Origin of the sequence: Blautia difficilis (assembly GCF_014297245.1) — a bacterium.
Taxonomy (GTDB): domain Bacteria; phylum Bacillota; class Clostridia; order Lachnospirales; family Lachnospiraceae; genus Blautia_A; species Blautia_A difficilis.
In genome coordinates, this window is sequence record NZ_JACOQG010000005.1 from 1 (window position 1) to 57,671 (window position 57,671).

Sequence of the window (57,671 nt, forward strand, 5' to 3'; positions counted from 1 at the left end):
TAAAATTTATTTATAAGCCCCCAAAAAGGACAATAAGAATCTTCAGACAGAAATACTACGTAATTGTCGAAAAAAATATTCAAATTGAGTATCTATATTTTTCAGTAAGAAGAGTTCAATAGTAAGTTCAAATATCCTTGCAGATAGCAATATCATCAGAAAAAGTGTATAATTACAAGGAAAGAATTGATGAAAAAATTTATCTATGCAGAAAAATGTTGATGGATTGAGAGGTGATAAGTGTGAGAATTGATAAGATTTGTAAAACGTGTGGATTTGACTCCAATGGTGTGTGTGGCATGTATACCACATGCAAGGAAGGCGAAGAGTGCGATGACTGGGAAGCTTCTTTGGAGTATTATACCGAGATTACGAAAAAAGCACCTTGGTATATTAAGAAACCTTATGATCAATGTAAAATAAGTTATGAAAAATTTCTGGATCTTTTACAACAGGATGAACAGGGAGTCGGTGTAGAAATAAATATTTATGATGCGATTGAAAAAGTATATGAATTAAATTCGGTAGAACTAGCAGGGGTGTTAGATGTGTCTATGGGAGTGTTGGGATATGCCAGCACTCAAAGAACGATACCAAAGAGAAAAAGACAATTTTCAAGCAGGCTACATATTCCGGAAAGCTTCTTTGATGAGTTTTTATCTACACAACTGGATGCATTAAAGAAATGTAGAGAAGAATTTTGTGATTGTTATGGGGACGAGCTGATAGAAAAATTTAAGCAAAATGGTTATGCTGCAATGGAAGCAAAGATAGAAAAACAAAATGCAGTCGATAAAATAAAAAATGAAAAGTATAGGGAAGAAAACCAGAACAGATATCAGTATAAGGAGAAGACAAAAATGTACCATGATCTATCTGATGATTACAAATCCAGGGACTATGTGATTGCGATAACCTTAAAAGAAGGCGATTATTATGGAAATATATTCTATGAATACAGCTCTGGAGGATATGGCTTGTCTGTGGACATAATGGAAGATATTTTGCAATTTATTGAAAATCTGGATTGTGAAGAAATCAATGAGTTAAACGAGGAAGGTCTCTTAAATAATAATATAGCCTTGCAAGCAGACATAAATGGCAAGGATATTCATTTTGAACTGAGAAATGATGCAGGAGAAAAGCTCGAAAAGACAATCCCGGAAGATGAATTGCAAAAATACATTGTTGGTTATGAAATGATCCGGTGCGATGGACGTGGAATGAAAAAGGAACGCAGAAAATGTGGTTCCTGCGAAAATTTTACACCGATAGAAGGCTGTGCAAAAGGAAACTGTTCTGTTAGAGGTGATATCATTCAGAGAAGCAGAATTATATGTTCCCATGATTATGTGTTGAAAGCAGATAAAGTATTATGTTAAAATCGTCTCGTACTATCAATGGAAAAGATGATTGTATAGATTTACTATAGGAATTAGAATATATAAATTGTAAGGATATATTGTGTGATATTGCACTTTATATGATAAAAACAAGATAAAAACGCAATGCATATTTTTAAGATATGCTAGAGCTGGTAGGTAGCCCAGCCGTCCTATGTAAATAGGGTAAGTAACCTGCCCCTCCGGGTTGTCCATTCTTTGTTCAATTCATTTTAGGAGGGATTTTTATGGACAAAACAAATGGAAAACTGACGGTATATTTTGAAGAACCATTTTGGGTAGGCGTATTCGAGCGTATTGAGGATGGTAAATTATCTGTAGCGAAGGTAATATTTGGTGCAGAACCAAAAGATTACGAAGTGCAGGAATATATTCAACAATACTATTTCAGTTTGAAATTCAGTCCGGCTGTTGAAACTGTTGTAAAGGATATAAAAAGAAATCCGAAACGGATGCATCGAGAAGTAAAAAAGCAGACAATAGGGACAGGTATTGGCACAAAATCGCAGCAAGCATTGAAGTTACAGCAGGAACATAACAAACAGGAGCGTAAAGAGAGAAATCGCAAGAAAAAAGAGGCAAAAGAACAGCGAATGTTTGAGTTGAAACAGCAAAAGAAAAGAGAAAAGCATAAGGGGCATTAAAAGCCTCTTGGGCTTTAACTCAAATCGGAATTGACCGAGCGCATTGGGCGAGAGATACTTCTTGTTTGAATGTTGGAATGATTATAGGTATTTGTTTTCGGTATGAAAATACCGTTTATTTATTCCAGACATAAGATGTCCGGTTGAAAATTAACGGATTCTCGTTTTATGTCGTGGTAATTTTGGTGCATATTGGTAAGCTGTAAGTGGAAGAGAGGTAGAGATATGAATACAAAAAAGATTGGAGCTTTTTTAAAGCAATGTCGTAAAGAAAAGAATCTTACGCAAGAACAGCTTGCCGAGAAGTTTGGGGTATCTGCAAGAACAGTTTCCAGATGGGAAACAGGAATAAATATGCCAGATCTCAGTGTACTTGTTCAACTTGCTGAATATTACGATGTTGAGATGAGAGAGCTCCTGGATGGAGAAAGGAGCCAGACTATGAATAAAGATATGAAAGAAACACTGGACAAAGTTGCGGTGTATGAAGAATGGGTGAAACAAAAAGCATTAAAGGCTGGAAATCTTGCATTTGCATCAATGTTTGTGATTGGTGTGTTAGCGATTATTATTCAGATGCTATTAATGGTGGATACTCGTTTGGTTTTGGGAGAGATAGTAACTGCCTTAGTAGGAGGAATCCTATATGTAGCTATTATGGTGTATAATGGAATATGGGATAAATGCCTGCCAAAAAGTGCTGCTATATGGCGAAATTTTCTCACCAGTGTAATATGTGCAGGAATTTTTACAGTCATCTATGGTATATGTTTATTTAGAATGGGAGCTACAGAAACACAGATAACACGATTGGCATTGGGATTTCTGATAGGTATTACTATTGTGTCATTTATTATTCTTAGGACCTTAGCATTTATTAATCGAAAAAGAAATCAGAATTCACCAAATGTTCAGGAGAGAAAAGAAACTTCCCAATCTAAGACAGAATGGACAAAGATTTATAATGCACAGAATATAGTAGAGACAGAACGGCTAGTAGAAATGTTAAAGCAAAATGGAATAGCAGCTTTTTCGCAGGAAGCAGGTGCGAATGTTGTAATGCATGGGGCACCTGGATTTGGAATATATGGTGTGGATATACTCGTGAAAACCTATGATGCAGAGAAGGCAGTACAGCTGATCAAGGAGATTAATAACCAAGAGAATGAAGAAAAATTTTGACATTTCCACACATGCGTGCTAATATGATTATAGAAAAAGAGTGCTACCGATAGACGGTTTGTCCACATACTTAATTGATTGAAAATAACCGTTCAGTTTGCGAGGCTGAAGCGGTTATTTTTGTGTCTTTTTATTATCTTTGCCGAATACCTTTGAGTAACGAGGGAGTGAGATATATGGAGCAATTATTGATTGTTGAAGATGATATTGGTTTGAATCAAGGTTTATGCAAAGCACTGAAAGTAGATGATCGGAAGGTTATTTCCTGCAAAGACCTGAAAACGGCGAAGGAGCAGCTGCTTTGCGGCGGTGTATCCCTGATCCTGTTAGATATCAATCTGCCGGATGGCAGTGGGCTTGAATTGCTACGGGAGGTCAAGGAAACCACACCCGGGATTCCTGTTATTCTGCTGACTGCCAATGATACCGATCTGGACATCGTGGACGGACTGGAGAGGGGCGCTGATGATTACATTACCAAGCCCTTTTCTCTTTCGGTTTTGCGGGCAAGGGTGAATACCCAACTGCGAAAGCAAACGTCAAGCCATAAAAATGCACCGATCCATATTGATCTTTTTCACTTTGACTTTGAAGCAATGACCTTTTATGTGGGAGATTCAAAAGTGGAATTGAGTAAAACAGAACAAAAATTACTGCGTCTGCTTGTTGAAAATCGTGGTCGAACCATGACCCGTGGAGACCTTGTAGACAGGATCTGGACAGATGGTGCTGAATATGTGGATGAAAATGCTTTGTCTGTTACGATCAAGCGTCTGAGGGATAAGCTTGGGGCACAGAAATACATTAAAACCGTCTATGGAATCGGTTATAGCTGGGTGACAAAAGATGAATAAAACCGGCATTGTGATCATACTGCTGTGTTCTCTGGCGGCGGCAGCTGTTGTATTATGGGAGCGGAGAAAGGTCAGAAAAACGATGGAAGAAATCGAAAGGATGCTGGACGCTGCCATGACCGGTTCTTTTTCTGAAATCACTTTTGATGAAAGCCAGCTGTCTGCTTTGGAAACAAAGTTTGCACACTATCTTTCTGCCGCAGAAGCATCTTCTCGAAATATGGCACAGGAAAAAGACAAAATCAAATCCTTGATTGCGGACATTTCGCACCAGACGAAAACGCCGATTGCAAACCTGCTGTTATACAGCGAGCTTTTGATGGAGGAAACTCTTCCTGCATCGGCAAAGGAAAACGTGGAGGCACTGTACAAACAATCGGAAAAGCTACGATTTCTGATTGATTCTCTCGTAAAACTTTCCAGACTGGAAAATGGGATCATTTCACTTTCCCCTCAGCAAGCATCACTTCAGCCGCTGCTTGAAAGCGTAGTAGAACAATATGCCGCCAAGGCTTCTGGAAAAGGATTATCCATATATCTGTACGATACAGATATTTCCGCTACATTTGACTTCAAATGGACAGCGGAAGCACTGGCTAATATTGTAGACAATGCCATCAAATATACGGAGCATGGAACAATCACGATTTCTACCGTAAATTACGAAATGTTTACAAGGATCGATATATCGGATACCGGTTCAGGTATCCCGGAAAACGAGCAGGCAAAGATATTTTCCCGTTTTTATCGTTCAAATGCTGTTCAGGAACAAGAAGGGGTTGGCATCGGCTTATACCTTGCCCGACAGATTATATCCGGTGAGAGCGGTTATATCAAGGTTGCTTCCGTTCCGGGAAAAGGAAGTACGTTTTCCATATTTCTGCCGAAATAACAACAATTCTATCAAAACTGTTAGATTTCATTTTCTGCCGGAAAGAATGTGGAAAGAATCCTATGCGATAATCTGTATGTATCAAAGGATCATTTCCTTTCATACATACAGATTTTTTCATGGAGGTACTCGTTTATGGAGGTTTTACAGGCAAAAGACCTGAAAAAGATTTATGGCTCCGGTAATAACGCAGTTCATGCGTTGGATGGAGTTGATTTAAGTGTGAAGAAGGGAGAGTTTGTTGCAATTGTCGGCACATCCGGATCCGGAAAATCCACGCTGTTGCATATGCTGGGCGGGCTGGATCGCCCTACAAGCGGCACGGTCATAGTGGACGGACAGGATATTTTCTCCCTGAAGGAGGAAGCGCTGACCATCTTTCGCCGCAGGAAAATCGGCTTTGTATTTCAGAACTACAATCTTGTTCCGGTGCTGAATGTATATGAAAATATCATTCTACCCACTGAACTGGATGGCGGAAAGGTAAACAAGGCTTTTGTGCAGCAGATCGTGCAGACGCTTGGACTGAGCGACCGTCTGGATGCCCTGCCCAATCAGCTCTCAGGCGGTCAACAGCAGCGAGTAGCCATTGCCCGTGCGCTGGCGGCAGCACCCGCTATCATTCTGGCAGATGAACCCACCGGCAATCTGGATTCCAAAACCAGCCAGGATGTATTGAGCCTTTTGAAAGTCACCAGTCAAAAGTTCGCCCAGACAATCGTAATGATCACTCACAACGAAGAAATTGCGCAGATGGCAGACCGCATTATCCGTATCGAAGATGGTCGGATCGTCTCCCAGAACTAACGGGAGGTGGCTACGATGAATGTCAAAAATCGAAAATGTATTCGAAAACTCAGCTTAAAATCTCTTTATGCGAACCGTCGTCGCAATCTGATCGCCATTTTTGCCATTGCGCTGACAACGCTGCTATTTACGTCCATGTTCACCATTGTCTTGTCGTTGAACGCCAGTTATGAAACCTACCAGTTTCGGCAGGTAGGCGGCTATGCGCATGGTACCTTTAAGGATGTTTCCCCCGAGCAGGCGGAACGCATCGCTGCCCACCCAAAGGTAAAGGCTACGGGGGCACGGAAGGTAATCGGTATCACTGCGGAGGGGGTCTTTGCCAAAATACCGGCAGAGATCAGCTACATGGATGCCAACTGCACTAAATGGAGCTATGCCACCCCTACTACCGGACGGATGCCCGAAAGCGGCAAAGAGGTAGCCATGGATACGGCAGCGTTGCAGCTGCTTGGCGTAACGCCGGAGCTGGGCGCCGAGGTCACGGTTTCCTATTCCATTACGGACAAGGATCAAACCGCCTTTACTGTAACAGATACCTTTACGCTGGTGGGCTATTGGGACTATGATGAACTAATGCCTGTTCATTACATCAACATCAGCCGTGATTACGCAGATGACATCGAAGCGCAGGCAGTGAAAACAGGTTTACAGCCTTTCCGCACCGATTTGAATGTCATGCTGACCTCCGGCACAAACATTCAAGGGCAGATGGAGCAGGTGGATACCGATCTTGGCTACACATGGGACAGCTATACTGATCCCAACAGCGTCCGGATCGGCGTCAACTGGGGATATACCTCATCCCAGCTGGAGTCGCAGCTCGATCCAGAGCTGATGATCGCCATAGCAGCTTTTTTGCTGCTGGTGATTTTCACGGGGTATCTTATCATCTATAACATTTTTCAGATCTCTGTTGCAGGGGACATCCGGTTTTACGGACTTCTGAAAACCATTGGCACAACGCCCCGGCAGCTCAAACGCATCATTCGCCAGCAGGCACTTCTGCTTTGTCTGATCGGCATTCCGGCGGGGCTGCTGCTGGGCTACGGCATCGGCGCTGTTTTGGTGCCTGTTGTCTTGCACTCCATCCAGTTGAATACAGGCATCACCACCATCAGCACTTCGCCTGTGATCTTCCTTGGTTCTATGCTGTTCGCCTTGTTGACGGTGCTTTTGTCCTGTTCCAAGCCCGGAAAAATGGCAGCCAAGGTCTCTCCGGTGGAGGCTACCAAATATACGGATGTGATGCAGACCAAGAAAAAACGGCGCAGCATCCGAGGAGCAAAGCTCCATCAGATGGCCTTTGCCAATCTGGGACGAAACAAGAAAAAGACGGTACTGGTGGTGTTGTCTCTGGCACTGTCGGTGACACTGTTCAATGCGCTGTGTGCCTTTGTGGGCGGCTTCAGCATGGAGAAGTATGTATCCTCCATGACCTGCGCCGATTTTATCGTCAGCACTCCCGACTATTTTCGTTATAACCCAGCAGATGAATTCATCACGCCAGAACAGATCGGAGAGATCGCAGCAAACACAAAGGCCAGTCTTTCCGGCACGGGATATGCTGTGCGAAAACCCGCATATCTGTGGATGACGGAGGATGCTCTGCGGCAGGACTATGCAAGGTACGAAAGCGCCGAGCAGTTGGACAGCCATATGAGCCGCATGGAGCACCGGGGCAATATGGTGATGGGAGATACCAGAATCGAGGCTCTGGATAACAGTCTGTTTGACAAGCTGCAAGTGCTCGACGGAGATATTTCTCCTATGCTGGAGCCGGACAATAACGCCATTGCCATTGCGGTTTCCTTAGATGACTACGGTAATCTGCTCAATCCTGAATACTACCCCAAGGTGGGAGACACGATCACGGCTACCTATGCGGATGATGTGAAATATATCGACAGCCGCACCGGAGAACTCCGCACCGAAGATACACCGGAGGAGTACCGTCAGAAAAAACTGTATGGAGCCAGAGATGTAGAGTACACGGTCTGCGCCTTGGTAGAACTTCCGAATTCCATGAGTTATCGTTATAGCGGCGTTGGCTATGATGCAGTTTTGTCTGTGGACACCGCACAGAGGGACAGCGGTGGTGCAGCCATTCCGATGCTCTACCTGTTCGACACAGCGGACGAAGTTGACGAGGCCGAAGCAGAGCAATATCTGTCAAAGCTCACGGCCGGTGAGTTTTCGCCCTTGATGTATGAAAGCAAAGCCACGGTTCGCTCTGAGTTTGCTCAGTTCCGGCAGATGTTCCTTCTGATCGGTGGTATCCTTTGTGCTATCATTGGGCTGGTGGGACTCTTAAATTTCTTCAACGCCATGATGACCGGTATTCTTTCCCGCCGCCGGGAATTTGCTGTGCTTCAGGCTGTAGGAATGACGCCCCGACAGCTCAAAACCATGCTGATCTACGAGGGGTTGTTTTACGCAATGTCTTCCGTATCGGTGGCCTTTGTGCTTTCACTGGCGGTGGGACCTCTTGCGGGGAAAATGCTGGGCAGTATGTTCTGGTTCTTTGAGTATCGGTTCACCATTCTGCCTGTCCTGCTGACAATTCCGGTATTTCTTCTGCTTGGGTGGCTGATTCCTTGCATGATGTATGATAACGCAGCGAAATGCAGCATTGTAGATCAGTTAAGGGATGCTCAATAATTGTTAAGCCCCAAATAGCCCTCTGTCAATGAAAAGGCTGAGGGCTGGAATTCAAATAATAATCAAAGTGACCATTACACTGGCCAGCGGCAAGAAACAGGTCATTTCCGTTACTGTGCAAAAAACAACAGTAAGAACAACAAAGATCACCGGACTGAAATCAAGCGTGACTGTTGCAAAGAATAAAAAAACTTACGCTGAAACCGGTCATCAGCCCAATCACTTCCCAGGAGAAAGTTACCTACAGTTCTTCAAATAAGAAGATCGCAACGGTAAGTTCCAGTGGTGTGATCACCGGAAAGAAAAAGGGAACAGAAAAGTTATCAATGATCCAATTTCAGAAAGAGCAAAAGAAATATGGGAATATATTGCACCCCGATATGGAATTGTTTTGGAGGAATGGAATCATGATATTGACCATGTGCATGTAATGTTTCGTGCACAGCCTAAAACGGAACTCAGTAAATTTATCAATGCATATAAAAGTGCCAGCAGCAGGCTGCTGAAAAAAGAGTATCCGGAAATCCGGGAAAAACTTTGGAAAGAAGCATTCTGGAGTCAGAGTTTCTGCCTTTTGACGGCAGGAGGCGCACCAGTTGAAGTGATCCGTCAATACATCGAAACCCAGGGAGAGAAAAAGAATTGAACATAGCATATCGTTTCCGGATCTATCCAACAGAAGAACAGAAGATACTTCTGGGAAAAACATTTGGCTGCTGCCGTTTTCTGTATAACCAGATGCTTAATGACAAGATCCGGGAGTATAAAAAGACGAAAAACTGTTAAAAAATACACCAGCCATGTATAAAAAGGAGTATTCATTTCTGAAAGAAGTAGATTCGCTGGCACTGGCAAATGTTCAGCTTCATTTGGAGAAAGCATATAAGAATTTTTTCCGTGATCCCAAGGTTGGATTTCCACGTTTCAAGTCAAAACATCACTCCAAAAACAGCTACACAACAAATGTAGTCAACGGAAATATTCTGGTAGAAGATAAGCGGATCCGGCTTCCCAAATTAAAATGGATCTCCATGAAAAAACACAGGGAGTCTGCAGAAAACTGCTGTCTGAAATCAGTGACAGTCAGTATGGAGCCGTCCGGAAAGTATTTTGCAAGTCTGCTGTATGAAGGATACAGCTGCGAAAACCAAGCAGCAGATGGAGATTACAGCAATGCCAAAATACTGGGGATTGATTATGCGATGCAGGGGATGGCTGTGTTTTCAGAAGAGATTGAACTTGAAAAAGCAGGATTCTTCAGAAGAAATGAAAAAAGGCTGGCAAGGGAGCAGCGTAAACTGTCGAGATGTGTAAAAGAAAGCCGCAATTATGTGCGGCAGAAAAAGAAAGTTGCCAGGTGCCATGAAAAAATACGAAACCAGAGAAAGGATTATCTGCATAAACTGAGCCGCAGGATCACAGACCAGTACGATATAGTCGCGGTAGAAGATATTGATATGAAAGCAATGGGCCAGTGCCTGCACTTTGGGAAAAGTGTACAGGATAATGGATACGGGATGTTCCGGAATATGCTGGATTATAAGCTTGCCTGGAAGGGAAAGAAATTAGTAAAGATAGACCGCTTTTTCCCTTCAAGCAAAAAATGCAGTAAATGCGGAAAGATAAAAAAGAGCTGGGATTATCCGAAAGAGTATACCGCTGCACGTGTGGAAATGAGATGGACAGAGATCGAAATGCAGCGATCAATATCCGTGAAGAGGCAAGAAGGATGCTGGCAGTATAAACTGTCCGTATCCGGACAATAAGTAAGAAAATGCGCCCGTGTCCGGGCAAAAGAATCGCGGGGCACGCGAGGATAGCTTGTAGATACTTGGCTCAGTAGAGTCATTGAGCAAGAAGCCCCCACTTCAAAATCTGGGATTTAAGTGGTGGGAGCATGTCACACAGTTGAGAAAAGGAAGGTTTGTGTATGGCAAAAATAGAAAGAAGCATAAATGAAGATTTCGATCAGTTACTTTCAAATATCGAAAACGGAATATTAAATAGCAGTATATCAGCAACTTTAGAAGATGCCAGTGATTTTCAAAGTGGGACTGCGCGTTGCAGTGTTCGTATTTTTGAACGTTACAGCTATGCTGGAGGAAACAGAGTGAGTCTCAATATTACACTTTTTCAAAACGGTGAAGATCCTGTTCAACTTTCTGCAATTACGGCAGGAGGAAGCCAGGCTGTGTTTTTCAAAATTAATACATTAGGGGAAGAGGCATTTCTTGATAAGTTGATTGAGCTGTTGGATGTGTAACTTTCTTTTGAAGATAATAAATGCGCTGGATTGATTGCAGTATTTTATGGAATCGATATAAATATCAGCAGCCCATCACAGCAGTATATAAGCAGTAAATCTTGAAAAAGGTTTGCTGCTTTTTTGCGCTAATTCCCTTATGAGCTTATTTGCTTAAAGGGGAATCTGATCCATATACTTCCAGCATAGACTTGTAATTACCTGGGTCTGTTTGGGTAAAGTTGATTTTATATAGTGAACATTTAACTTCGTTTGGAAAAGTTGTGTTTTAACAGGGTGAGATGCTGACAATAGAGCAGTTTCGTAGTGAAGAGATGCAGAATTTATATCAGCAATATCTGGTATCCGGACCGGTAGAATGCGTGAAGGATCTGTTCAAAAATATGGAAATAAAAAATCCAGAAGAGAAAGCAGTTAAATTTTATGCAAATATGTTTTTCTATTATAGTGTATATGATGGGGCAGCAGATAAAGCGAAAGTAAAAGGTCAGTTTGAACATATGCTGAACAAAATTGTAGAAGAAATGAAAATTACAGAACAAAAAATATGAGAGCCAGATGCGTAAGACGCAGAGTCGTTAATACTGATAGTTAAGAAATATTCAGGATTATCGGTTTTTTGTTTACAATCATTCGAAAGGAGACTAAAAAATGGGAAAAAGTAATATTATGATTCGTTTAGAGAAAAAGGAAGAACATCAGAAAGTAGAAAATCTGATAAGAGAAAGTTTTTGGAATGTATATCGTCCAGGATGCCTTGAGCATTATGTATTGCATCAGCTCCGAAATGATCCGGCATTTGTTCCAGAACCGGATCAGAGCAATGGTAAGTGCAGCTATGAAACAGATAAGAATCTTTTGGACGATTATCTGAAGTGGTTTTGTGAGGAAAATGCCATATGATAAAGAAAAAGAATTTATTGAATTATTGCGGTAAGTGACCTTAGTGCATCGAATGCACCATCGTATCAGTTATGGAATCAGCTAAGCAGTCTGTACAATGTATGTACTCTGGTGTGTGCAATGATGGTATATATAGGCATTCGTTTATAAGTTAGTGGATGGCCGTTACATGGATTGTACTAATACTGTCTATATTTATGATGGAAAAGACACATGGACAGATACAAATGGTGTGGAGTGGAACCAGGAAGTGATATAGTTTTGTCAGAAGCAAAAAACAGGTTGCTGAATAGACATAATCTATATTATAATATGTTTATAGCAAAACTCACTTGGAGGTGATAGCATGCCATTATTGAAAGAAGAAGCTTATACTATAGATGATATATATGCTTTACCAGATGGAGAAAGAGCAGAACTGATTGATGGTCGTATGTATATGATGGCACCACCAAGCCGAAAACATCAGAAAATATCAATGGAACTTTCTGGTATCATTCGTGAATATATCCGTTCACATAAAGGAAAGTGTGAAATATATGCAGCACCGTTTGCTGTTTATCTGGATGAAAGAAGCAATACTTATGTAGAGCCAGACATTTCTGTAATTTGTGATTTAGATAAGCTTGATGATAGAGGGTGTAAGGGTGCGCCTGATTGGATTATTGAGATTGTATCACCAGCAAGTAAGAAAATGGACTACCTGTTAAAGCTTCTGAAATATCGTTCAGCAGGTGTTAAGGAATATTGGATTGTTGATCCTGAGAAGAATCGTGTTATAGTATATAATTTTACTGGTGATGAAAGTATCAATGAATATACCTTACAGGATTCTATCAAAGTAGGAATCTATGATGATCTTGCGATTGATTTTGGAAGTATGGAATTATAGGTGATTTTATGGATAAAAAACAATATGCTTTAGAGAAGAACGGAAATGAATCAGATAGCATGAAAGCCTTCGGGAGTTAATCCTGGGGGCTTTTCTCATAGTGAAAGCCTCCCGGAGAATTGCTCTGGGAGGCTTTTGTCAGGTTATTTTTCAGAAAGGTTTACTGTATTGGTTCGAAATCTACAGCACCATGTTTACAAAGTGGGCATATGAAGTCTTCCGGAAGTTCATCACCTTCGTAAATATATCCGCAAATTTTGCATACAAACCCTTTTTTGCCCTCTGTCTGAGGTTTCGGTTTTACATTTTGCTGATAATAGGTATAGGTCATAGTATCCTGATCACTCATGACACGAGCTTCAGTGACACTACAGATAAACATTCCGTGTGTGCCCAGGTCCACATATTGTTCTACTTTCAGTGACATGAACGCATTGATATATTTGTCAAGAAAGATGAGACCGTTTCCGGAACGGTTGATTTTCTCACCTGCAAATTTATCAACAGTTCTTCCTGACTGGAAACCAAACTGCTGGAAGATGGAAAATGGTGCATCAACAGACAGACAGTTAACATTCATAATGCCGGTCTGTTGTATTACATGATGAGAGTAGTTGGCTTTGTTGATATTTACCGCTACACGATAGGGATTGTCTGTCAACTGGGTAACAGTGTTAACGATCAGACCATTATCCTTTCTGCCATCGTTGGAAGTTACGACATAAAGTCCATAACCAATGCGGAAAAGAGCTGTCATATCGTTTTTGTTTGCCAGAGAGTCGTCTTTTGCGATATATTCCTTGCAGAGTTCGTCAGCCATTGCATCAATTTCTCTGCGGTTTTCTTCTTTGACAGTAGACCAGATGTGTACGGAGTTCTTTAACCAGTCTATTTTAGTACATTTATTCATCATTTCTTTCATGATTTTTGCAGCTAAAGGTGCCCAGCTTCCGTTTTCGATGAGACCGACAGTGCGGTTTTGATAGTTGTGTTCTACCAGTCTGGTGATAAAATCATTCATGAATGGATAAATACTTGCATTATAAGTAGTAGTTGCAAGAATCAGCTTGGGATAGCGGAAAGCATCGCTGATTGCCTGGGACATATCGTCTCTTGCAAGATCATAGACCAGGACTTTGGGACATCCTCTGGATTTCAGTTTATCGGCAAGTAAAGAAACTGCAGTTCTGGTATGACCATATACAGAAGTGTACGCAATAACAATTCCATCCGCTTCCGGCGTATAGGATGACCATAAATCATAAAGATGAATATAATGTCCAAGATTTTCTGTAAGGACAGGACCGTGCAGCGGACAGATGATCTGAATATCGAGGGTGGCTGCAACTTTCAGGAGGTTCTGCACCTGCTTTCCGTATTTCCCTACGATTCCGATAAAGTATCTTCTTGCTTCATCATCCCAGGATTCTTCTACATCCAGCGCGCCGAATTTGCCAAATCCGTCAGCGGAAAAAAGTACCTTATCTGTACTGTCATAAGTAACCATAACCTCTGGCCAGTGTACCATTGGAGCAAATACAAAAGTAAGTTGATGATATCCAAGAGAAAGAGTGCCGCCGTTTTCCATTTCTATTTTCTGATTGCTCAAATCAAGCTCAAAGAAATTACGGATCATATGGAAAGCTTTTGCTGTAGCCACAACAGTAGTATTCGGATAAACTTTCAAAAAATTGGCAATATTTGCAGCATGGTCAGGTTCCATATGCTGTACGATGAGATAATCAGGAGTGCGTCCCTCCAGAACCTGTTGGATATTATCCAACCATTGATGAGTAAAATCTGCATCTACAGTGTCCATAACTGCTATTTTTTCATCTAAAATCACATAGGAATTATATGACATTCCATTTGGGACTTTGTACTGACCTTCGAACAGGTCAATTCGATGATCGTTTACACCGACATATTTAATAGTTTCTGTAATTTTCATGTAGTTCCTCCCATTTTTATTGAGTGAATAAATAATGTTTTGAATTTATTAACATGATAACATAGAATAAAAGATAATTCTGTTGCAAAAGTCACAAAAAGAAAGCTTTATTGATAAAAATGTGATATACTAAAAAAAATCAGGAGGAATGCTTATGCCGCATATTACGTTATTTACAGATATTCTGCCCGGAGAACAGGAAAGAATGCGTGTTTGTTTTCGGGCAAGAGAACTTGTTTTTAAAAATGGTGAGACAGTTATGGAATATTCTAACACCATGAATAAAGTCGGCTTGATCCTTTATGGCCGGGCTACATTATACTGTTGTGATAAAGATGGCAATCAATATATGATTGATGAATTGAAAAAAGATGCAGTTTTTGGAGAACCCTTTTTGCTTCCGGCTGATTCCCAGCATTATTATGTGAAAGCAGAGGAAGAAACAAAAGTAATGTTTATTGATTATGAACATGTGATTAAAAGGTGCGAGAAGGCCTGCCATCATCACAGCCAGATGATCAGCAATCTTCTGCAGATGACTGCTTTACAGTCCAGACAGCAAATGCAGAGGATTTATATTTTGTCCAGAGCTACTACAAGGAAAAAGCTGCTTGCGTATCTGAATGGACTTTCTGCGGAAAAACACAGCTGCAAAGTACATATTCCAATGTCTTATACAGCATTGGCTCAATATCTTGGGGTGGACAGAAGTGCTATGACAAGGGAATTAAAAAGCTTGGAAGAGGAAGGAATCCTGGTAAAAGAAGGCAGAGATATTGTGTTTCCTTACAGATTAAATTTATAATGCGTTCGTAGATTTGAGAGAATAACAGTGGCAAATATAACTCTGGTGCATAAACTACCAGGAAAGTAGTTTTGTGGGAGTTTGTATGGCTTTGGATAAGAATAGACAGATGCAGTGGGAAAATGTGGATAGGGGACGGTATCAGGTGTCGGTAGTGGATCGGTTAAGTAACCGACCTGTGGAGAATGCACGGGTAAAGATTTCTTATACAGGAGACCCTGATTCTGTGATCGAAGAGCTGGTAACGAATTCATCAGGACGGACACCTGTGATTGATTTGAAAACACCGCCACTGGAGTACAGTATGGAACCGGTGGAACAGCAACCATATGCGGAATATACAATACAGATTGATGCAGAAGGGTTCGAGTCTGAGGAAGTGGCTGGAAGTGAGGTACTTCCACAGGTGCTGTCCAGTCAGCCAGTGATGCTTGCTGCCAGATCTGTTTCGGAAGAATACCAACGGATCGTAATTCCGCCTCATACATTGTTTTATGAATATCCGCCAAAGATTGAGGAAGCGGAGATCAAACCGATGAATGAGACAGGGGAGATTGTGCTAAGTAAAGTTGTAGTGCCGGAATATGTGATCGTACATGACGGTCCGGTGGGAGATACTTCAGCAGAAAATTACTATGTGAGATATAAAGATTATATAAAAAATGTGGCCAGCAGTGAAATTTATGCAACATGGCCGGAGGATACGATAAGGGCTAATGTTCTGGCAATTATGTCCTTTACATTAAACCGGGTTTATACGGAGTGGTACCGGAATAAAGGCAAGGATTATACGATTACTTCGTCTACTGCCTATGATCATAAATGGATTCGTGGCAGGAATATATTTGACAGTATTGACCGGATCGTGGATGAGCTTTTTGAAAATTACCTTTCCAGACCAAATGTAAGGCAGCCGATCCTGACACAGTATTGTGATGGAAAACAGGTTCAGTGCCGTAACAGAGGGTGGATGACGCAATGGGGAAGTAAAGCGCTGGGGGATCAGGGATATTCTGCTATTGAGATATTGAGAGCATTTTATGGAAATGATATGTATATCAATGTGGCAGAGGCTGTTTCAGGTGTCCCTGCATCCTGGCCGGGATTTGACCTGACTTTGGGCGTATCTGGCAGTAAGGTGACACAAATCCAGGAACAGCTGAATGCGATAGCGGATGCTTATCCGGCACTTCCAAAAGTGACGGTGGATGGAATATACGGTAAGGAAACCCAAAATGCAGTTCGTATTTTTCAAGGCATTTTTGGTTTGGGAGAAACAGGGATTGTAGATTATCTTACATGGTATAAAATCCAGGAAATCTATGTAGCGGTAAGCAGGATTGCTGAACTTAACTGAAGCAAGTAGCGAAGCGGATTGCGAATATCCGCTTGACCTGAATCAAGTAAGTTCCCTGCGGGGGTTGCGAACATTCGCTTGAACTGAGTCATGGGTATGGGAGTCCGGAGAAATAAAAAAAAGAAAAATTCGCAGCAGAGACAGATGGCTTTTTTCAGTCTGTTATGTTATAATCGACTGAGATGCGAGGTACAATAGATGAGTGGTAAGAAGAAAAATATAATGGTGATCGGCTTTCTGTTTGTATTACTTCTGGGACTGATCGTTCCGGTCTGGGCACAGTCGGAAACAGGAACAAAGACAATACGGGTGGCATATCGTGAGGCTGCTGATTTTATTAATAAAAGCAGCAGCGGAGTTTACAAAGGATATGGAGTAGAATATCTGAATAAGATATCTCAGTATACCGGTTGGAAGTATGAATATATCAATGAATCCTGGGAAGATCAGTTGGAGGATCTGAAATGTGGAAAGGTAGATCTGATCTGTAATGCGCAGAAAACAAAGGACAGGGAGAAAGATTATGAGTTCTCCTGTATGCCTATCGGCACAGAACAGACAGTGCTTTATACATCTGAGGATAATGAAGATATTTATTTTCAGGATTATGAGCATATGAATGGTAAAACAGTGGGACTGCTGAGAGGCAGCTATCAGAACGAAGAGTTTGAGCAGCGCCAGGGCGAAAAAAAATTCCATTGTCTGGAGAAATATTATAAATCTGAACAGGATCAGATAGAGGCCCTTGAGCAGAAGAAAGTGGATATGATCCTGGTGGGAAGTATCTCCAAACACGATTCACTTAAGATTGTGGACAAATTTGGGGATGCACCTATGTATATCATGGCAACAAAGGGAAATACAGAGGTCATGAATGGGGTAAATAATGCTCTTGAGCAGCTAAAGTCAGAAGTGCCGGATCTTAGGGAGCAGCTTACAGAACAGTATTTTATGGATAGAAACAGGAATTCCAAGCCTCTTTTTACCAGGGAAGAAACTGAATATATCAAAAGCGTCAGAGCACCGATAAAAATAGGGTGTATCGGTGATCAACCGCCATTAGTGTATATAGATAAAGAAACAGGAAAACTGGACGGAATTTATATAGCACTTCTGGAAAAATTCAGTGAGATCAGCGGGATTCCTTTTGAACTTAAAAGTCTTTCTTCGGATACAGATCCGATAGAGGCAGCACAAAGTGGAAACTATGATTTTATAGCCGGAATTACCGGTTGTCAGGAAATGATTGATGATCCTGGAGTTCATCTTACAGGTAGTTTTTTTACAAGAGAATTTCAGATTGTAGCAGAACGGGGAGCAGATATCAATACATTGGAGATGCCGATCGTTTCTATAAACAGTATATTTAAGAAATATAAAAGCCTGAGACCAGAGGGGGGATTTTCCCATAAAGCGATTTATTGTGATTCTCCCCAGGCGATTTTGGATGCGGTGGTAAATAAAAAGGCAGACATGGCCGTTGTGGACAGCTATGCAGCATCTTACTATCTGCAGGATGAAAAGTACCATAATCTTGCATTGTCAGGAATTGTTTATACCAAGGCAGAAACCTGTATGATATATGCAGATAATGTAGATCATAATCTTGTTTCTGTCATTAATAAGAGCATTGGAAGCCTGAGCAGCCAGGATGAGGAGAATATTATCAGGCAGTATTCCATAAATCTGATGAAAACTTTTTCTATATGGGAATTACTGGGGAAATATAAATATCAGATGATATGTATCCTGATTTTTCTAGTGGCATTGACTGTGATTGTAATTGCCAATAATCGGCACAGAACCCAGATGCAGGTGGAGGCTGCTGCGCAGGAAGCATACCGCAGCAGGATGGAGACGGATGAACTGACGGGACTTCTGAATAAGGAAGGATTTTACCGGAGTGGCAGTGAATTTCTGGAGGAACATTCGGAGGCAGATGCCAGAATTCTCTATATCAATATTGAGAATTTTAAGCTGGTCAATGATTTGTTTGGTGAGGATGCAGGTGATGAGTTTCTGAAGTTCATCGGCCGGGAGCTGGAGAAGAATTTTGGAAGGATAGATATTATCAGCTGCAGATACGAGGCAGATCATTTTGTGATCCTGACATTGGAGAGTGAGGACAGGATACAGGCACAGATGAAACGTTTTTGTGATCGGATCAAGGATTATTATCTGAAGACTACTGTGGAGATTTCTGCCGGGATTTATGAAATACGGGACAGATCTAAGAGTCTGAGAATCATGTGTGACCGGGCTCATCTGGCAGCGGAGAGTATTAAGAAGAATCATATGGCTCAGATTGCTGTATATGATGATACGCACAGAAAAAAATTGATTCAGGAACAGATGATCATTAATGAACTGGGTGATGCTCTTAAGGAAAAGCAGCTTAAGGCATTTTTTCAGCCAAAGTATGATATGCGTACTGACCGTATTATCGGGGCGGAGGCATTGGTTCGCTGGGAGCATCCGGAAAAGGGATTGCTTTCTCCGGGGATTTTTATTCCGGTATTGGAGAAAAACGGATATATTGCAAAAGTGGATCTCTACATTTATGAGGAGACCTGTATTTTTCTGAAAAAATGTATGGATGAGGGGATTCCTCTGTATCCTGTGTCTGTAAATTTATCCAGGGTAGGGTTCTATAACCCGAAATTGTTTCAGACTCTTTGCGAAATTGCAGAACGCTATCACATTCCAAAAAAATATCTGGAGCTGGAGATAACAGAGACTGCATATGCCACTGACTCAGAAATGATCTTTTCAGTTGTGGAAAAGCTTCGTCAGGGAGGATTCCGTGTTCTCATGGATGATTTTGGGAGTGGATATTCTTCTCTGAATATGCTGAAAGAAGCTCCTATTGATGAGATCAAACTGGATATGCGTTTTTTAAGTGCAGCAGATCCTTATGAAAGAGCAGAAGAAATTCTGCATATGATCATTACTATGGGGAATCATATGAAGCTTTCCATTATTGCGGAAGGTGTGGAGACGGAACAGCAGAAGGCAATGCTTCAGGGATACGGCTGCAATAAGGCCCAGGGATATTTTTATGCCAGACCTATGAGGGAAGAAGAGTATACAGAATTGCTCAGAAAAGAAGCAAAAGAAAATTTATAAACGGACAGAAGAACAAAAAATCCTGTCAGCAGGAAATGCAACAGAGCTTTCTGCTGACAGGTTTTTTTATTTGCGAAGCGGATATTCGCAATCCGCTTCGCTACTTGCTCATAACCGAATAACTGCTCCGCAGTTTATCAGAAGGAGCTTGCACTCCTCCTGATACAAGCAAGTCCCCACCCACTGCTTATTGCTTTTCGCAATTGAAGCAGGGGACTTACTTGATTCGGTTAAATACTTTTACAAAAAAATAAAGAACTGCATATCCTGCAGTTCTTTGGTCAAAATGCGGAAGATGGGACTTGAACCCACACGAGCGCAATGCTCACAAGATCCTTAGTCTTGCTCGTCTGCCAGTTCCGACACTTCCGCATATCGCATTCGTGGGATTCTTTATGCTCTCCCTCGCGACATCTGATACTATATCAAATGAAATGCATCATGTCAACACCTTTTATTAAAAAAATAAAAAAATTTCAATATTTTTTTGAAAAAAAGAGGAATTTGAAATTTTGTGTAGAATATATTTAATAAGAGGTATTTTGTCATTGCTGTTATTGGTGGAGGAATTGCCGATGAATATCAGAGAGAGCATGGAACAAAGAGAACTGAAACAGCTAAGTCCTTATGCTGCCCACAGCCTTCGCTCCAGAGGAAGGGAACGGCAGGAAGAGGAATGTGATGTACGAACCGTTTATCAAAGAGACAGGGACAGAATCCTGCATTGTAAGGCTTTTCGCAGGATGAAGGATAAGACACAGGTTTTTCTGGCACCTCAGGGAGATCATTACAGAACCAGGATGACTCATACTCTTGAAGTGTCACAGATTGCCAGAACTATAGCAAAAGCATTAAGTCTGAATGAGGACCTTGTGGAAGCCATTGCGCTTGGCCATGATCTTGGTCATACTCCTTTCGGACATGCCGGTGAGAGGGCACTCAATAAGGTGAATCCCGATGGTTTTGCCCATTATAAACAGAGTGTTCGTGTGGCACAGGTGTTAGAGAAAAACGGAGAAGGGCTGAACCTTACCTGGGAGGTAATTGATGGAATCCTGAATCATCGCACCAGTGGGAATCCCTTTACTCTGGAAGGACAGATTGTGCGTCTTTCTGACAAAATTGCGTATATTCATCATGATATGGATGATGCACAGAGAGCTGGGATCATATCGGAAGATGATATTCCGATTACCTTACGGATGCTTCTCGGATATACTACCAGAGAGAGACTGAATACCTTTGTTCATGATATAATTGATAATAGTTTTGAACAGGATATGATCAGAATGTCAGCAGAGATCTATGAGGCTATGATGGAACTTAGAGCGATCATGTTTGCCAATGTATATGAGAATCCTCTTGCCAGAAAGGAAGAGGAAAAGGTAGTAAAGATGTTGACAGAATTATATGAATATTATATCGAACATCCGGAAGCTATGTCAGCAGAATACAGAGAAATGATCGCAAAAGGGGAGAAAAAAACACAAGTCGTATGTGATTATCTCTCGGGAATGACAGATCAGTATTCTATGGATAAATTCCGGGAGATTTACATACCAAAATCATGGGAAGTCTATTAAAAAGGAGGACGAAGCTTGCGTTATTCGGATGATATCATTGAAGAAGTAAGAATGAAAAATGATATTGTAGACGTTGTATCCCAATATGTAAAGCTGAATAGGAGAGGCAATACTTATTTTGGCTTATGTCCTTTTCATAATGAGAAGACACCGTCCTTTTCTGTCACACCGTCTAAGCAGATGTATTACTGTTTTGGATGTGGGGCAGGAGGAAATGTTTATAATTTTGTAATGGAATATGAGAATTATACTTTTGGAGAGGCACTGCAGCATCTTGCAGACAGGGCGGGAGTGCAGCTTCCAAAGATCGAATATTCCAGAGAGGCCAGGGAGAAAGCTGAGAAAAGAGCTACTCTCCTGGAGATTAATAAGCTGGCGGCAAGTTATTTTTATTACCAGCTGCGCAGGGAAAACGGCAGTCAGGCTTATACATATCTGATTAACAGAGGGGTAAGTGAGGATACAATTAAAAAATTCGGCCTGGGTTATTCGGATAAATACAGTGATGATCTGTATAAGTTTCTGAAGTCGAAAAATTACAGTGATGATCTGCTCAGGGAGTCTGGATTATTTAATGTAGATGAGCGGCATGGGATGTATGATAAATTTTGGAACCGGGTTATTTTCCCGATCATGGATGTGAATAACCGGGTGATCGGATTCGGAGGACGTGTGATGGGCGATGGAAAGCCAAAATACCTGAATTCTCCGGAAACGAAGATTTTTGACAAGAGCAGGAATTTGTATGGTTTGAATATAGCCAGAACTACTAGGAAGAATTATCTGATCCTGTGTGAAGGCTACATGGATGTGATCTCCATGCACCAGGCAGGCTTTACCAATGCGGTGGCTTCGCTGGGAACGGCTCTTACGTCAGGACATGCCAGTCTGCTGAAAAGATACACCCAGGAGGTTTTGTTATTGTATGACAGTGATGACGCTGGCGTCAGAGCTGCTCTTCGTGCAATTCCTATTCTGAGGGAAGCTGGGATTACCTCCAGGGTGGTCAGTTTAAAACCGCACAAAGATCCGGATGAATTTATTAAAGCCCTTGGCGGAGAGGAATTTGAGAAACGGCTGGAACAGGCTATGGACAGCTTTATGTTTCGGATTCATATGGCTCAGAAGGAGTTCACAATGGAGGAGCCCCAGGGACAGAACCGTTTCTTTGAGCGGTGTGCACAGATGCTTCTGGAGCTTTCGGATGAACTGGAGCGGAATCTGTACATAGAAGCAATTGTGAAGGATTACAGAGGCTACGGAATCAGCGTGGAGGATCTGAGGAAGCGTGTGAATACTCTGGCATTAAAGGGAACTCCTGCAGAACAGCGGATACAGCCCAAAACTACAGGAGCACAGCCGAAGAAAAAGGACAGTGCCAGCGAGAAGGCACAGAAACTGATGCTGACCTGGCTGGTCACTTATCCGGGTATTTTTGATACTGTAATCAGGTATATTCAGCCATCGGACTTTGTAGTGCCTCTTTACAGGAAGGTGGCAGAGATGCTTTATCAGCAGTATGAGGAAGGGGATGTGAATCCTGCCAGACTGATGAATGCTTTTATTGATAGCGAGGAGCAGAGGGAGGTTTCTTCTCTTTTTAATGCCACGATCCACCTTGAGACACCTGAAGAGCAGAACAGAGCTTTTTCAGATGCGGTGCTTCGCATCAGAGATGAGAGCCTGAAGGAGAAGAACAAAACATTGGACCCTGCAGATATGAAAGGCCTGCAGGAGTTTGTAAAAGCCAAAAAGGATCTTGAGGATCTGCGAAGAAAGCGGCAGCAATTGCATATTTCTTTTGAATAAGGATAAAATATAAACACTATATGGAGGTATAGAGCACATATGGAAATGAATATGGGTAAATTCAGCGAGAAACTGGTAGAACTTCTGGAACTGGCAAAAAAGAAAAAGAATGTTCTGGAATATCAGGAAATCAGTGACTTTTTTAAGGATCAGCCTTTGGAAGTAGAACAGATGGAAAAAGTTTTTGATTTTCTGGAAGCCAGCGGTGTGGATGTACTTAGGATTACAGATGGTAATGCGGATGACATGATCCTGGATGACGACGGTGATATTGATAAGCTGGACGAGGAAGACGAGATCGAACTGGACAAGATTGACCTTTCTGTTCCGGAAGGTGTCAGTATTGAGGATCCGGTTCGCATGTATCTGAAGGAAATTGGTAAAGTGCCTCTTCTTTCTGCAGAGGAAGAAATTGAATTGGCCAAGAGAATGGAAAATGGAGATGAGGCTGCCAAGAAACGTCTGGCAGAGGCCAACTTACGTCTGGTAGTCAGCATTGCCAAAAGATATGTGGGACGTGGAATGTTATTCCTGGATCTGATCCAGGAGGGAAATCTGGGTCTGATCAAAGCAGTTGAGAAGTTTGACTATCGTAAAGGGTATAAGTTCAGTACTTATGCCACATGGTGGATCCGCCAGGCGATCACAAGAGCGATTGCAGATCAGGCACGTACGATCCGTATTCCGGTGCATATGGTCGAGACCATCAACAAGCTGATCCGCGTTTCCCGTCAGCTGCTTCAGGAACTTGGACGTGAACCTACGCCGGAGGAAATTGCGGACAAGATGGATATGTCTGTAGAGAGAGTCCGTGAGATCCTGAAGATCTCTCAGGAACCGGTATCTCTGGAAACACCTATCGGTGAAGAGGAAGACAGCCATCTGGGAGATTTTATTCAGGATGATAATGTTCCGGTACCTGCAGATGCTGCAGCATTTACCTTGCTGAAGGAGCAGCTGGTGGAGGTTTTAAGTACTCTTACAGACAGAGAACAGAAGGTGCTCCGCCTGCGTTTTGGTCTTGATGATGGACGTGCCAGAACACTGGAAGAGGTTGGAAAGGAATTTAATGTAACAAGAGAACGTATCCGACAGATTGAGGCAAAGGCTCTGAGAAAACTTCGCCATCCAAGCCGCAGCCGCAAGCTGAAGGATTACCTGGATTAAGGAGCCTGTTATGCAGCTTTCGAAACGTTTGTCTGCAGTGGCAGGCCTGGTGACCAGGGGAAACAGACTGGTAGATGTTGGATGTGACCATGGATATTTACCCGTATATTTATATTTGAACCATATGATCCCCAGTGCGATTGCCATGGATGTGAGACCGGGGCCTCTTTCCAGGGCAGAGGAACATATTACACAATATGGATTGGGAGAATACATAGAGACCAGACTTTCGGATGGTCTTGCAGCTCTTGGAACAGATGAGGGCGATACGCTGGTGATTGCTGGGATGGGAGGTCCACTGATGGAGCGGATCCTCACAGAAGGCAGAACTGTACGGGAAAGTTTTCAGGAGATGATACTTCAGCCACAGTCGGATATCCCCCATTTTCGGAGATTTCTGAAGATGGAAGGTTGGAGGATTGAAGAGGAAAGGATTATCCGGGAAGATGGAAAGTTTTATCCTATGATGAAAGCGGTTCATGGAGAAAAAGAGAATTTCCTGCCCGGGAAACCCTACACTTTATCAGAGTGGTTTGGCGGAATGCTTCTGGAGCGTCAGGATCCTGTTCTTGGAGAATATCTGAAAAGAGAACTTGGGATCCGGGACAGGATTCTGGAAAAGCTACAGAATGCACCGAATCCGGGACAGCGGCTGGAAGAAGTAAGAGAGGAAAAGCGGGTGATTTTAACCGCATTGGAGAAATATGAAAGCATATGAACTGATCTCCTGGCTGGAGAAAAAATATCCTGCAGACGCAGCAGAAGACTGGGATAATGTAGGACTTCTTACAGGAGATGATAATACAGAGGTCAGCCATGTTTTTCTGGCTCTGGATCTGACAGAGGAAACATTGGCTGAGGCTATAGAAAATGGGGCGGATATGATTCTTACCCATCACCCTATGATTTTTTCAGGAATAAAAAAGATAAATAATCATAGCTTTACAGGGAGAAAGATTCTTACACTGATCAGGAAGGGCATTGTTTATTATGCTATGCATACCAATTACGATGTGCTGGGAATGGCAGATTTAAGTGCAGATTATATGAAACTGGAGAACCCTTCTGTACTTTCTGTAACAGAAGAGAGAGAAGGAGAGATTCAGGGGTTTGGCAGAGTAGGGAATCTTTCTGACAGAATGACTTTGAGGGAATATGCGCAGCTTGTGAAGAAGTCACTGAAATTAAAGGATGTGAAGGTCTATGGAAATCTGGACAGTGAAGTAGGCCGGGCAGCTGTCTGCACAGGCTCTGGAAAAAGTATGATTCAGGATGCCATTGCAGCAGGAGCAGAAGTTTATGTGACCGGAGACATTGATCATCATACAGGCATTGATGCGGTTGCCCAGGGACTTGCTTTAATAGATGCCGGACATTACGGTACGGAGTATATTTTTATGGATGCCGTAAAGAAAGAATTGAATCAGGCATTCCCGGAACTGACTGTTTCCTGCGCTGGAGTGAAGAGTCCCTATGCCATTTTATAGAGAGACTTTCTGACTCTGGCATCATTATTTGAAACTTATTGAGACAGGGAGACTGCAGCTGCGGTCTCCTGTGTGAATTTTGGAGGCTTGTACAATGGAACAAAGGACAGTTAAAGTTATCATAAATGGAGAGACAAAAGAATATCCTTACAAAATAACCTACGGAGAGATTGTAAAAGATTATGAAAATACTGCAGAAGCCCCCATTATCCTGGTGACGGTGAACGGAAAACTGAGAGAGCTTCATAAGCACTTAAAGGCAGACTGTACGATTCAGTTTGTTACGACCCGGGATGCCATAGGAAACCAGACTTATAAAAGGAGCGCATGCCTGATCCTGTTGAAAGCAATTTATGATGTGGCAGGGCAGGATAACACGGATAAAGTAGTGATCCATTATTCTATTGGGCATGGATATTATTTTACCATGAAAGGTGGAACTGCCCTTACCCAGGAGTTTATTGACCGTGTAAAAGAGAGAATGCATGAAATTGCAGATGCCAACCTGCCTATTATGAAACGAAGTGTGAATACAGACGAGGCAATTGCCCTGTTTCACAAACATCATATGTATGATAAGGAGAAGCTTTTTAATTACCGCCGGGTGTCCAGAGTAAACCTTTACAGTATTGAAAGTTTTGAAGATTATTTTTATGGATTTATGGCAAACCATACAGGATATATCAAATATTTTGATCTGTTTCTGTATGAGGGAGGATTTGTTCTGCAGCTTCCAGATATGACAGAACCAGATAAGGTTCCGGAGTTTAAACCCAGAGAAAAGATTTTTTATGTGCAGAAAGAATCCCAGGAATGGAGTGACAAGCTGGAAATTTCTACAGTGGGAGATTTGAATGATAAGATTACCAGGGAGGGAATCCAGGATATTCTCCTGATCCAGGAGGCTATGCAGGAGGCCAGGATTTCGGAGATCGCCTCTCAGATTGCAAAAGCCGGAAATAAGAAGATTGTAATGATCGCAGGTCCTTCATCTTCTGGAAAGACCACCTTTTCCCATAGATTGTCTATTCAGCTGTCAGCGCATGGAATGAAACCACATCCGATTGCAGTGGATAATTATTTTGTAGACAGAGAAAAGACACCGCGAGATGAAAACGGAAAATTTGACTTTGAATGTCTGGAAGCCATTGATGTGGAAAGGTTTAATAAAGATATGCTGGCACTTCTGGATGGGGAAAGAGTGGAACTTCCTGTGTTTAATTTTAAAACCGGATTAAGGGAGTATAGAGGTGATTTTCTTCAGCTTGCCCAGGATGATATTCTGGTGATTGAGGGAATTCATGGCCTGAATGATAAACTGAGCTATGCACTTCCCAAGGAGAGTAAGTTTAAGATTTATATCAGCGCCCTGACACAGCTTAATATTGATGAACATAATCGAATTCCTACAACAGACGGAAGACTGATCCGCAGGATTGTCCGGGATGCCAGAACCAGAGGCGCTTCTGCTAAGGATACCATAGCTATGTGGCCTTCTGTAAGAAGAGGGGAGGAACGGAATATTTTTCCCTATCAGGAAGAAGCAGATGCCATGTTTAATTCGGCATTGATCTATGAGCTGGCATGTCTGAAGGTTTATGCAGAACCTCTTTTGTTTGGAATCGACAAAAATGAACCGGAGTATGTGGAGGCCAAACGATTGTTGAAATTTTTTGATTATTTTGTGCCAGTGCCCAGTGAGGCAGTTCCCTATAATTCTATTCTCCGAGAGTTTATTGGAGGAAGCTGCTTTAATGTTTGATTTATTTTCTTTACAAGTGTGAAAAATCGTGTTAGAATAGCAGTTGCGCAACCAGGCCAGGTGATCGCGGCTGAACAGACGAAAGGGTTCAGACGAGGAAAGTCCGGGCTTCGCAGGGCAGGATGCCGGATAACGTCCGGTGGAGGTGACTCCCAGACCAGTGCAACAGAAATAAACCGCCTCACATGTTGAGGTAAGGGTGGAAAGGCAGTGTAAGAGACTACCGCCGTCCTGGTAACAGGGCGGGCACATGTAAACTCCATTTGAAGCAAGACCGAACAGAAAGCGATACGGCTGCCCGTCGTGCTTTCAGGTGGGTCGCTTGAGCCTTATGGCAACGTAAGGCCTAGATAGATGATCACCCAATGACATAACCCGGCTTATCGGTCTGATTGCGTATAAAAGAATAGTGATTAATAGTGGTAAAAAAGCTCTCCGTTCTGTTTTGGTTCTACAGAAGGGAGAGCTTTTTGTAAGCATATATTTATTTGTTACGTTTTCCAGTATACTTTTCGTCACAGTATTTGCATCTGTAGACTTCTTTTTCTTCATCTGCCAGAACGAAGATTTGATCCAGACCCTGTTCAATAGATGTGATACAACGGGGATTTTTACATTTGATCACGTTAACTACCTGTTTTGGAAGCTTTAATTCCTGTTTTGCAACAATTTTTCCATCTTTGATAATATTTACGGTGATGTTGTGGTCAATGAATCCCAGAATATCCAGATCCAGATTCTCAATGGGGCATTCCACTTTTATAATATCTTTTTTGCCCATTTTATTGCTGCGGGCATTTTTGATGATTGCAACAGTACAGTCAAGCTTGTCAAGCTTCAGATCATGATAGATGGTCATAGCTTTTCCAGCTTTGATATGGTCTAATACATAGCCTTCGCGAAGTGCGCCTACATTTAACATGGTAATTTTACCTCCAGTAATGTGAGAATCAATGCCATACGTACATATACTCCGTACTGAACCTGCCTGAAGTAAGCAGCTCTCGGATCGGAATCCACTTCAGTTGAGATTTCATTTACACGTGGAAGTGGATGGAGAATGTACATATCCTTCTTTGCAAGTTCCATTTTCTGCTTATCCAGAATATAGAAATCCTTCATACGTACATAATCTTCCTCGTTGAAGAAACGTTCCTTCTGTACACGGGTCATATAAAGAATATCAAGATCCGGAAGGGCATCTTCCAGTCTTTCCACTTCCTGAAAATCAATATTATTTTTTATCAGCACATCTTCACGGATATAACTTGGGATGCGAAGCTCCTCAGGAGAAATCAGTATGAATCTTACATTAGGATAACGTACAAGAGCTTCAATCAGAGAATGAACAGTACGTCCGAATTTAAGGTCTCCGCACAGACCGATGGTAATATTATCCAGGCGTCCCTTCAGGGAACGGATCGTAAGAAGATCGGTTAAGGTCTGGGTGGGGTGCTGGTGACCTCCGTCTCCGGCGTTGATCACTGGAATAGAAGAAGCCATGGAAGCTACTAACGGAGCACCTTCTTTGGGATGGCGCATAGCACAGATGTCTGCGTAACAGGATACAACACGGATAGTATCTGCAACGCTTTCACCTTTGGATGCAGAACTGGAATCAGCGGATGAAAAGCCAAGAACTTTACCGCCCAGATTCATCATTGCTGCTTCGAAACTAAGGCGTGTACGGGTACTTGGCTCATAAAATAAGGTGGCAAGTCTCTTATCATCACAGACATGCGCATATTTATCGGGGTGTTTCTCAATATCGCTGGCCAGATCCAGGATAGAGTTAAGCTCTTCCACAGATAAATCCAGCGGACTCATTAAGTGTCTCATATTATACCTCCATATTTTATTGATGAAGAATACATCATTCGCTTATTATGATATAATACTCAGGTGCTTTTTTCAAGATGCTTTTACAAGTATTTTTCATAAGCAGGAACCGTTTTCTTTACATAAATTTAATCTGTTTCTGATATTGCCCGCCTTGAAAAAAACATGGGTGTAGGCTATAATAAAGTGAATTGTGAAAATTGATTTTCGTGTGCTGCAGATTTGCAGTATAAAAATAGAAAAATAAAAATTTAGGAGTAGAAGCAATGAATTATCAGGAAAGCCGTGAATACATAGACAGGGTAACGAGGGAGATTCCCAGTGTGCTGGGACTGGAGCATATGCGGGAATTAATGAAAAGACTGGGAAACCCTCAGGAAGATCTGAAATATGTTCATATAGCAGGTACCAATGGGAAGGGCTCAGTAATTGCTTTTCTATATTCTGCACTGTCTCAGGCAGGCTATTGTGTGGGAAGGTATGTTTCCCCCACTTTATATTCTTACAGAGGAAGAATTGCTGTGGCAGGACAGATGATTGACAGAGACAGTTTTGCCCTGTATCTCACCCAGGTGGCAGATGCGATCCGAGTTATGACAGCAGATGGTTTTCCTCATCCTACAGCTTTTGAAATAGAGACAGCTGTGGCGTTTTTGTATTTTAAAAACAAAGGCTGTGATCTTGTGCTTCTTGAAGTGGGAATGGGTGGAAACCTTGATGCCACCAATATTATCAACAATACTCTTCTTGCAGTTCTGGTATCTATCAGTATGGATCATATGTCTTTTCTTGGGAATACCCTTTCTGAAATTGCAGAGAAAAAGGCCGGAATTATTAAAGAGGGCAGTCATGTGGTAACAGTACGGCAGAAACCGGAGGTTATGGAGGTTATCTGTGAAAAATGCAGAAGCAATCATGCAGAATGTACTGTAGCAGATGCGGCACAGGCACAGGTAATAGAGGAAGGCGTTGAAGGCCAGACGATTATTTACGAAAAGGAATGTTACAGAATTCCTCTGGCAGGAATTTATCAGAAGGAAAATGCGGTAGCTGCTCTGAACGCGTTAAAAGTGTTGGACGGACTGGGATTTCCTACTACTGCAGAACAGAAAAAAGAAGGGCTGGAGAAGGTGTCCTGGAATGGAAGGTTTACAGTTCTGGATACAGAACCCCTCTTTGTGGTGGATGGGGCACATAATCCGGCAGCAGCAGATATGTTGGTGCAATCCATAGAGCATTATTTTAAAGGGAAAAGACTGATTTATATTATGGGAGTTTTCTCAGATAAGGATTATCAGAGTGTGATCCGAAAGACGGCACCCCTTGCAGATCAGATATTTACCATACAGACACCGGATAATGTGCGGGCTCTTCCTGCGCAGAAACTGGCAGAGGCCATAAAGGAGATAAACCCTCATGTAGAAGCTGCAGAGAGCGTGGAAGCAGCAGTGAAAAAAGCATATGGCCTTGCTGAGGATAAAGATGTGATCCTGGCTTTTGGTTCGTTGTCCTTTATCGGTATTATGACAGAAGCTGTTGAGGAAGAAAAGAAGAAACGAAAGGAACAGCAGAATGATTGATTTACTGGAAAGCAGAGATAAAATTGATAAGATTGATATGGAGATTGTCAGGCTCTTTGAAGAAAGAATGAAGATATGTGAGGATGTGGCAGAATATAAGATCGCGACAGGCAAAAAGGTGCTGGATGCAGAAAGGGAGAGACAGAAATTGAAGGCTCTGCGTGGCAGAGCCCATGGGGAATTTAATCAGCTGGGTACTCAGGAACTGTTTGAGCAGATTATGGCCATCAGCCGGAAGCGGCAGTATCAGCTTTTGACAGAGCATGGTGTAGAGGATGAAGAAAAACTGGAAATGGTGGATTCTCTTCCGTTGAACAATGTTACAGTTGTTTTTCAGGGGGTAGAGGGAGCTTACAGTTATGCTGCCATGCGGGAATACTTCGATGATGATATTAAAAGCTTTCATGTGAAAACATGGAGAGATGCTATGGAGGCTGTAGTGGAGGGGAAGGCAGACTATGGGGTACTCCCTATCGAAAATTCCACCGCAGGTATTGTGGCAGGAATTTATGATCTTCTTACAGAATATGATCTGAATATTGTGGGAGAGCAGATCATCAGTCCTCGTCATGTATTGCTGGGACTGCCGGAGGCTTCGTTGGAGGATATCCATTGTGTATATTCCCATTCTCAGGCGCTGGCTCAGTGTTCTAAATATCTGGAAGCCCATCCGGAATGGAGAATACAGGAGATGGAAAATACTGCAGGTTCTGCAAAAAAAGTGAGAGAAGACGGTGATATCACCCAGGCTTCCATTGCAAGCAGACAGGCAGGAGAACTTTATGGTTTAAAGGTTCTGGCAGAAAATATTTGCAGTAATGATAAAAATGCAACCCGATTTGTGATTGTAAGTAAGAAACCCATATATGTAAAGGATGCAAATAAGATCAGTATTTTCTTTGAACTGTATCATGAAAGCGGAACGCTTTATCATATGCTTTCTCATATTATTTATAACGGATTGAATATGACCAAGATTGAATCCAGACCTATTCCCGGCAAAAACTGGCAATATCGGTTCTTTGTGGATTTCGAGGGGAATCTGCAGGATAGTGCTGTGAAAAATGCTCTCCGCGGAATTGAGGCAGAGGCTGACAGAATGCGCATTCTGGGAAATTACTAAAAATCAGTTTAGGAGAAATAAAATGGCTAGATTAAATGAATGTATTTTGTATCGTGACTTTGAACATGGAGATCTTCTGGATGAAATGGCAGAAATTATGACTTTATGGGAGAAGGACGCCGCAGATTTAAAGTCAAAGGAGGGACAATTCTTTGAATGTGTTAACGGTTTGGTGGAAATGGCAGGTTTATATGGATTTTCGGGAAACTTGTGGCATTGCTATCTGACCTTTCTGCTGGTTAACAAGGAAAATGCTTTCAGTACAGCAAGCGAGATCAGAGGTGCTGTAAAAGGAAGTATCAATGAACTGGTTTTAAATGATTTTGAAATTTTTAAAGAGCTGTATGATTTTGATCTGAATGTGCTGGATGAAGCTTTCGGGATTTCCTGCTGTAAAGTTATCTGTGATTATACAAATACAGGAAGCAACAGCAAGATGTTTAATTCAAGGATTCGTGACCGTATCTGCGAGATGAGCAGGACTCTGGCCGGGGCAGAGACTACCGAGGAATTTATGGCAGATATGGTGCAGTTTTATAAGGATTTTGGCGTAGGAAAGCTGGGACTGCATAAGGCTTTTCGCGTAGGACATGATGAGAATGATAAGGTGGAGATTCAGCCCATTACCAGAATTGCGCATGTGAAATTGGAGGATCTTATCGGATATGAGATTCCTAAACAGAAACTGATTGAGAATACAGAGGCCTTTGTCAGAGGCAGAAAGGCAAATAACTGTCTGCTTTTTGGTGATGCAGGTACAGGCAAGTCTTCCAGCATTAAGGGAATCCTTAACCGATATTATGATGAAGGTCTGCGTATTATTGAGGTGTATAAACATCAGTTTCAAGATCTGAATGATGTGATTGCGCAGATCAAAAACAGAAATTATAAATTTATTATTTATATGGATGATCTTTCTTTTGAAGAATTTGAAATTGAATATAAATATCTGAAGGCTGTGATCGAGGGTGGACTGGAGAAGAAACCGGATAATATTCTGATCTATGCAACAAGCAATCGGAGACATCTGGTGAGAGAACGGGCAGGAGACAAGCTGGAGGTCATGGACGATGATGATCTGCACTCTTCAGACACTGTACAGGAGAAACTGTCCCTGGTATACAGATTCGGTGTCCGTATTTATTTTGGAGCACCTGGTAAAAAAGAATTCCAGACAATTGTTAAAGCTCTGGCTGAAAGAAATGGTATCAAGATGCCGGAGGATGAACTTTTGCTTGAAGCGAATAAGTGGGAGCTGTCTCATGGAGGATTGACAGGAAGAACAGCACAGCAGTTTATTGATCATCTGCTGGGTATTCAGGAAGAATAACTGAAAGACACCGGATAGGAAGGAGAAAAAATATGGCAGTGATGACTTTTGCAGCGATAGATATTGGTTCCTATGAAGTGAGTATGAAGATTTTTGAATTGTCAAAAAAAATCGGATTCAGGGAATTAAATGATGTAAGGTATAGTCTGGAATTGGGAAAGGGCGTATATTCCAATGGAAAGCTGGACGCACAGATGCTGGATGTTCTGTGTGAGACCTTAAATGATTTTAAAAGGATGATGCAGGATTTTGGGGTAGTGGAATATCGTGCCTGTGGAACAAGTGCGCTTCGGGAACTTACAAATCCGCTGATTATCGTAGAACAGATTTATCGCAGAACAGGTTTTAAAGTAGAGATATTAAGCAATGCGGAACAGCATTTTCTGGGCTATAAATCAATTGCTGCCATTGAAAGAGGCTTTAAGAAAATGATCCAGAAAGGAACTGCAATTCTGGATGTAGGAGGGGGAAGCCTGCAGGTTTCTCTTTTTGATAAGGATGCCCTGGTTACTACCCAAAGCCTTAAAATGGGAAGCCTGAGAATCCGTCAGCGTCTTCAGGAACTGGAAAAAACCACCATTCATTATGATAAACTGGTGGAGGAATTTATCCGTAATGACCTGACAAATTTTCAGCGTCTGTATCTGAAGGACAGAGATATTAAAAATGTTATCCTTATGGGAGATTTTATCACCGATATGATCTTTCAGGAGGAGATGAAGGATAAGATCATTACCAGGAATGAATTTATGAAGCGTTATGAGGATACGGTAGATAAGACAGAGGATGTGCTGGCACAGGAGATGGAGATCGATCCGGAATATGCTTCTCTGGTTGTGCCTACCATGGTAGTGTGCAGAAGCTTTATTGATATTTTTCAGGCAGAGGCTCTGTGGGCTCCCGGTGTATCTCTTCTGGATGGTATTGCTTATGACTATGCAGAAAAGAAAAAATTTATAAGAAGTGTACATAATTTTGAAAATGATATTCTGGTGACTTCTAAAAATATTGCAAAGCGGTATTCCAGCAGTAAAAGTCATATTCAGGGAACTATGAATCTGTGTCTGAATATTTTTGACAGTATGAAGAAAGTGCATGGAATGGGAATGCGGGAGAGACTTCTTATTCAAATTGCGGCTTTGCTTCATGATTGCGGTAAATATATAAGCATGGGAAATGTTTCTGAGTGCTCCTATCAGATTATTATGTCTACAGAAATTATCGGTCTGTCTTCTCTGGAAAGAAAGATGATTGCTTATGCTGTCAGATATAATACCACAGCTTTTGCCGATTACGATGAAATTCAGATGCTGGGAGCCGGGATTGACAGGGAAAGCTACATAAAGATCGCTAAAATGACAGCAATCCTGCGGCTGGCCAATGCCATGGACAGAAGCCACTGTCAGAAGGTAAAGGGGATCAAAACTGTGCTGAAGGACAGAGAGCTGCAGATGGTTATGGATTCCAGCCAGGATATTTCCCTGGAATTGGGACTTTTGCAGGATAAGGTTGCGTTTTTTGAAGAGGTTTTTGGTATCCGCCTTGTGATCAGAGGAAAAGGAAGGGTGTAAAGGAGGAAAATAATGGAACTTGAGAAATTTGAAAAAAGCGAATATTTTGTGAACCGGGAACTGAGCTGGCTGAAATTTGATGAACGTGTTCTCAGTGAGGCCAGAGACAAAACACTTCCTTTATTTGACAGACTGAAATTTTTAAGTATTACAGCTTCCAATCTGGACGAGTTTTTTATGGTTCGTGTAGCATCTCTGAAGGATCAGGTGCATGCGGGCTATCATAAGACAGATATTGCCGGAATGACAGCTAAAGAGCAGTTGAAGGAGATCAGTCTGCGTACCCATGAATTGGTTCATGTGCAGTATAATACGCTGAACCGTTCTCTGATTCCTGCGCTGGAGAAGGCAGGACTTCATCTGGTAGGAGCCCATGAGAATCTTACAGAGGAACAGAAGGCTTATGTGGACAGATATTTTGAGGATAATGTTTATCCTGTGCTTACGCCTATGGCTATGGATTCTTCCAGACCATTTCCTCTTATTCGAAATAAAACACTAAATATCGGTGCATTGATTTCCAAAAAAGGAAAAAAGGAAAAAGAAGAGCCTATGTTTGCAACTGTACAGGTTCCTTCTGTGCTTCCGAGAGTAGTGAGGATTCCTTCTGTGAAAGAGGGAGATACTTCGGTGATTCTTCTGGAAGAGATTATTGAAAAAAATATTGATAAGCTGTTTTTAAGCTATGATGTGGTTTGTGCACATCCTTATCGTATTATGCGTAATGCAGATCTTACTATTGATGAAGATGAGGCAGAGGATCTGCTGGTAGAGATTCAGAAACAGTTAAAGAAACGCCAGTGGGGAGAGGTAATCCGTCTGGAGATAGAAGATAAGATGGATGAGAGGCTGCTGGATATCCTGAAAATGGAGTTTGATATCAAAGAAGCGGATATTTTCAAGATCAATGGACCTCTGGATCTGACCATGTTAATGAAGGTATATGGGGCAGAGGGCTTTGACCAGTATAAGACCCCAAGATACCAGCCGGCTCCTGTGCCTGCTTTCCAGAATGATAAGGATATTTTTCGTGTGATCCGTGAGGGTGATGTATTTCTTCATCATCCATATATGAGCTTTGATCCTGTTGTTAATTTTGTGCGTCAGGCTGCAAAGGATCCTGATGTTCTGGCAATCAAGCAGACCTTGTATCGCGTCAGTGGTAATTCTCCTATTATTGCAGCACTTGCTCAGGCTGCAGAGAATGGAAAACAGGTTTCTGTTCTGGTAGAATTGAAAGCGCGTTTTGATGAGGAAAACAATATTGTCTGGGCCAAAAAACTGGAAAAAGCAGGATGTCATGTTATCTATGGTCTGGTTGGACTGAAAACACACAGCAAGATTACCCTTGTGGTGCGCAGGGAAGAGACCGGAATCCGTCGCTATGTGCATCTGGCTACAGGTAACTATAATGATTCAACAGCAAAGCTTTACACAGACTGCGGTATATTTACCTGTGATGAAAGATTTGGCGAGGATGCTACAGCTGTGTTTAATATGTTGTCCGGCTATTCGGAACCGAAGCGTTGGAATAAACTGATCGTGGCTCCTATCTGGATGAAGGACAGATTTGTAAGTCTAATAGAGAGAGAAGCTGAAAATGCAAAGAAGGGACTGCCGGCGCTGATCCGTGCAAAGATGAATTCTCTTTGTGATCCCAAGATTATGGCTGCCCTTTATTATGCATCTTCCTGTGGAGTACAGGTAGAGCTTCTGGTGCGGGGCATCTGCTGCCTGAAGGTAGGACTGCCGGGAATCAGTGAAAATATCCATGTGCGTTCTATTGTAGGCGAATTTCTGGAACATAGCCGTATTTTCTATTTTGAAAATAGTGGAAATCCTGAAATTTATATGGGAAGTGCTGACTGGATGCCAAGAAACCTGGACAGACGTGTGGAAATTGTTTTCCCTGTGGAGGATGAAAAAATCAAAAAAGAACTGGAGCATGTGCTGGATCTGGAATTCAAGGATAATGTAAAGGCTCATATCCTTCAGTCTGATGGAACTTATGTCAAACCGGATAAACGTGGAAAGGTACAGCTGAATTCCCAGATGGAATTTTGTATGGAGGCTACAGAGAGGGCTATTCAGCAGAAACACGAGACAAAAAAATCCAGGGTATTTGTTCCTGCAGAACCGGCGGAGGATATTGAAGATTAAAATGTGGAAGTAATAAAAATGCTGACCTTGAGAAAGTCCATGGAATCTGAAGAAAAAGTCCATGGACTTTCCCTGATATTGGTGAAAGCAAAAATGCTGGAAAGTTTTTACCCGGAGAAAACCTTGTAAATACGGGGTTTTACAAGAAAAATTCGCGAAAAATAAAAAAATTGAAATTTTTTTAAAAAAGTACTTGCATTTTAGAAAAATATGGTGTATATTAAATGAGTCGACAGCGAGAGACGCAAACGACACAGAGAAATGGCCAGTTGGTCAAGGGGTTAAGACGTCGCCCTCTCACGGCGAAAACACGGGTTCGATTCCCGTACTGGCTGCTAACAAATAGTGGGAAACAAATGATCAGAATTTCGATTCTGGTCATTTTTTTTGCCAGAAGCAATGGTGTGGGTCAGAAATGTAAATGTATGCTTGAAATAAATTTAAAATTCGTTTATAATACAGAACAAATGTTCATGGCTGAAGCTATTGTTTGCAGGCGTTATACCTGATCATACCTGAGTGAAGGCAGAATATATTTCAGAAAATATGCCAAGACAGAAAGAAAGGAAAGATAACAGATATGGCAAAGAAAGAAACCTATGATGCAGGGAGTATCTCTGTTCTGGAGGGTCTGGAGGCGGTCCGTAAGCGTCCGGGAATGTATATCGGAAGTGTTTCAAGAAAAGGACTTAACCATCTGATCTATGAGATCGTAGATAATGCGGTGGATGAACATCTGGCGGGATACTGCAGTCTGATCCATGTGGTCCTGGAGAAAGACGGATCCTGTACAGTTACAGACAACGGAAGAGGAATCCCTGTAGATATGCATGAAAAGGGAATATCTGCAGAGAGGCTTGTATTTACCACACTTCATGCAGGCGGTAAATTTGACAATTCAGCCTATAAGACCAGCGGAGGACTTCACGGAGTAGGTTCCTCGGTTGTCAATGCATTGTCTACATATCTGGATATTAAGATCAGTCGTGACGGATATATACATCACGATCATTATGAAAGGGGAATTCCTACGCTGGAACTGGAAGAGGGACTTCTGCCAAAGCTGGGAAGGACCAGACAGACAGGGACCAGTATTAATTTCCTGCCTGATCCGGAGATTTTTGAAAAGACAAGATTCTCTGCCACAGAAGTAAAGAGCAGACTTCATGAAACTGCTTATCTGAATCCGGAGCTGACGATCCATTTTGAAGATAAAAGAGGTGCTGAGATTGAGAATATCACATATCATGAACCGGATGGGATTATCGGATTTATTAAGGATCTGAATCAGAATGCAGAGGTTCTCCATGAACCGGTTTATCTGAAAGGAGAGTCTGATGGGATTCAGGTAGAGGTGGCCTTCCAGTTTACCAATGAGTTCAGGGAGAATGTGCTTGGATTCTGCAACAATATTTACAATGCAGAAGGCGGTACACACCTTACAGGATTTAAGACTACCTTTACTACAGTGATGAATACTTATGCCAGAGAGATTGGTATTTTAAAAGATAAAGATCCTAATTTTACAGGTGCAGATATCCGTAATGGAATGACAGCAGTTGTTTCTATTAAACATCCGGAACCTCGATTTGAGGGACAGACAAAGACAAAGCTGGATAATCAGGATGCGTCCCGTGCCACAGGTAAAGTGGTGGGAGAGCAGATGGTACTTTATTTTGACAGGAATCTGGAGACTCTGAAGACTATTCTTTCCTGTGCAGAGAAAGCAGCAAAGATTCGTAAAACAGAGGAGAGAGCGAAAACTAATCTTCTGACCAAACAGAAATATTCTTTTGACTCTAACGGAAAACTGGCAAACTGTGAGAAAAAGGATCCTTCCCAGTGTGAGATCTTTATTGTGGAGGGAGATTCTGCGGGAGGTTCTGCAAAGACTGCCCGTAACCGTAATTATCAGGCAATCCTTCCTATCAGAGGTAAGATACTGAATGTGGAGAAAGCTACTATTGATAAGGTACTTGCAAATGCGGAGATTAAGACTATGATCAATGCTTTTGGATGTGGATTCTCGGAAGGATATGGAAATGATTTTGATATTACAAAGCTTCGCTATGACAAGATCGTGATCATGGCAGATGCTGATGTGGATGGGGCTCATATTTCCACGCTTCTCCTTACTCTGTTCTATCGTTTTATGCCAGACTTGATCACAGAGGGGCATGTGTATATTGCCATGCCACCGCTGTATAAGGTTATGCCAAAGAAAGGACAGGAAGAATACCTGTATGATGACAAGGCGCTGGAAAGATACAGACGCGCTCATAAGCCGGGAAGCTTCACTCTGCAGAGATATAAAGGTCTGGGAGAAATGGATGCAGAACAGCTTTGGGAAACTACGCTGAATCCGGAGACCAGAATGATGAAGCGTGTGGAGATTGAGGATGCAAGACTTGCATCCAGTGTGACAGAGATTCTTATGGGAAGCGATGTGCCGCCGAGAAAGAAATTTATTTATGAGCATGCGCAGGATGCTGAACTGGATATCTGATATAAATGGAGGAATGAAATAAATGGAAACAAAACAGGAGAATGTGATCCCTACCGACTATGCGGAGGTCATGCAGAAATCCTATATCGACTATGCCATGAGTGTTATTATCTCCAGAGCTCTGCCGGATGTGCGTGACGGATTAAAGCCTGTACAGAGAAGAACACTGTATGATATGTATGAACTGGGGATCCGATATGACAGACCTTACAGAAAATGTGCCCGTATTGTAGGTGATACTATGGGTAAATACCATCCCCATGGGGACAGTTCCATCTATGAAGCTCTTGTAGTGATGGCCCAGGATTTCAAAAAAGGTAAAACTCTGGTTGACGGACATGGAAATTTCGGTTCCATTGAAGGCGACGGTGCAGCTGCCATGCGATATACAGAAGCAAGACTTGAAAAACTGACACAGGATGTTTTTCTTGAGGATCTGGATAAGAATGTTGTGGATTTTATGCCAAACTTTGATGAGACAGAAAAAGAACCGGTGGTGCTTCCTGTCAGAATTCCCAATCTTCTTGTAAACGGAGCTGACGGCATCGCAGTTGGCATGGCAACCAGCATTCCTCCTCATAACCTGGGAGAGGTAGTCGATGCTGTAAAGGCATATATGAAGAATAATGACATCAGTGTCAAAGGCCTGATGCGCTATCTTAAAGGACCGGATTTTCCTACAGGCGGTCTGGTGGTAAATAAAGATGACCTGCTTAAGATCTATGAGACAGGAACAGGAAAGCTCCGCGTCAGAGGTAAGGTGGAAACAGTGAAGCTGAAAGGCGGCAGGCAGCAGCTTGTGATCACGGAGATCCCATACACTATGATAGGTGCGAATATAGGAAAATTCCTGAATGATATTGCATCTCTGGTGGAAAGTAAGAAAACAACAGATATTGTGGATATCTCAAATCAGTCCTCCAAAGAAGGAATCCGTATAGTTCTTGATCTGAAGCGTGATGCTGATGTGGAGAACCTGACCAATATGCTGTATAAGAAAACAAAGCTGGAAGATACATTTGGTGTCAATATGCTTGCAGTTGCAGATGGCAGACCTGAAACTTTGAGCCTGAAGCAGGTGATAGAGCACCATGTAGACTTTGTATTTGACGTTACAACCAGAAAATATACCACACTTTTGAATAAAGAGCAGGAGAAGAAGGAAATCCAGGAAGGTCTGATCAAGGCCTGTGATGTGATTGATTTGATCATTGAGATCCTTCGCGGCAGCAAAAGCCGTGAGCAGGTGAAAAAATGTCTGGTTGAGGGAAATACAGAAGGAATTAAATTTAAGTCCAGGTCCAGCGAGAAAGCTGCGAAGACACTGCAGTTTACAGAAAGACAGGCTACGGCTATCCTGGAAATGCGACTGTATAAACTGATTGGTTTGGAGATGGAGGCACTCCAGGCGGAATATGGAGAAACAATGAAGAACATTGCTCTCTATGAGGATATTCTGAATAATTATGATTCTATGGCAACTGTGATCATGAAAGATCTGGATCAGATTAAGAAAGAATATGGTTCCAGACGCCGTACAGTAATTGAAAATGCAGAGGAAGCCGTATACGAAGAAAAGAAAATGGAAGAGATGGAAGTGACATTCCTGATGGACCGTTTCGGTTATATGAGAGTGATCGATAAATCTGCATATGAGAGAAATAAAGATGCTGCCATTGCAGAGAATAAATATGTATTCCATTGCATGAATACGGATAAGATCTGTATATTTACTGATAAAGGCAAGATGCACAGTGTTAAGGTGGCAGATATACCTCTGGTACGGTTCCGGGATAAAGGTACACCGGCAGATAATCTGAGCAACTATAACAGCACGGAAGAACAAATGCTCTATGTGGCACCGCTGGCGGAGATCAGACAGTCAACCCTGTTGTTTGTTACAGCTTCTTCTATGTGCAAGCTAGTGTCCGGTGCAGAGTTTGAGGTGGCAAAAAGAACGATTGTGTCTACCAAGCTGGGAGATGAGGATAGCTTGATCTTTGTGGGATCTGCAGATGAGATGGAGCAGATCGTCCTTCAGAGCGAAGGGGGATATTTCCTGCGATTCCAGAAACAGGATGTTTCTTCTATGAAAAAAACATCTATCGGTGTCCGGGGGATGAAGCTGGCAGAAGGAGACCGGGTATCTCATGCATATATGTTGGAGACCAGGCAGGAGTATACCATCGAGTATCATGACAAACCATATACTCTGAATAAGGTGAAGCTTTCCAGGCGTGATACCAAAGGCATAAAGCCGCGTATTTGAAACAATAAAAAGAAAATGCCGGAAAAGCCTTGCATTTACCCATAATTGGTGCTACAATAGAAAAAGATTAGAACTTGTTAAAATAGGAGTGGGCGTGAGCCCACTCCTATTTGCTGAATGGAAAGGCAGGTGGGAAAATGAGCAGACGGGAAGAGTATGAGAAAAGAGCAGAAGAGCTTCTGGCGCCGATTGTGGAGCAGAATGAATTTGAACTGGTGGATGTGGAATATGTAAAGGAAGCCGGAAACTGGTATCTGAGAGGATATATCGACAAACCAGGTGGAATCACGGTGAATGACTGTGAAACAGTAAGCAGAGCTTTCAGTGATAAGCTGGATGAGAATGATTTTATTGAAGACAGCTATATTATGGAGATCAGTTCTCCGGGGCTGGACAGACCGCTGAAAAAAGAAAAAGACTTTCAGAGAAATATGGGAAAACTGGTGGAGGTCCGTACCTACCGGCCAATTGAGAAACAAAAAGAGTTCTGCGGTATATTGACCGCGTTTGACAGTAACAGTGTGACAATCGATGAAGATGGAACGGAGCGCACATTTGAGAAAAAGGATATCGCTCTGATACGTCAGGCAATTGAGTTTTAGTGATAAATTCGGGAGGATAAGAAAAAAATGAACAAAGAGTTAATGGAGGCGCTGGATATCCTGGAAAAGGAAAAAAATATCAGCAAAGATACATTGCTGGAGGCAATTGAACAGTCTCTGATCCAGGCTTGCAAGAACCATTTTGGCAAAGCAGACAATGTACATGTGACCATTAATCCGGAAACCTGTGATTTTGCTGTATATGCAGAGCGAAATGTTGTGGAATATGTGGAAGACCCGGCATTGGAAATTTCCCTGACAGATGCTCAGAAAATTACATCCAGAGCAGAAATCGGCGGGATTGTCCAGGTTCCCATCCAGTCTAAGGAATTCGGACGAATTGCAACACAGAATGCCAAAAACGTAATCCTGCAGAAAATCCGTGAGGAAGAGCGCAGAGTACTGTATGATGAATATCATGGAATTGAAAAGGAAGTGGTAACAGGTATCGTGCAGCGCGTGATGGGCAAGAATGTAAGTATTAATCTGGGTAAGGTAGATGCTGTATTAAGTGAAAACGAACAGGTTAAGAGTGAGCATTTCAAACCTACAGAGAGAATCAAGCTGTATATCCTGGAAGTTAAGGATACACCGAAGGGACCTCGTATTCTGGTATCCAGAACTCATCCGGAACTGGTAAAAAGACTTTTTGAGTCAGAGGTTGCAGAGGTGAGAGATGGTACTGTAGAGATTAAGAGTATTGCCCGTGAGGCTGGTTCCCGTACTAAGATCGCAGTATGGAGCAATGATCCGGATGTAGATCCTGTAGGAGCCTGTGTAGGTATGAACGGAGCCCGTGTTAATGCTGTGGTAGAAGAACTCCGCGGTGAAAAAATTGATATTATTAATTGGGATGAGAATCCAGCAATTCTTATTGAGAATGCTTTAAGCCCAGCAAAAGTAATTGCAGTTATGGCGGATCCGGATGATAAAACAGCACTGGTGGTTGTACCGGATTACCAGCTTTCTCTTGCAATCGGCAAGGAAGGTCAGAATGCGCGTCTGGCAGCAAGACTGACAGGATTCAAGATTGATATCAAGAGTGAAACCCAGGCAAGGGAATCCGGCGATTTCTATGATTATGATGAGGATGAGGAGTCCGGCGACGAATATGCAGAAAATGATTCTGAAGCAGAATCCGGTATAGAAGAGAATTCTGCAGAGGAGCAGGAAGCAGCAGATCATGAAAACGAAGAGTAAGATTCCTATGCGCCAATGTACAGGCTGCAGGGAAATGAAAAGTAAAAAAGAAATGATAAGAGTCCTGAAGACTACAGAGGATGAAATTGTACTGGATACTACCGGAAAGAAAAACGGCAGAGGTGCTTACCTGTGTTTCTCCAGGGACTGTCTGGAAAAGGCAATGAAAAATCATGGCCTTGAACGTTCTCTGAAGGCAGGGATTCCGGACGAAGTATATGAGCGACTGAAGAAGGAGCTGGAGGATATTGAAAAATAACAGAGTACTGTCACTGATAGGGCTGGCTACCAAAGCAGGCAAGACTGTAAGCGGTGAATTTTCCACTGAGAAATCAGTAAAAACAGGAAAGGGACTGCTGGTTATTGTAGCTGAGGATGCATCAGAGAATACCAAGAAGAAATTCCGAAACATGTGCAGCTTTTATGAAGTTCCGATTTCTTTTTATTCAGATAAAGAGAGTCTTGGCAGGGCAATGGGAAAGGAATTCCGTGCCTGTCTGGCTGTCCAGGATGAAAACTTTGCGAAAGCAATCATGAAGGAGGTATAGCAATTGTCAAAATTGCAGGCACATGAGCTGGCTAAAGGGCTTGGAAGACAGAACAAAGAAGTAACAGAAATAGATAAATATAATAGGGGAAAGGAGCATATTGCGAAATTGGATACTCCCAAAACAGAAGAAAAGGTTGTAACAGCAAATCTTGAAGGAGAGAAAGCTGAAACACCTAAAAAGAAAAAGAATATTATCCGTGTTTATCATGCACAGAATGCAAGCGACGGAGGAAAAACAAGAAAGAAAACAGTAAAGCCTGCAGCTGAAAAAACAGCAGAGGCACCAAAGACAAATGAGACAGTAAAACCAGCTGTGACAAAAACAGCAGAAACTCAGTCTCCGCGTCAGACAACTTCGGACCGTGCAGGTGCCGGCAACAGAGGCTCCCGCCAGGGAGATGGCCAGAACCGTCAGGGTGGCCGTTTCCAGGGTGAAGGCCGTCCACAGGGAAATCGTTTTGGACAGGGAAGAGGCCAGGGAGATGGCCAGAACCGCCAGGGCGGTCGTCCGCAGGGAGATGGAAGAAGCCAGGGAGGCAGATTTAGCCAGGGCCGTTCACAGGGAGATGGTCAGAACCGTCAGGGTGGCCGTTTCCAGGGTGAAGGCCGTCCACAGGGAAATCGTTTTGGACAGGGAAGAGGCCAGGGAGATGGCCAGAACCGCCAGGGCGGTCGTCCGCAGGGAGATGGAAGAAGCCAGGGAGGCAGATTTGGCCAGGGCAGACCACAGGGCGAAGGCCGTCCGCAGGGACAGCGCCAGAATACCAGAAAGAATGATGACATGGTATTTGCACCTGAACTGACCAAGACTTCCAAGGACAGCAAGAGAGAGCGCGACAGAGAGAATAAAAATAAGAAAAAAGAATTCGACAAGAGCCAGAATAATGGTGGACGCAGACCAAATCAGGGAGGCTTTAACAAGAATTCCAGATTACCGAAGGCACTGCAGAAGCCGGCTCCTCAGCCAAAACAGGAAGAGAAGAAACCAGAGGTTAAGGAGATTACCCTTCCGGAGAAGATGACGATCCGCGAACTGGCAGAGGCAATGAAAATGCAGCCTTCAGCCATCGTAAAGAAGCTTTTCATGCAGGGTATGATGGTTACTGTGAACCATGAGATCGATTTTGAAAAAGCTCAGGAAATTGCTCTGGAATATGATATTGTTGCAGAACCGGAAGAGAAGGTGGATGTGATTGGAGAGCTTCTGAAAGAGGAAGAAGAGGATGAATCCAAGATGGTTCCAAGACCACCGGTTGTCTGTGTTATGGGTCACGTTGACCATGGTAAGACATCTCTTTTGGATGCTATCCGTAAAACAAATGTAACCAGAGGTGAGGCTGGTGGTATCACACAGCATATCGGTGCTTCTGTGGTAGAGATCAACGGAGAGAAGATTACTTTCCTGGATACTCCGGGACATGAAGCATTTACTGCAATGCGTATGCGTGGTGCTAACTCTACAGATATTGCAGTTCTGGTTGTTGCAGCGGACGATGGTGTAATGCCTCAGACAGTAGAGGCAATCAGCCATGCAAAAGCAGCAGGCGTTGAGATCATTGTTGCTATTAACAAGATTGATAAACCAAGTGCCAATATTGAACGTGTAAAACAGGAACTTTCTGAATACGAGCTGATTCCGGAAGACTGGGGTGGAAGTACAATTTTTGTACCTGTTTCTGCCCATACAGGAGAGGGAATTGATACTCTTCTTGAAATGATCCTGCTTACAGCAGAGGTATGTGAACTGAAAGCAAATCCAAACCGTGCAGCCAGAGGTCTGGTTATTGAAGCACAGCTTGACAAAGGAAAGGGCCCTGTTGCTACAATTCTTGTACAGAAGGGAACTCTTCATGTAGGGGACTTCATTGCAGCAGGAGCATGTAGCGGTAAGGTACGTGCAATGATGGATGACAGGGGACGACGTATTAAACAGGCTGGTCCTTCCACACCGGTAGAGATTCTGGGTCTTGGTGATGTTCCAAATGCCGGCGAGATTCTGCTGTCCTTTGACAGTGACAAAGAGGCGAAGAATTTTGCAGGGGCATTCGTATCAGAAAACAAGAATCGTCTGCTGGAGGAGACAAAGGGTAAACTGTCTCTGGATAACCTCTTTGATCAGATTCAGGCAAGTGATCTGAAAGAACTGCCGCTTATTGTAAAGGCTGATGTGCAGGGTTCTGTAGAGGCCGTAAAACAGAGTCTGACCAAACTTTCCAATGAAGAAGTGGTTGTTAAAGTTATCCATGGTGGAGTTGGTGCCATCAATGAATCTGATGTTAGTCTTGCGGCTACATCAAATGCGATCATTATCGGCTTTAATGTCCGTCCTGATACTACAGCGAAACAGCTGGCAGAGCAGGAGGGCGTAGACCTCCGTCTGTACAGAGTTATCTATCAGGCAATCGAAGATGTGGAAGCTGCTATGAAGGGTATGCTGGATCCTGTATTTGAGGAGAAAGTAATTGGCCATGCAGAGGTTCGTCAGCTGTTTAAGGCATCCGGAGTTGGTACAATTGCAGGAAGCTACATTCTGGATGGTGTCTTCCAGAGAAACTGTAAGGTTCGTATTTCCAGAGAAGGAGAGCAGATCTTCGAGGGAGAACTTGCATCTCTGAAGAGATTTAAGGACGATGTAAAAGAAGTCAAGACGGGCTATGAATGTGGTCTTGTATTTGATGGCTTTAATGATGTAAAAGAAGAAGATAAGGTAGAGGCCTATATTATGGTAGAGGTACCAAGATAGGTATCAGGATACAGCCGGATAGAAATGTCCGGCTGATAAAATAGGAGTGAATATCTGAATGCGAAAAAACAGTATTAAGAATACAAGGATCAATGGTGAGGTTCAGAAAGAGCTGAGCGCCATCATCCGTAATGAGATCAAGGACCCGCGTATTCATCCCATGACTTCTGTCATGGCTGTGGAAGTGGCTCCTGATCTGAAAACCTGTAAGGCATACATTAGTGTGCTTGGGGAAAAAGAAGCAAAAGAAGCAACGATCAAAGGACTAAAAAGTGCAGAAGGCTATATCCGACGTCAGCTTGCTCATAATATGAATCTGAGGAATACGCCGGAGATTCGTTTCATCCTGGATGAGTCCATCGAATATGGTGTGACCATGTCTAAATTGATCGATGATATTGCAAAGAAGGATCAGTCTCACAAACAGGAAACTGATATTGACAATTTCCAGGATGAGGAAGAAATTTGAGAGGTTAAATATATGAAAAATATTGCGGAGATACTGGATGGTGTGAAAACAATGGGAATCGGCGGACATGTTCGTCCGGACGGTGACTGTGTCGGTTCCTGTATGGCATTATATTTATATGTGAAAACCTACTGGCCGGAGATTCAGGTGGATGTGTATCTGGATCATCCAAAACCGGTTTTTGGTCATATTGACTGTATGGATGAGGTTAAAATGGAACTGGATGGTGAGAAGGAATATGACCTTTTTGTTACCTGCGATGTGAGCGCAAAGGACAGACTGGCCATTGCAGCTCCCTATTTTGACTCTGCAAAAAAGACAGCCTGTATTGATCATCATGTCAGCAATCCTGGATTTGCCCAGATCAATCATATTCGGGGCGAGGTAAGCTCTGCCTGTGAGGTGCTGTATAGTCTGTTGGATCCTGAAAAAATAAATTGCACGATCGCCAAACCAATCTATACAGGAATGGTTCATGATACAGGAGTGTTCCAGTATTCTTCAACTTCTCCGGATACCATGCGGATTGCCGGAGAACTGATGAAAACAGGATTCAATTTCAGTAAGATTATTGATGAATCTTTTTATCAGAAAACTTATATCCAGAATCAGGTTATGGGACGAGTTCTGGCAGAGAGCATTATGCTTCTGGATGGGAAATGTATTGTTGGCTATCTCAAAAAGAGAGATATGGACTTCTACGGTGTTGACGGTAAGGATCTGGATGGTATTGTCAGTCAGCTTCGTCTCACTCAGGGTGTGGAGGTTGCTATGTTTATCTATGAGTTTGAACAGCAGTCTTTCAAGGTTTCTCTTCGATCTAACGGAAAAATTGATGTAAGCAAGATTGCAGTATACTTTGGCGGCGGCGGACATATGCGTGCAGCAGGCTGTGATCTGCAGGGATCCGTGTACGATGTGATCAATAATGTGACAGGGCAGATCTGCAAACAGTTTCAGGAGACAGAGGACTGATGGATGGAATCATAGTGATCCGCAAGGAAAAAGGGTATACCTCTCATGATGTTGTGGCAAAATTGAGGGGAATTCTTCATATGAAAAAGATCGGGCATACCGGAACCCTTGACCCGGACGCAGAGGGGGTTCTCCCGGTAGCGCTGGGCAAAGCTACAAAGCTGGTGGATCTGATCACTGATAAAGAGAAAACCTACGAGGCAGTTATGCGCCTTGGAGTAGTGACAGACACACAGGATATGACAGGGACTATTCTGTCACAGACGGAACAGATTTCTGTGACTGAGAAGGAGGTAAAAGAAGCAGCGGAATCCTTTCTTGGGGAACAGCTTCAGATTCCTCCTATGTATTCAGCACTGAAGGTAAATGGGAAAAAACTCTATGAGCTGGCAAGAGAGGGAAAGACTGTGGAGAGAAAGCCACGGCCTGTACACTTTTATCAGATTGAAATTCTGGAGATAAATCTGCCGTTGGTGCGGTATCGTGTAGTCTGCAGCAAGGGAACCTATATCCGTACACTGTGCCATGATATGGGAGAGAAGCTTGGCTGCGGCGCTGCCATGGAATCTCTGGTGCGTACAAAAGTGGGAAAATTTGAATTAAAGGACGCCATTACACTTGCACAGGCAGAGGAAGCTGTAAAGTCCGGAGCTATACAGGATAAGGTTCTGGGTATAGAAGAAATCCTAGGAGAATATCCCCGGATTTGCTGTAAAGAAGAAGGTGACAGGCTTCTTGCTAATGGGAATCCTCTTCCTCAGGGAGTGGTTTCCGAATGTGAGAAGCAGGGCTGGATCAGAATGTGTAGCAGTGGAGGTGCATTTGCCGGAGTTTATCAGTGGGATGAAAGGCGGTTTCTATATTTCCCTGTGAAAATGTTTTGAGGCATTATCCAGACATTACGATAATTAGGAGACACAATGGAATATATAAGAATCGAGAATGATTTTCCCAGGATTGCCCACAGTGCGGTAACTCTTGGAAAGTTTGATGGCATACATCGCGGACACAGAAAGCTTGTGGAGAAAATTATCGGACAGAAGCAGGAGGGAGCACAGGCAGTAGTGCTGGCTCTTGGAAATGCTTCCAGAACCATTCTTACAAAAGAAGAAAGATGTCGCCTGCTAGAGAAGCTGGGCGTAGATATTCTGTTGGAATGTCCGTTGAATGACCGGATCCGGCATATGAAAGCAGAAAATTTTATAAAAGAAATTCTGGTAGGAGACCTTCAGGCCTCCTACGTGGCTGTCGGGGAGGATTTCCGGTTTGGCTTTGAACGAAAAGGAACTCCCCAGATGCTGAAAGAATATGGCAGAAAATATGGCTTTGATGTGGAAATCCTGCCAAAAGAAATGGATGGACGCAGGAAGATCAGCAGCACTTTTATCAGGGAAGAACTGAGCAGAGGCAATATGGAAAAATTTCATGCTCTTATGGGAATGGATTTCTCTGTGGAGGGAGAAGTGGAGCATGGACGAGGAATGGGACATAAATATCTCCTTCCCACAACAAATCTGATTCCTTCTGGAGAGAAACTGATGCCGCCTAACGGTGTCTACATCACAGTTTCGTATTTTAAGGAAAGAACATATCAGGGAATCACCAATATTGGATATAAACCTACAGTAGGAGGAGAGAAATTTCTTGGAGTGGAAACCTATCTGTTTGATTGCCAGGAAGACCTTTATGGCCAGTACTGCCGGGTGGATTTTAAAAAATTTCTCAGACCTGAACAGAAATTTACATCTCTGGAAGCTTTAAAAAAACAGTTGGAAAAGGATGCAGTCAAAGGTCAGGAATACTTTCGAAAAGAAAAATAAAAAAAGAGTTTACACACCATGGGCAATGTGCTATACTATCCAAGGTGAATTCAGCCCATGTTCAGGGACAGGAAACTCCGACCATCCCTTAATATGTGGCGGTCCAATCAATAATAATATATAAACAGGAGGAAATCAAAATGATTTCAAAAGAAAAGAAAGCAGCAATCATGAAAGAATATGCAAGAACTGAAGGCGACACAGGATCACCAGAGGTACAGGTAGCTATTCTTACAGCAAGAATTCAGGAGCTTACAGAGCATTTACAGAGCAACCACAAAGATCATCATTCCAGAAGAGGTCTTCTGAAAATGGTAGGTCAGAGACGTGGACTGTTAGCTTATCTGAAGAAAACAGACATCGAAAGATACCGTGCACTGATTGAAAAATTAGGTTTAAGAAAATAATTAGTATGCGGAAGGGGCGGATATACCATCCGCCCCGTTTTTAGTCGGAAAAGCTGTCAGCAGCAGCTTTTCTGTGAATGCAGGAGTTATTTCCGAGACTACTGAAAAGATTATTTCTATGATGCAGAAGAATGCAGGGGAATTTATGGTAAAAATAGTTTTTTCAGTTGTTTCGGACTCCTGTTTCCATACTCATCCTTTCATAGCGATACAGTCTGGATGAACAATAATAATGAATTTATATAAAGGAGAATGAATATGTACAAAAGTTATTCCATGGAATTAGCCGGAAGAACATTAACCGTAGATATTGGCCGTGTGGCAAAACAGGCAAACGGTGCAGCTCTGATGCATTACGGAGATACTACTGTATTATCCACAGCAACAGCATCCAAAGAGCCAAGAGAGGGAATTGATTTCTTCCCGCTGAGCGTTGAATACGAAGAGAAAATGTATGCAGTAGGAAAAATCCCGGGAGGTTTTAATAAGAGAGAAGGTAAAGCAAGCGAACATGCTATTCTTACATCCCGTGTTATTGACAGACCTATGCGTCCTCTGTTTCCAAAGGATTACAGAAATGATGTAACACTGGTAAACATGGTTATGTCTGTTGATCCGGAATGTAATCCGGAGATTCCGGCTATGCTGGGTTCTGCTATTGCAACCTGCATTTCCGATATCCCCTTTGACGGTCCATGTGCAACCACACAGGTTGGTCTGATCAATGGTGAATATATCATCAACCCTACCATGGCACAGAAAGATGTATCTGACCTTCAGCTTACAGTAGCTTCCACAAGAGAGAAAGTAATCATGATCGAAGCCGGTGCAAAAGAAGTTCCGGAAGACAAGATGATCGAAGCTATCTATAAAGCTCATGAAGTAAACCAGGAGATCATCAAATTTATCGATAAGATCGTAGAAGAATGCGGAAAACCGAAACACAGCTACGAATCATGTGCAGTTCCGGAAGAACTCTTCGCAGCGATCAAAGAGGTCGTACCTCCGGCAGAAATGGAAGTTGCCGTGTTCTCTGACGATAAACAGACAAGAGAAGAAAATATCCGTCAGGTAACAGAGAAACTGAAAGAAGCTTTTGCCGACAAGGAAGAGTGGCTTGCAGTTCTGGGCGAGGCTGTATATCAGTACCAGAAGAAGACTGTCCGCAAGATGATCTTAAAAGACCACAAACGTCCGGATGGTCGTGCCATTACTCAGATCCGTCCTCTGGCAGCAGAGACAGATATTATCCCCAGAGTACATGGTTCTGCTATGTTCACACGTGGACAGACACAGATCTGTACCATCACAACTCTGGCTCCTCTTGCAGAAGCACAGAAGCTTGACGGACTTGACGAATTTGAAACTTCAAAGAGATATATGCATCACTACAATTTCCCGTCCTACTCTGTAGGTGAGACAAAACCATCCAGAGGACCGGGACGTCGTGAGATCGGACATGGTGCACTTGCTGAGAGAGCATTAGTTCCTGTACTTCCAAGCGAAGAGGAATTCCCATATGCGATCCGTACTGTATCTGAGACATTTGAATCCAATGGTTCTACTTCTCAGGCAAGTATCTGTGCATCCACAATGTCTCTGATGGCAGCCGGTGTACCGATCAAAAAACCGGTAGCAGGTATTTCCTGTGGTCTGGTAACAGGCGATACAGATGATGATTACATCGTTCTCACAGATATCCAGGGACTTGAAGACTTTTTCGGAGATATGGACTTCAAGGTAGCCGGAACTCATGACGGTATCACAGCAATTCAGATGGATATCAAGATCCATGGACTGACAAGACCGATCGTAGAAGAAGCAATCAGACGTACAAAAGAAGCAAGAGAATATATCCTGACAGAAGTTATGGAGAAATGCATTGCAGCTCCACGTACATCTGTAGGAGAATATGCTCCGAAGATCATCCAGATTCAGATTGATCCTCAGAAGATTGGTGATGTTGTAGGTCAGAGAGGAAAGACTATCAACACGATCATTGAGCGCACAGGCGTTAAGATTGATATTACTGATGAAGGTGCAGTATCTATCTGCGGAGTTGATCAGAAGAGCATGGATGAGGCTGCTGAGATGGTTAAGATCATTGCTACTGATTTTGAAGCAGGTCAGATTTTCACAGGTAAGGTTGTCAGCATCAAGGAATTTGGAGCATTTGTTGAATTTGCACCAGGAAAAGAGGGAATGGTTCACATTTCCAAAATCTGTAAAGAAAGAATCAATCGTGTGGAAGATGTGCTTACACTTGGAGACAAGGTTAAGGTTGTTTGTCTTGGTAAGGATAAGATGGGCAGAATCAGCTTCAGCATGAAAGATGTACCGGAAGAAGCGTAAAATATGAGATATCACAATATTACCAAGGACGATATGCTGAATGGTGACGGACTCCGTGTAGTTCTGTGGGTGGCAGGATGTGATCATTGTTGCCCGGAATGTCAGAATCCTGTGACCTGGGATCCCAATGGCGGTCTGCCCTTTACAGATGCAGAGCGTACAGAGATTTTTGCAGAGCTGGATAAGGATTATGTCAGTGGAATTACATTTTCAGGCGGAGATCCGCTGCATCCGGCAAATATCACTGAGGTAACAGCTCTTGCAAAGGAGATCAAAAAGAAATATCCGGATAAAACCATTTGGCTTTATACAGGCTTTCTCTGGGAGGAAATCTGCAGAGAGAAAATTACAGAGTATCTGGATGTCTGCGTAGACGGTGAATTTGAAGCAGACAAGAAAGAGCTTTCCCTGAGGTGGAAAGGTTCCAGCAATCAAAGAGTGATTGATGTTCCGGAGACTCTTCGCCAGGGAAAAATTGTATTGCACCAATAAGAAGTAAATATACAGGTAGTTCAAGTATGCTCAGGTGTACCTGAACTGCCTGTTTTTGCTGAACAGGAAAAGCAAAAAGAATGTTTTGAACATTGAGAAAGGAATAATGAAAAGCATGAAACGAATTGCGAAATTTTACAAAGTAAGTAAAGAGCGTTTCACAGCAGACTGGACAGATACATTTGGACAGTCTCAGAAAGAAGCGGAGAAAATATATGAAGCAATCCGTCTGCCAAAGAGAGCAACAGCAGGCAGTGCAGGATATGATTTCTTTGCACCTGCAGAATTTGTTATGAAACCAGGTGAAACAGTGAAGATTCCTACAGGAATCCGCGTGGAAATGCAGCCGGAATGGGTACTGAAATGCTATCCCCGAAGTGGACTGGGATTTAAATACCGCCTCCAGCTCAATAATACAGTAGGTATCATTGACAGTGACTATTTCTATTCAGATAACGAAGGTCACATCTTTGCAAAGCTTACAAATGATTCTAATGAAAACAAAACTCTGATAATTCCCGCAGATACAGGGTTTATGCAGGGCATTTTTGTAGAGTATGGGATCACAGTAGATGATGATGCTACAGAAATCCGTAATGGAGGCTTTGGAAGTACTACTGCAAAATAATAAAAAAAGAGAAACCTGAATGTTTAAAAAGCAGAACATAGGCAAGAAAGAAATATTTTTGCTTTACGTTCTGCTTTTTCTTTGCTATAATATTTTGAGAATCAAAATATTTGAAAATTATGACGAATCAGATAGATTCATCTGATGGGAATGATAACAATTGGTTTGTAAAATTGAGGAGAGAAAAAATATGATCATTGAACCGAAAGTAAGAGAATATATCTGCACCACCGCACACCCACAGGGATGTGCAGAGAGTGTAAGAAATCAGGCAGAGTATGCCTGTAAGCAGGGAGAGGTAAAGGGAACAAAGAAGGCACTGATCATTGGATGTTCTACAGGTTATGGTCTTGCATCCCGTATCTGTGCACTGGAAAACTGTGGCGCTGACACATTGGGGATTATGTTTGAACGTCAGGCAAACGGCAGAAGGACAGCTACACCGGGATGGTATAATACAGCAGAATTTCATCATCTGGCAGCAGAAAAAGGTGCCTATGCGAAAACCATTAATGGGGACGCTTTTTCCGGGGAGATGAAAGAGAAAGCGATTGAACTGATCCGAAAAGATATGGGAAAAGTAGATCTGGTAGTCTATAGTCTGGCAGCACCCAGACGTACAGATGGTGAGGGAAAAACCTGGTCTTCCTGTCTCAAGACTACTGAGGAAGCATTTACAGAAAAGAGCCTTGATCTGAGAAATAACCAGATTACAGAAAAGACAGTGGAACCTGCAACTGAAGAGGAAGTTTTAAGCACAGTTAAAGTTATGGGAGGAGAAGACTGGGCAGACTGGATTGATGCATTAAAGGCAGCAGATGTACTGACTGAGAATGCAGTGACAGTAGCATATTCTTATATTGGTCCGGAACTGACTTATCCGATTTACTACCACGGAACCATTGGAACAGCTAAACAGCATTTACAGAAAACCATGACTGAGATTAATCAGGCACATCCGGATGTCCGCGCAGTAATTTCTGTAAACAAAGGGCTGGTAACTCAGGCAAGCGCAGCAATTCCCGTTGTACCCTTGTATTTTGCTATTCTTTATAAGGTTATGAAGAAGGCTGGAAATCATGAAAACTGTATTCAGCAGATTGCAAGACTGTTTACACAGAAGCTTTATACACCGGAAGGATTTCAGACAGATGAAAACGGGTTTATCCGCATGGATGATTATGAATTAATGCCTGAAATACAGGAGGAAGTAAAAAAATGCTGGAAAGCGGTCACTACGGATACAGTAAAGGAATATTGTGACATTGATGGATACTGGGAAGATTTTTATCATATGTTTGGATTCCGATACGAAGATATTGATTATACCCAGGATATTGAGGCTGAGGTAGAGATTGACGGTATTGTATAATTACTAACAGATAAAATATCATTTTTTGCAATATATCCCCCACAAAATACAATATACTATTCGAAAAATTTCTGTATAATAAATAGTAACAGAATGTAACGGAGCATCAGCTGGAAAGAGGGGGATGTATATGCAGGGTATTTTTGCAGCGATTAACAGTGTATTTGGGTTTATTGGTCCTTTGTCTGATTTTCTGTGGGATTTTCCCACAAATATGGAATGGTACAGAAATATTCCTATTTTAGGTAACATCTCGCTTGCCATCATTGTACTTTTGGGATCAGGCATTTTTTTTACTATCAAACTTGGATTTATTCAGGTTACTCATTTTAAAAAGGGAATCCGGATTCTTACTGAGAGACGTACTGTAAAAACCGGAATCAGCCCATTGGCTGCTTTTCTGTTAAGTGCAGCTATGCGTGTGGGACCTGGAAATATTATAGGTGTGACCGGTGCCATAGCAGTAGGAGGACCGGGAGCCCTTTTTTGGATGTGGATTTCCGCATTTTTCGGAATGGCAGTTGCCTACATGGAGGCTGTACTGGCTCAGATCTTTAAAGAGAAAAAGGATGATGAATTTGTAGGCGGCCTTCCATTTTATGGAAGAAAGCTTTTAGGAAATAAAGTATGGATTGGTGTGTTTTTATCTGTACTTTATATTCTGTATGCATTATGCTGTCTGCCGGCACAGGGCTTTAATGTAGTTTCTTCTGTAGGAAGAATGGCTGAGATTCTTACAGGAAAAACAATTCCGGTGAATTCCCTGTTTTATTATATTGCAGGTGCGGCTATCATGATTCTGACAGCGGCTATCGCTTTTGGAGGAATCAAAAAGGTATCTAAATGGACGGATAGGATGGTTCCGGTTATGGCAGTGCTGTATGTTGCAGTAGTATTTATACTGATCATTCTCAACGTTGGACGGATTCCTTATTTCTTTACAGCAGTATTTGGCGGAGCATTTAAGCCTCAGGCATTTTTCGGTGGGGCAATGGGAACTGTTCTGGCGCAGGGTGTGAAACGGGGATTAATGTCTAATGAGGCTGGTCAGGGAACAATTACTATGTCTGCTGCGGCAGCAGATGCCGAGCATCCCTGTGAACAGGGAATTCTGGCCTCTCTGGGAGTTTTTCTGGATACTATTGTGATCTGTACACTTACCGGCTTTGTAGTTGTTATGGCACATTGCTGGACAGGAGAAAATGCACAGGTCTGGGCAGAACTGGATAAGCTTCCGAAGTTTACAGAGTCCATTGCCGTACTTACTCCGGGAACCTCTATGAATGCAGTGATCACATTTTTAGTTACTCTTTGTTTTGGACTTTTTGCTTTTACCTGTTTGCTGGGAATGATCAGTTTTTCAGAGATTGCGGCTAACCGTATCCGGAAGGATGCTGCCTGCATTAATATTGTACGCTGTATTGCCCTGTTTGTGGCAGCCTTTGGTATTCTGTGCAATCTGGCAGGACTTGAGCTGGGAAATTTGTGGGCATTCTCGGATCTGGGAAATATTCTGATCGTGTATTTTAATGTGCCGATTGTATTTGCGGGCGCCAGATGTGTGTTTAAAGCAACGAAGCATTATAAGAAAAATGATGGTACACCGTTTGATTCCGGTGTGATTGACAGGAATGACTGCGTATACTGGGATGAGAAAAAATTTGAGAAATAATAAAAGTAAAAAGATGTGTCTGCGCAGAAAAGGAGACACATCTTTTTTGCACTATTTTTTTAAGGCAAATTTTTCAATGGCTTTAGCTACGCCCTCTTCATCATTGGAGGTGGTAATATAATCAGCAGCAGCTTTTACAGCAGGCTCTGCGTTTGCCATAGCCACACCCAGACCGGATTCTTTGATCAGGCACAGGTCATTATCGCCGTCTCCGCAGGCCATAATAGATTCTCTGGGGATTCCAAGCATTTTTCCCAGTGTGATCAGAGCAGTTCCTTTGTTTACACCGGCAGCATTTACTTCGATATTGTAGCTTAAGGAGCCTACAGGTTCCAGTTCTTTGATCTGGTTCAGTTCGTTCCACGCAGACTGCCGTTCGTCCATATCTGCAAAAAGAGCCTGGACTTTATCCATGGCCTGTCCTTCCTGACGGATTAATTCCCACAGGTCAGGTACAAATTTG

At 42.5% G+C, this 57,671-nt stretch carries 49 protein-coding genes, 2 tRNA genes, 1 other RNA gene and 1 pseudogene (1 of these 53 running past the window's edge); 48 read left to right on the top strand and 5 right to left on the bottom strand.

The window, feature by feature from the left end; translation table 11 throughout:
* Positions 1-242 precede the first annotated feature (242 nt).
* The 15 genes and pseudogenes from H8Z82_RS04635 (at position 243) to H8Z82_RS04700 (ending at position 12,501) form a co-directional block, all read left to right on the top strand.
* Entirely contained in the window at positions 243-1,382 is a 1,140-nt protein-coding gene (locus tag H8Z82_RS04635) for a hypothetical protein (RefSeq protein WP_186994420.1), read from the top strand.
* A 248-nt stretch (positions 1,383-1,630) separates the two neighbouring features.
* Positions 1,631-2,047, top strand: a complete 417-nt coding sequence (locus H8Z82_RS04640) for a YjdF family protein (protein WP_015525019.1) — start codon at positions 1,631-1,633, stop codon at positions 2,045-2,047.
* A gap of 225 nt (positions 2,048-2,272) precedes the next feature.
* Positions 2,273-3,229 carry a helix-turn-helix domain-containing protein gene (locus tag H8Z82_RS04645; RefSeq protein WP_186994421.1) on the top strand — a complete coding sequence of 319 codons (957 nt, stop codon included), beginning with the start codon at positions 2,273-2,275 and terminating at the stop codon, positions 3,227-3,229.
* Between the two features lie 176 nt (positions 3,230-3,405).
* Positions 3,406-4,083 carry a response regulator transcription factor gene (locus H8Z82_RS04650; protein WP_055053976.1) on the top strand — a complete coding sequence of 226 codons (678 nt, stop codon included), beginning with the start codon at positions 3,406-3,408 and terminating at the stop codon, positions 4,081-4,083.
* Positions 4,076-4,975 (top strand): sensor histidine kinase, encoded by a 900-nt coding sequence (locus H8Z82_RS04655; protein ID WP_055053975.1) that lies wholly within the window; start codon positions 4,076-4,078, stop codon positions 4,973-4,975. Before H8Z82_RS04650 ends, H8Z82_RS04655 begins: the two co-directional genes overlap by 8 nt.
* A 135-nt stretch (positions 4,976-5,110) precedes the next feature.
* Positions 5,111-5,782: an ABC transporter ATP-binding protein gene (locus H8Z82_RS04660; RefSeq protein ID WP_186994422.1), complete on the top strand. Its 672-nt coding sequence runs from the start codon at positions 5,111-5,113 to the stop codon at positions 5,780-5,782.
* 15 nt (positions 5,783-5,797) lie between these two features.
* The gene (locus tag H8Z82_RS04665) at positions 5,798-8,443 is read left to right on the top strand and encodes an ABC transporter permease (protein WP_186994423.1); all 2,646 of its coding nucleotides are present in this window, start codon (positions 5,798-5,800) and stop codon (positions 8,441-8,443) included.
* Between the two features lie 67 nt (positions 8,444-8,510).
* A complete protein-coding gene (locus H8Z82_RS17080; RefSeq protein ID WP_207724623.1) occupies positions 8,511-8,702 on the top strand; it encodes a hypothetical protein in 192 nt (63 codons plus the stop codon).
* Positions 8,703-8,747: 45 nt separating this feature from the next.
* Positions 8,748-9,089 (top strand): annotated as a pseudogene (gene tnpA / locus H8Z82_RS04675) (IS200/IS605 family transposase); the annotation flags it as partial.
* On the top strand, positions 9,086-9,229 hold the full coding sequence (locus tag H8Z82_RS17705; RefSeq protein WP_207664659.1) for a helix-turn-helix domain-containing protein: 144 nt from the start codon (positions 9,086-9,088) through the stop codon (positions 9,227-9,229). The pseudogene tnpA and the gene H8Z82_RS17705, both read left to right, overlap by 4 nt.
* A gap of 14 nt (positions 9,230-9,243) precedes the next feature.
* Complete coding sequence (locus H8Z82_RS04680; RefSeq protein ID WP_456298237.1) at positions 9,244-10,209, top strand: RNA-guided endonuclease TnpB family protein; 966 nt, start codon at positions 9,244-9,246, stop codon at positions 10,207-10,209.
* A gap of 164 nt (positions 10,210-10,373) precedes the next feature.
* Complete coding sequence (locus tag H8Z82_RS04685) at positions 10,374-10,706, top strand: DUF6054 family protein (RefSeq protein ID WP_019162084.1); 333 nt, start codon at positions 10,374-10,376, stop codon at positions 10,704-10,706.
* A 281-nt stretch (positions 10,707-10,987) separates the two neighbouring features.
* On the top strand, positions 10,988-11,257 hold the full coding sequence (locus H8Z82_RS04690) for a hypothetical protein (RefSeq protein ID WP_243176394.1): 270 nt from the start codon (positions 10,988-10,990) through the stop codon (positions 11,255-11,257).
* A 100-nt stretch (positions 11,258-11,357) separates the two neighbouring features.
* Positions 11,358-11,609, top strand: coding sequence for a hypothetical protein (locus H8Z82_RS17090; protein ID WP_207724624.1), 252 nt, complete (start codon positions 11,358-11,360; stop codon positions 11,607-11,609).
* A 346-nt stretch (positions 11,610-11,955) separates the two neighbouring features.
* On the top strand, positions 11,956-12,501 hold the full coding sequence (locus H8Z82_RS04700) for a Uma2 family endonuclease (RefSeq protein WP_186994424.1): 546 nt from the start codon (positions 11,956-11,958) through the stop codon (positions 12,499-12,501).
* 160 nt (positions 12,502-12,661) lie between these two features.
* Here the strand turns inward: H8Z82_RS04700 and H8Z82_RS04705 are convergent, their stop codons facing one another.
* On the bottom strand, positions 12,662-14,452 hold the full coding sequence (locus H8Z82_RS04705; protein ID WP_186994425.1) for a flavin reductase: 1,791 nt from the start codon (positions 14,450-14,452) through the stop codon (positions 12,662-12,664).
* Positions 14,453-14,606: 154 nt separating this feature from the next.
* Between H8Z82_RS04705 and H8Z82_RS04710 the strand changes: the two genes are divergently transcribed.
* The 3 genes from H8Z82_RS04710 (at position 14,607) to H8Z82_RS04720 (ending at position 19,740) form a co-directional block, all read left to right on the top strand.
* The gene (locus tag H8Z82_RS04710; protein WP_186994426.1) at positions 14,607-15,257 is read left to right on the top strand and encodes a Crp/Fnr family transcriptional regulator; all 651 of its coding nucleotides are present in this window, start codon (positions 14,607-14,609) and stop codon (positions 15,255-15,257) included.
* A 109-nt stretch (positions 15,258-15,366) separates the two neighbouring features.
* Positions 15,367-16,614 carry a peptidoglycan-binding protein gene (locus tag H8Z82_RS04715; protein ID WP_334298250.1) on the top strand — a complete coding sequence of 416 codons (1,248 nt, stop codon included), beginning with the start codon at positions 15,367-15,369 and terminating at the stop codon, positions 16,612-16,614.
* A 198-nt stretch (positions 16,615-16,812) separates the two neighbouring features.
* A complete protein-coding gene (locus H8Z82_RS04720; RefSeq protein WP_186994428.1) occupies positions 16,813-19,740 on the top strand; it encodes an EAL domain-containing protein in 2,928 nt (975 codons plus the stop codon).
* A gap of 287 nt (positions 19,741-20,027) precedes the next feature.
* Here the strand turns inward: H8Z82_RS04720 and H8Z82_RS04725 are convergent.
* A tRNA-Leu gene (locus H8Z82_RS04725) sits at positions 20,028-20,112 on the bottom strand.
* Positions 20,113-20,315: 203 nt separating this feature from the next.
* Here H8Z82_RS04725 and H8Z82_RS04730 point away from each other — a divergent pair.
* The 7 genes from H8Z82_RS04730 to rnpB all read left to right on the top strand — a co-directional run bounded on the left by H8Z82_RS04730 (position 20,316) and on the right by rnpB (position 27,947).
* Entirely contained in the window at positions 20,316-21,323 is a 1,008-nt protein-coding gene (locus tag H8Z82_RS04730) for a deoxyguanosinetriphosphate triphosphohydrolase (protein ID WP_186994429.1), read from the top strand.
* Positions 21,324-21,338: 15 nt separating this feature from the next.
* A complete protein-coding gene (gene dnaG, locus H8Z82_RS04735) occupies positions 21,339-23,132 on the top strand; it encodes a DNA primase (RefSeq protein WP_186994430.1) in 1,794 nt (597 codons plus the stop codon).
* Positions 23,133-23,171: 39 nt separating this feature from the next.
* Positions 23,172-24,299, top strand: coding sequence for an RNA polymerase sigma factor RpoD (gene rpoD / locus H8Z82_RS04740; RefSeq protein ID WP_019162076.1), 1,128 nt, complete (start codon positions 23,172-23,174; stop codon positions 24,297-24,299).
* A gap of 10 nt (positions 24,300-24,309) precedes the next feature.
* Complete coding sequence (locus tag H8Z82_RS04745) at positions 24,310-25,017, top strand: tRNA (adenine(22)-N(1))-methyltransferase (protein WP_186994431.1); 708 nt, start codon at positions 24,310-24,312, stop codon at positions 25,015-25,017.
* Complete coding sequence (locus tag H8Z82_RS04750; RefSeq protein ID WP_186994432.1) at positions 25,004-25,786, top strand: Nif3-like dinuclear metal center hexameric protein; 783 nt, start codon at positions 25,004-25,006, stop codon at positions 25,784-25,786. The genes H8Z82_RS04745 and H8Z82_RS04750 overlap by 14 nt, the downstream gene beginning before the upstream one ends.
* Before the next feature lie 94 nt (positions 25,787-25,880).
* A complete protein-coding gene (locus H8Z82_RS04755) occupies positions 25,881-27,548 on the top strand; it encodes a nucleoside kinase (RefSeq protein WP_019162073.1) in 1,668 nt (555 codons plus the stop codon).
* 48 nt (positions 27,549-27,596) lie between these two features.
* Positions 27,597-27,947, top strand: an RNA gene (rnpB, locus tag H8Z82_RS04760) — RNase P RNA component class A.
* A gap of 85 nt (positions 27,948-28,032) precedes the next feature.
* Here the strand turns inward: rnpB and H8Z82_RS04765 are convergent.
* Positions 28,033-28,470 (bottom strand): aspartate carbamoyltransferase regulatory subunit, encoded by a 438-nt coding sequence (locus H8Z82_RS04765; RefSeq protein ID WP_019162072.1) that lies wholly within the window; start codon positions 28,468-28,470, stop codon positions 28,033-28,035.
* Positions 28,464-29,387 (bottom strand): aspartate carbamoyltransferase, encoded by a 924-nt coding sequence (gene pyrB / locus H8Z82_RS04770; RefSeq protein ID WP_186994433.1) that lies wholly within the window; start codon positions 29,385-29,387, stop codon positions 28,464-28,466. Before pyrB ends, H8Z82_RS04765 begins: the two co-directional genes overlap by 7 nt.
* Positions 29,388-29,653: 266 nt before the next feature.
* On the opposite strand from pyrB, the gene H8Z82_RS04775 reads away from it, so the two are divergent.
* The 23 genes from H8Z82_RS04775 (at position 29,654) to H8Z82_RS04885 (ending at position 57,208) form a co-directional block, all read left to right on the top strand.
* Complete coding sequence (locus tag H8Z82_RS04775) at positions 29,654-30,967, top strand: bifunctional folylpolyglutamate synthase/dihydrofolate synthase (RefSeq protein ID WP_186994434.1); 1,314 nt, start codon at positions 29,654-29,656, stop codon at positions 30,965-30,967.
* The gene (gene pheA, locus H8Z82_RS04780) at positions 30,960-32,090 is read left to right on the top strand and encodes a prephenate dehydratase (RefSeq protein ID WP_186994435.1); all 1,131 of its coding nucleotides are present in this window, start codon (positions 30,960-30,962) and stop codon (positions 32,088-32,090) included. Before H8Z82_RS04775 ends, pheA begins: the two co-directional genes overlap by 8 nt.
* Positions 32,091-32,112: 22 nt before the next feature.
* A complete protein-coding gene (locus H8Z82_RS04785; protein ID WP_186994436.1) occupies positions 32,113-33,420 on the top strand; it encodes an ATP-binding protein in 1,308 nt (435 codons plus the stop codon).
* Positions 33,421-33,452: 32 nt separating this feature from the next.
* Entirely contained in the window at positions 33,453-34,991 is a 1,539-nt protein-coding gene (locus H8Z82_RS04790; RefSeq protein WP_186994437.1) for a Ppx/GppA phosphatase family protein, read from the top strand.
* A 12-nt stretch (positions 34,992-35,003) separates the two neighbouring features.
* On the top strand, positions 35,004-37,151 hold the full coding sequence (locus H8Z82_RS04795; protein ID WP_186994438.1) for an RNA degradosome polyphosphate kinase: 2,148 nt from the start codon (positions 35,004-35,006) through the stop codon (positions 37,149-37,151).
* 263 nt (positions 37,152-37,414) lie between these two features.
* Positions 37,415-37,486: transfer RNA gene (locus H8Z82_RS04800), tRNA-Glu, on the top strand.
* 245 nt (positions 37,487-37,731) lie between these two features.
* Positions 37,732-39,657 (top strand): DNA gyrase/topoisomerase IV subunit B, encoded by a 1,926-nt coding sequence (locus tag H8Z82_RS04805; RefSeq protein ID WP_186994439.1) that lies wholly within the window; start codon positions 37,732-37,734, stop codon positions 39,655-39,657.
* A 22-nt stretch (positions 39,658-39,679) separates the two neighbouring features.
* A complete protein-coding gene (locus H8Z82_RS04810; RefSeq protein WP_186994440.1) occupies positions 39,680-41,926 on the top strand; it encodes a DNA gyrase/topoisomerase IV subunit A in 2,247 nt (748 codons plus the stop codon).
* A 137-nt stretch (positions 41,927-42,063) separates the two neighbouring features.
* Positions 42,064-42,528, top strand: a complete 465-nt coding sequence (locus H8Z82_RS04815; RefSeq protein WP_186994441.1) for a ribosome maturation factor RimP — start codon at positions 42,064-42,066, stop codon at positions 42,526-42,528.
* 27 nt (positions 42,529-42,555) lie between these two features.
* Positions 42,556-43,728 (top strand): transcription termination factor NusA, encoded by a 1,173-nt coding sequence (nusA, locus tag H8Z82_RS04820; RefSeq protein WP_186994442.1) that lies wholly within the window; start codon positions 42,556-42,558, stop codon positions 43,726-43,728.
* Complete coding sequence (gene rnpM / locus H8Z82_RS04825; protein ID WP_019162060.1) at positions 43,712-43,987, top strand: RNase P modulator RnpM; 276 nt, start codon at positions 43,712-43,714, stop codon at positions 43,985-43,987. The genes nusA and rnpM overlap by 17 nt, the downstream gene beginning before the upstream one ends.
* Positions 43,977-44,276, top strand: coding sequence for a L7Ae/L30e/S12e/Gadd45 family ribosomal protein (locus H8Z82_RS04830; protein ID WP_019162059.1), 300 nt, complete (start codon positions 43,977-43,979; stop codon positions 44,274-44,276). The genes rnpM and H8Z82_RS04830 overlap by 11 nt, the downstream gene beginning before the upstream one ends.
* Before the next feature lie 12 nt (positions 44,277-44,288).
* Positions 44,289-47,021, top strand: a complete 2,733-nt coding sequence (infB, locus tag H8Z82_RS04835; RefSeq protein WP_456298238.1) for a translation initiation factor IF-2 — start codon at positions 44,289-44,291, stop codon at positions 47,019-47,021.
* A gap of 58 nt (positions 47,022-47,079) precedes the next feature.
* The gene (rbfA, locus tag H8Z82_RS04840; protein WP_186994444.1) at positions 47,080-47,490 is read left to right on the top strand and encodes a 30S ribosome-binding factor RbfA; all 411 of its coding nucleotides are present in this window, start codon (positions 47,080-47,082) and stop codon (positions 47,488-47,490) included.
* Positions 47,491-47,502: 12 nt separating this feature from the next.
* Positions 47,503-48,465, top strand: coding sequence for a DHH family phosphoesterase (locus H8Z82_RS04845; RefSeq protein ID WP_186994445.1), 963 nt, complete (start codon positions 47,503-47,505; stop codon positions 48,463-48,465).
* Entirely contained in the window at positions 48,465-49,349 is an 885-nt protein-coding gene (gene truB, locus H8Z82_RS04850) for a tRNA pseudouridine(55) synthase TruB (RefSeq protein WP_186994446.1), read from the top strand. Before H8Z82_RS04845 ends, truB begins: the two co-directional genes overlap by 1 nt.
* A 36-nt stretch (positions 49,350-49,385) precedes the next feature.
* Positions 49,386-50,285 (top strand): bifunctional riboflavin kinase/FAD synthetase, encoded by a 900-nt coding sequence (locus tag H8Z82_RS04855; RefSeq protein WP_019162054.1) that lies wholly within the window; start codon positions 49,386-49,388, stop codon positions 50,283-50,285.
* A 140-nt stretch (positions 50,286-50,425) separates the two neighbouring features.
* Entirely contained in the window at positions 50,426-50,692 is a 267-nt protein-coding gene (rpsO, locus tag H8Z82_RS04860) for a 30S ribosomal protein S15 (RefSeq protein WP_019162053.1), read from the top strand.
* 258 nt (positions 50,693-50,950) lie between these two features.
* Positions 50,951-53,044 carry a polyribonucleotide nucleotidyltransferase gene (locus tag H8Z82_RS04865; protein ID WP_173743847.1) on the top strand — a complete coding sequence of 698 codons (2,094 nt, stop codon included), beginning with the start codon at positions 50,951-50,953 and terminating at the stop codon, positions 53,042-53,044.
* A gap of 3 nt (positions 53,045-53,047) precedes the next feature.
* Positions 53,048-53,536, top strand: coding sequence for an anaerobic ribonucleoside-triphosphate reductase activating protein (gene nrdG, locus H8Z82_RS04870; protein ID WP_019162050.1), 489 nt, complete (start codon positions 53,048-53,050; stop codon positions 53,534-53,536).
* Positions 53,537-53,651: 115 nt separating this feature from the next.
* Entirely contained in the window at positions 53,652-54,164 is a 513-nt protein-coding gene (locus H8Z82_RS04875; protein WP_186994447.1) for a dCTP deaminase/dUTPase family protein, read from the top strand.
* 190 nt (positions 54,165-54,354) lie between these two features.
* Positions 54,355-55,536: an enoyl-ACP reductase FabV gene (fabV, locus tag H8Z82_RS04880; RefSeq protein WP_186994448.1), complete on the top strand. Its 1,182-nt coding sequence runs from the start codon at positions 54,355-54,357 to the stop codon at positions 55,534-55,536.
* Between the two features lie 130 nt (positions 55,537-55,666).
* Positions 55,667-57,208 carry an alanine/glycine:cation symporter family protein gene (locus H8Z82_RS04885; RefSeq protein WP_186994449.1) on the top strand — a complete coding sequence of 514 codons (1,542 nt, stop codon included), beginning with the start codon at positions 55,667-55,669 and terminating at the stop codon, positions 57,206-57,208.
* Between the two features lie 51 nt (positions 57,209-57,259).
* Here H8Z82_RS04885 and H8Z82_RS04890 read toward each other — a convergent pair whose 3' ends face one another.
* On the bottom strand, positions 57,260-57,671 hold the 3' portion of the coding sequence (locus H8Z82_RS04890; protein WP_186994450.1) for a Cof-type HAD-IIB family hydrolase. Its footprint extends 419 nt past the window's final position; the window shows 412 of its 831 coding nt (coding positions 420-831); its start codon lies beyond the right edge, outside the window; the stop codon is at positions 57,260-57,262.

Coding starts and splice junctions, on each gene's coding strand:
- H8Z82_RS04795 (WP_186994438.1), top strand. CDS start 35,004: ATGGAACTTGAGAAATTTGAAAAAAGCGAATATTTTGTGAACCGGGAA.
- H8Z82_RS04690 (WP_243176394.1), top strand. CDS start 10,988: ATGCTGACAATAGAGCAGTTTCGTAGTGAAGAGATGCAGAATTTATAT.
- H8Z82_RS04755 (WP_019162073.1), top strand. CDS start 25,881: ATGGAACAAAGGACAGTTAAAGTTATCATAAATGGAGAGACAAAAGAA.
- rbfA (WP_186994444.1), top strand. CDS start 47,080: ATGCGAAAAAACAGTATTAAGAATACAAGGATCAATGGTGAGGTTCAG.
- rpoD (WP_019162076.1), top strand. CDS start 23,172: ATGGAAATGAATATGGGTAAATTCAGCGAGAAACTGGTAGAACTTCTG.
- H8Z82_RS04765 (WP_019162072.1), bottom strand. CDS start 28,470: ATGTTAAATGTAGGCGCACTTCGCGAAGGCTATGTATTAGACCATATC.
- H8Z82_RS04855 (WP_019162054.1), top strand. CDS start 49,386: ATGGAATATATAAGAATCGAGAATGATTTTCCCAGGATTGCCCACAGT.
- H8Z82_RS04750 (WP_186994432.1), top strand. CDS start 25,004: ATGAAAGCATATGAACTGATCTCCTGGCTGGAGAAAAAATATCCTGCA.
- H8Z82_RS04645 (WP_186994421.1), top strand. CDS start 2,273: ATGAATACAAAAAAGATTGGAGCTTTTTTAAAGCAATGTCGTAAAGAA.
- pheA (WP_186994435.1), top strand. CDS start 30,960: ATGATTGATTTACTGGAAAGCAGAGATAAAATTGATAAGATTGATATG.
- H8Z82_RS04715 (WP_334298250.1), top strand. CDS start 15,367: ATGCAGTGGGAAAATGTGGATAGGGGACGGTATCAGGTGTCGGTAGTG.
- H8Z82_RS04720 (WP_186994428.1), top strand. CDS start 16,813: ATGAGTGGTAAGAAGAAAAATATAATGGTGATCGGCTTTCTGTTTGTA.
- rpsO (WP_019162053.1), top strand. CDS start 50,426: ATGATTTCAAAAGAAAAGAAAGCAGCAATCATGAAAGAATATGCAAGA.
- H8Z82_RS04705 (WP_186994425.1), bottom strand. CDS start 14,452: ATGAAAATTACAGAAACTATTAAATATGTCGGTGTAAACGATCATCGA.
- pyrB (WP_186994433.1), bottom strand. CDS start 29,387: ATGAGACACTTAATGAGTCCGCTGGATTTATCTGTGGAAGAGCTTAAC.
- rnpM (WP_019162060.1), top strand. CDS start 43,712: ATGAAAACGAAGAGTAAGATTCCTATGCGCCAATGTACAGGCTGCAGG.
- H8Z82_RS04775 (WP_186994434.1), top strand. CDS start 29,654: ATGAATTATCAGGAAAGCCGTGAATACATAGACAGGGTAACGAGGGAG.
- H8Z82_RS04640 (WP_015525019.1), top strand. CDS start 1,631: ATGGACAAAACAAATGGAAAACTGACGGTATATTTTGAAGAACCATTT.
- H8Z82_RS04655 (WP_055053975.1), top strand. CDS start 4,076: ATGAATAAAACCGGCATTGTGATCATACTGCTGTGTTCTCTGGCGGCG.
- H8Z82_RS04685 (WP_019162084.1), top strand. CDS start 10,374: ATGGCAAAAATAGAAAGAAGCATAAATGAAGATTTCGATCAGTTACTT.
- H8Z82_RS04815 (WP_186994441.1), top strand. CDS start 42,064: ATGAGCAGACGGGAAGAGTATGAGAAAAGAGCAGAAGAGCTTCTGGCG.
- H8Z82_RS04845 (WP_186994445.1), top strand. CDS start 47,503: ATGAAAAATATTGCGGAGATACTGGATGGTGTGAAAACAATGGGAATC.
- H8Z82_RS04885 (WP_186994449.1), top strand. CDS start 55,667: ATGCAGGGTATTTTTGCAGCGATTAACAGTGTATTTGGGTTTATTGGT.
- nrdG (WP_019162050.1), top strand. CDS start 53,048: ATGAGATATCACAATATTACCAAGGACGATATGCTGAATGGTGACGGA.
- H8Z82_RS04730 (WP_186994429.1), top strand. CDS start 20,316: ATGAATATCAGAGAGAGCATGGAACAAAGAGAACTGAAACAGCTAAGT.
- H8Z82_RS04810 (WP_186994440.1), top strand. CDS start 39,680: ATGGAAACAAAACAGGAGAATGTGATCCCTACCGACTATGCGGAGGTC.
- H8Z82_RS04680 (WP_456298237.1), top strand. CDS start 9,244: ATGTATAAAAAGGAGTATTCATTTCTGAAAGAAGTAGATTCGCTGGCA.
- H8Z82_RS04805 (WP_186994439.1), top strand. CDS start 37,732: ATGGCAAAGAAAGAAACCTATGATGCAGGGAGTATCTCTGTTCTGGAG.
- nusA (WP_186994442.1), top strand. CDS start 42,556: ATGAACAAAGAGTTAATGGAGGCGCTGGATATCCTGGAAAAGGAAAAA.
- H8Z82_RS04865 (WP_173743847.1), top strand. CDS start 50,951: ATGTACAAAAGTTATTCCATGGAATTAGCCGGAAGAACATTAACCGTA.
- H8Z82_RS04875 (WP_186994447.1), top strand. CDS start 53,652: ATGAAACGAATTGCGAAATTTTACAAAGTAAGTAAAGAGCGTTTCACA.
- H8Z82_RS04650 (WP_055053976.1), top strand. CDS start 3,406: ATGGAGCAATTATTGATTGTTGAAGATGATATTGGTTTGAATCAAGGT.
- fabV (WP_186994448.1), top strand. CDS start 54,355: ATGATCATTGAACCGAAAGTAAGAGAATATATCTGCACCACCGCACAC.
- H8Z82_RS04700 (WP_186994424.1), top strand. CDS start 11,956: ATGCCATTATTGAAAGAAGAAGCTTATACTATAGATGATATATATGCT.
- H8Z82_RS17090 (WP_207724624.1), top strand. CDS start 11,358: ATGGGAAAAAGTAATATTATGATTCGTTTAGAGAAAAAGGAAGAACAT.
- H8Z82_RS04790 (WP_186994437.1), top strand. CDS start 33,453: ATGGCAGTGATGACTTTTGCAGCGATAGATATTGGTTCCTATGAAGTG.
- H8Z82_RS04710 (WP_186994426.1), top strand. CDS start 14,607: ATGCCGCATATTACGTTATTTACAGATATTCTGCCCGGAGAACAGGAA.
- H8Z82_RS04665 (WP_186994423.1), top strand. CDS start 5,798: ATGAATGTCAAAAATCGAAAATGTATTCGAAAACTCAGCTTAAAATCT.
- H8Z82_RS04660 (WP_186994422.1), top strand. CDS start 5,111: ATGGAGGTTTTACAGGCAAAAGACCTGAAAAAGATTTATGGCTCCGGT.
- truB (WP_186994446.1), top strand. CDS start 48,465: ATGGATGGAATCATAGTGATCCGCAAGGAAAAAGGGTATACCTCTCAT.
- H8Z82_RS04785 (WP_186994436.1), top strand. CDS start 32,113: ATGGCTAGATTAAATGAATGTATTTTGTATCGTGACTTTGAACATGGA.
- H8Z82_RS04745 (WP_186994431.1), top strand. CDS start 24,310: ATGCAGCTTTCGAAACGTTTGTCTGCAGTGGCAGGCCTGGTGACCAGG.